The 53,604-nt window shown below is 65.9% G+C and carries 65 protein-coding genes (1 of these 65 only partly in view); 25 read left to right on the plus strand and 40 right to left on the minus strand.

Translation table 11 applies throughout. The annotated features are described in order from the left end of the window. The 3 genes from GQR91_RS17680 to GQR91_RS17690 all read left to right on the plus strand — a co-directional run. On the plus strand, positions 1-877 hold an 877-nt coding region (locus GQR91_RS17680; RefSeq protein WP_428842983.1), incomplete at its 5' end, for a YncE family protein. Between the two features lies 1 nt (position 878). After that, complete coding sequence (locus tag GQR91_RS17685) at positions 879-1,388, plus strand: RNA polymerase sigma factor (RefSeq protein WP_058733714.1); 510 nt, start codon at positions 879-881, stop codon at positions 1,386-1,388. Beyond that, positions 1,385-2,155: an anti-sigma factor family protein gene (locus tag GQR91_RS17690; protein WP_058733713.1), complete on the plus strand. Its 771-nt coding sequence runs from the start codon at positions 1,385-1,387 to the stop codon at positions 2,153-2,155. Before GQR91_RS17685 ends, GQR91_RS17690 begins: the two co-directional genes overlap by 4 nt. A gap of 51 nt (positions 2,156-2,206) precedes the next feature. Here the strand turns inward: GQR91_RS17690 and GQR91_RS17695 are convergent, their stop codons facing one another. Both GQR91_RS17695 and GQR91_RS17700 read right to left on the minus strand, forming a co-directional pair. Further along, positions 2,207-2,719, minus strand: a complete 513-nt coding sequence (locus GQR91_RS17695; protein ID WP_058733712.1) for an MgtC/SapB family protein — start codon at positions 2,717-2,719, stop codon at positions 2,207-2,209. After that, a complete protein-coding gene (locus GQR91_RS17700; RefSeq protein ID WP_149683485.1) occupies positions 2,716-3,783 on the minus strand; it encodes a molybdopterin-dependent oxidoreductase in 1,068 nt (355 codons plus the stop codon). Before GQR91_RS17700 ends, GQR91_RS17695 begins: the two co-directional genes overlap by 4 nt. A gap of 146 nt (positions 3,784-3,929) precedes the next feature. Between GQR91_RS17700 and GQR91_RS17705 the strand changes: the two genes are divergently transcribed. The 4 genes from GQR91_RS17705 (at position 3,930) to GQR91_RS17720 (ending at position 7,772) form a co-directional block, all read left to right on the plus strand. Beyond that, positions 3,930-4,802, plus strand: coding sequence for a LysR family transcriptional regulator (locus GQR91_RS17705; RefSeq protein WP_058733710.1), 873 nt, complete (start codon positions 3,930-3,932; stop codon positions 4,800-4,802). Continuing rightward, positions 4,799-5,950, plus strand: a complete 1,152-nt coding sequence (locus GQR91_RS17710; RefSeq protein ID WP_058733709.1) for a TDT family transporter — start codon at positions 4,799-4,801, stop codon at positions 5,948-5,950. Before GQR91_RS17705 ends, GQR91_RS17710 begins: the two co-directional genes overlap by 4 nt. Before the next feature lie 89 nt (positions 5,951-6,039). Next, positions 6,040-7,275: a molybdopterin-dependent oxidoreductase gene (locus tag GQR91_RS17715; protein ID WP_149683486.1), complete on the plus strand. Its 1,236-nt coding sequence runs from the start codon at positions 6,040-6,042 to the stop codon at positions 7,273-7,275. Positions 7,276-7,289: 14 nt separating this feature from the next. Further along, a complete protein-coding gene (locus GQR91_RS17720; RefSeq protein ID WP_007406258.1) occupies positions 7,290-7,772 on the plus strand; it encodes a c-type cytochrome in 483 nt (160 codons plus the stop codon). Positions 7,773-7,940: 168 nt separating this feature from the next. On the opposite strand, the gene GQR91_RS17725 is transcribed toward GQR91_RS17720, so the two are convergent. From GQR91_RS17725 to GQR91_RS17750, 6 genes are all read right to left on the minus strand, one after another. Next, a complete protein-coding gene (locus GQR91_RS17725; RefSeq protein WP_149683487.1) occupies positions 7,941-8,471 on the minus strand; it encodes a TetR/AcrR family transcriptional regulator in 531 nt (176 codons plus the stop codon). Between the two features lie 30 nt (positions 8,472-8,501). Beyond that, positions 8,502-8,957: a hypothetical protein gene (locus GQR91_RS17730; RefSeq protein WP_149683488.1), complete on the minus strand. Its 456-nt coding sequence runs from the start codon at positions 8,955-8,957 to the stop codon at positions 8,502-8,504. Further along, positions 8,954-10,435 carry an efflux transporter outer membrane subunit gene (locus GQR91_RS17735; RefSeq protein ID WP_149683489.1) on the minus strand — a complete coding sequence of 494 codons (1,482 nt, stop codon included), beginning with the start codon at positions 10,433-10,435 and terminating at the stop codon, positions 8,954-8,956. The genes GQR91_RS17730 and GQR91_RS17735 overlap by 4 nt, the downstream gene beginning before the upstream one ends. Then, positions 10,432-11,967, minus strand: a complete 1,536-nt coding sequence (locus tag GQR91_RS17740; RefSeq protein WP_149683490.1) for a DHA2 family efflux MFS transporter permease subunit — start codon at positions 11,965-11,967, stop codon at positions 10,432-10,434. Before GQR91_RS17740 ends, GQR91_RS17735 begins: the two co-directional genes overlap by 4 nt. Next, on the minus strand, positions 11,964-13,253 hold the full coding sequence (locus GQR91_RS17745; RefSeq protein ID WP_149683491.1) for an HlyD family secretion protein: 1,290 nt from the start codon (positions 13,251-13,253) through the stop codon (positions 11,964-11,966). The genes GQR91_RS17740 and GQR91_RS17745 overlap by 4 nt, the downstream gene beginning before the upstream one ends. A 251-nt stretch (positions 13,254-13,504) precedes the next feature. Next, entirely contained in the window at positions 13,505-14,323 is an 819-nt protein-coding gene (locus GQR91_RS17750) for a hypothetical protein (RefSeq protein ID WP_164727769.1), read from the minus strand. A gap of 577 nt (positions 14,324-14,900) precedes the next feature. On the opposite strand from GQR91_RS17750, the gene GQR91_RS17755 reads away from it, so the two are divergent. Next, positions 14,901-15,122, plus strand: coding sequence for a hypothetical protein (locus tag GQR91_RS17755; protein ID WP_058733717.1), 222 nt, complete (start codon positions 14,901-14,903; stop codon positions 15,120-15,122). A 32-nt stretch (positions 15,123-15,154) separates the two neighbouring features. On the opposite strand, the gene GQR91_RS17760 is transcribed toward GQR91_RS17755, so the two are convergent. The 9 genes from GQR91_RS17760 to GQR91_RS17800 form a co-directional block, all read right to left on the minus strand. Beyond that, complete coding sequence (locus GQR91_RS17760; protein WP_058733718.1) at positions 15,155-15,595, minus strand: DUF411 domain-containing protein; 441 nt, start codon at positions 15,593-15,595, stop codon at positions 15,155-15,157. A 59-nt stretch (positions 15,596-15,654) separates the two neighbouring features. After that, positions 15,655-16,029: a DUF305 domain-containing protein gene (locus GQR91_RS17765; RefSeq protein ID WP_174236673.1), complete on the minus strand. Its 375-nt coding sequence runs from the start codon at positions 16,027-16,029 to the stop codon at positions 15,655-15,657. A 75-nt stretch (positions 16,030-16,104) separates the two neighbouring features. Continuing rightward, on the minus strand, positions 16,105-16,704 hold the full coding sequence (locus GQR91_RS17770; protein WP_201279660.1) for a DUF305 domain-containing protein: 600 nt from the start codon (positions 16,702-16,704) through the stop codon (positions 16,105-16,107). 47 nt (positions 16,705-16,751) lie between these two features. Next, complete coding sequence (locus GQR91_RS17775) at positions 16,752-17,489, minus strand: PepSY domain-containing protein (protein WP_052490783.1); 738 nt, start codon at positions 17,487-17,489, stop codon at positions 16,752-16,754. Further along, the gene (locus tag GQR91_RS17780) at positions 17,480-18,658 is read right to left on the minus strand and encodes a copper resistance protein B (RefSeq protein ID WP_174236674.1); all 1,179 of its coding nucleotides are present in this window, start codon (positions 18,656-18,658) and stop codon (positions 17,480-17,482) included. The genes GQR91_RS17775 and GQR91_RS17780 overlap by 10 nt, the downstream gene beginning before the upstream one ends. 23 nt (positions 18,659-18,681) lie before the next feature. Then, positions 18,682-20,652, minus strand: a complete 1,971-nt coding sequence (locus GQR91_RS17785) for a copper resistance system multicopper oxidase (RefSeq protein WP_058733720.1) — start codon at positions 20,650-20,652, stop codon at positions 18,682-18,684. A 66-nt stretch (positions 20,653-20,718) separates the two neighbouring features. Further along, entirely contained in the window at positions 20,719-21,288 is a 570-nt protein-coding gene (locus GQR91_RS17790; RefSeq protein WP_041043254.1) for an RNA polymerase sigma factor, read from the minus strand. Next, a complete protein-coding gene (locus tag GQR91_RS17795; protein WP_149683493.1) occupies positions 21,285-21,725 on the minus strand; it encodes a periplasmic heavy metal sensor in 441 nt (146 codons plus the stop codon). The genes GQR91_RS17790 and GQR91_RS17795 overlap by 4 nt, the downstream gene beginning before the upstream one ends. Further along, positions 21,722-21,994, minus strand: a complete 273-nt coding sequence (locus tag GQR91_RS17800; RefSeq protein ID WP_041043252.1) for a hypothetical protein — start codon at positions 21,992-21,994, stop codon at positions 21,722-21,724. The genes GQR91_RS17795 and GQR91_RS17800 overlap by 4 nt, the downstream gene beginning before the upstream one ends. 120 nt (positions 21,995-22,114) lie before the next feature. On the opposite strand from GQR91_RS17800, the gene copC reads away from it, so the two are divergent. Both copC and copD read left to right on the plus strand, forming a co-directional pair. Beyond that, positions 22,115-22,486 (plus strand): copper homeostasis periplasmic binding protein CopC, encoded by a 372-nt coding sequence (copC, locus tag GQR91_RS17805; RefSeq protein WP_041043251.1) that lies wholly within the window; start codon positions 22,115-22,117, stop codon positions 22,484-22,486. Between the two features lies 1 nt (position 22,487). Continuing rightward, positions 22,488-23,417: a copper homeostasis membrane protein CopD gene (gene copD / locus GQR91_RS17810; protein WP_066779366.1), complete on the plus strand. Its 930-nt coding sequence runs from the start codon at positions 22,488-22,490 to the stop codon at positions 23,415-23,417. 36 nt (positions 23,418-23,453) lie between these two features. Here copD and GQR91_RS17815 read toward each other — a convergent pair whose 3' ends face one another. From GQR91_RS17815 to GQR91_RS17850, 8 genes are all read right to left on the minus strand, one after another. After that, a complete protein-coding gene (locus GQR91_RS17815) occupies positions 23,454-23,789 on the minus strand; it encodes a four-helix bundle copper-binding protein (RefSeq protein WP_085809864.1) in 336 nt (111 codons plus the stop codon). Between the two features lie 324 nt (positions 23,790-24,113). Continuing rightward, a complete protein-coding gene (locus tag GQR91_RS17820; RefSeq protein ID WP_066779372.1) occupies positions 24,114-25,031 on the minus strand; it encodes a cation diffusion facilitator family transporter in 918 nt (305 codons plus the stop codon). Next, on the minus strand, positions 25,028-25,636 hold the full coding sequence (locus tag GQR91_RS17825; protein ID WP_085809865.1) for a cation diffusion facilitator family transporter: 609 nt from the start codon (positions 25,634-25,636) through the stop codon (positions 25,028-25,030). Before GQR91_RS17825 ends, GQR91_RS17820 begins: the two co-directional genes overlap by 4 nt. Continuing rightward, positions 25,633-28,860, minus strand: coding sequence for an efflux RND transporter permease subunit (locus GQR91_RS17830; RefSeq protein ID WP_085809866.1), 3,228 nt, complete (start codon positions 28,858-28,860; stop codon positions 25,633-25,635). Before GQR91_RS17830 ends, GQR91_RS17825 begins: the two co-directional genes overlap by 4 nt. A gap of 3 nt (positions 28,861-28,863) precedes the next feature. Further along, positions 28,864-30,036, minus strand: coding sequence for an efflux RND transporter periplasmic adaptor subunit (locus tag GQR91_RS17835; RefSeq protein WP_085809867.1), 1,173 nt, complete (start codon positions 30,034-30,036; stop codon positions 28,864-28,866). After that, the gene (locus tag GQR91_RS17840; RefSeq protein WP_085809868.1) at positions 30,033-31,298 is read right to left on the minus strand and encodes a TolC family protein; all 1,266 of its coding nucleotides are present in this window, start codon (positions 31,296-31,298) and stop codon (positions 30,033-30,035) included. Before GQR91_RS17840 ends, GQR91_RS17835 begins: the two co-directional genes overlap by 4 nt. Positions 31,299-31,361: 63 nt before the next feature. Next, positions 31,362-31,697, minus strand: coding sequence for a hypothetical protein (locus tag GQR91_RS17845; protein ID WP_066779386.1), 336 nt, complete (start codon positions 31,695-31,697; stop codon positions 31,362-31,364). A 19-nt stretch (positions 31,698-31,716) separates the two neighbouring features. Next, a complete protein-coding gene (locus GQR91_RS17850; RefSeq protein WP_085809869.1) occupies positions 31,717-32,379 on the minus strand; it encodes a cation efflux transmembrane domain-containing protein in 663 nt (220 codons plus the stop codon). Between the two features lie 68 nt (positions 32,380-32,447). Here GQR91_RS17850 and GQR91_RS17855 point away from each other — a divergent pair, with 68 nt between their 5' ends. Together GQR91_RS17855 and GQR91_RS17860 are read left to right on the plus strand one after the other, a co-directional pair. Then, positions 32,448-32,879 (plus strand): MerR family transcriptional regulator, encoded by a 432-nt coding sequence (locus tag GQR91_RS17855; protein ID WP_235904173.1) that lies wholly within the window; start codon positions 32,448-32,450, stop codon positions 32,877-32,879. Between the two features lie 32 nt (positions 32,880-32,911). Continuing rightward, positions 32,912-33,544: an SOS response-associated peptidase family protein gene (locus tag GQR91_RS17860; protein ID WP_085809871.1), complete on the plus strand. Its 633-nt coding sequence runs from the start codon at positions 32,912-32,914 to the stop codon at positions 33,542-33,544. A 7-nt stretch (positions 33,545-33,551) separates the two neighbouring features. Here GQR91_RS17860 and GQR91_RS17865 read toward each other — a convergent pair whose 3' ends face one another. From GQR91_RS17865 to GQR91_RS17875, 3 genes are all read right to left on the minus strand, one after another. Continuing rightward, the gene (locus GQR91_RS17865; RefSeq protein WP_085809872.1) at positions 33,552-34,844 is read right to left on the minus strand and encodes a Fic/DOC family protein; all 1,293 of its coding nucleotides are present in this window, start codon (positions 34,842-34,844) and stop codon (positions 33,552-33,554) included. A 2-nt stretch (positions 34,845-34,846) separates the two neighbouring features. Continuing rightward, entirely contained in the window at positions 34,847-35,104 is a 258-nt protein-coding gene (locus GQR91_RS17870) for a hypothetical protein (RefSeq protein ID WP_041043231.1), read from the minus strand. A 127-nt stretch (positions 35,105-35,231) separates the two neighbouring features. After that, entirely contained in the window at positions 35,232-35,618 is a 387-nt protein-coding gene (locus tag GQR91_RS17875) for a DUF3768 domain-containing protein (protein ID WP_041043230.1), read from the minus strand. 291 nt (positions 35,619-35,909) lie between these two features. Here GQR91_RS17875 and GQR91_RS17880 point away from each other — a divergent pair, with 291 nt between their 5' ends. The 7 genes from GQR91_RS17880 to arsH all read left to right on the plus strand — a co-directional run bounded on the left by GQR91_RS17880 (position 35,910) and on the right by arsH (position 40,254). Then, positions 35,910-36,569: a hypothetical protein gene (locus GQR91_RS17880; RefSeq protein ID WP_058733676.1), complete on the plus strand. Its 660-nt coding sequence runs from the start codon at positions 35,910-35,912 to the stop codon at positions 36,567-36,569. 69 nt (positions 36,570-36,638) lie between these two features. After that, positions 36,639-37,121: a hypothetical protein gene (locus GQR91_RS17885; protein WP_149683457.1), complete on the plus strand. Its 483-nt coding sequence runs from the start codon at positions 36,639-36,641 to the stop codon at positions 37,119-37,121. A gap of 72 nt (positions 37,122-37,193) precedes the next feature. After that, entirely contained in the window at positions 37,194-37,526 is a 333-nt protein-coding gene (locus GQR91_RS17890) for an ArsR/SmtB family transcription factor (RefSeq protein WP_041043227.1), read from the plus strand. An 11-nt stretch (positions 37,527-37,537) separates the two neighbouring features. Next, positions 37,538-37,981, plus strand: a complete 444-nt coding sequence (arsC, locus tag GQR91_RS17895) for an arsenate reductase (glutaredoxin) (protein WP_149683458.1) — start codon at positions 37,538-37,540, stop codon at positions 37,979-37,981. 4 nt (positions 37,982-37,985) lie between these two features. Then, entirely contained in the window at positions 37,986-39,065 is a 1,080-nt protein-coding gene (gene arsB, locus GQR91_RS17900; protein ID WP_058733679.1) for an ACR3 family arsenite efflux transporter, read from the plus strand. Beyond that, positions 39,062-39,499: an arsenic resistance N-acetyltransferase ArsN2 gene (arsN2, locus tag GQR91_RS17905; RefSeq protein ID WP_052490788.1), complete on the plus strand. Its 438-nt coding sequence runs from the start codon at positions 39,062-39,064 to the stop codon at positions 39,497-39,499. Before arsB ends, arsN2 begins: the two co-directional genes overlap by 4 nt. Then, a complete protein-coding gene (gene arsH, locus GQR91_RS17910) occupies positions 39,499-40,254 on the plus strand; it encodes an arsenical resistance protein ArsH (RefSeq protein ID WP_149683459.1) in 756 nt (251 codons plus the stop codon). Before arsN2 ends, arsH begins: the two co-directional genes overlap by 1 nt. Positions 40,255-40,445: 191 nt before the next feature. Here the strand turns inward: arsH and GQR91_RS17915 are convergent, their stop codons facing one another. Further along, the gene (locus GQR91_RS17915; protein WP_149683460.1) at positions 40,446-42,284 is read right to left on the minus strand and encodes a ParB/RepB/Spo0J family partition protein; all 1,839 of its coding nucleotides are present in this window, start codon (positions 42,282-42,284) and stop codon (positions 40,446-40,448) included. A 41-nt stretch (positions 42,285-42,325) separates the two neighbouring features. After that, on the minus strand, positions 42,326-42,517 hold the full coding sequence (locus GQR91_RS17920) for a hypothetical protein (protein ID WP_071838556.1): 192 nt from the start codon (positions 42,515-42,517) through the stop codon (positions 42,326-42,328). A 519-nt stretch (positions 42,518-43,036) separates the two neighbouring features. On the opposite strand from GQR91_RS17920, the gene GQR91_RS17925 reads away from it, so the two are divergent. Further along, positions 43,037-43,675, plus strand: a complete 639-nt coding sequence (locus GQR91_RS17925; protein WP_149683461.1) for a hypothetical protein — start codon at positions 43,037-43,039, stop codon at positions 43,673-43,675. Positions 43,676-43,801: 126 nt separating this feature from the next. On the opposite strand, the gene GQR91_RS17930 is transcribed toward GQR91_RS17925, so the two are convergent. Together GQR91_RS17930 and GQR91_RS17935 are read right to left on the minus strand one after the other, a co-directional pair. Continuing rightward, a complete protein-coding gene (locus GQR91_RS17930; protein ID WP_058733683.1) occupies positions 43,802-43,996 on the minus strand; it encodes a hypothetical protein in 195 nt (64 codons plus the stop codon). 199 nt (positions 43,997-44,195) lie between these two features. Next, positions 44,196-45,110: an ArdC family protein gene (locus tag GQR91_RS17935; protein ID WP_085809874.1), complete on the minus strand. Its 915-nt coding sequence runs from the start codon at positions 45,108-45,110 to the stop codon at positions 44,196-44,198. A gap of 331 nt (positions 45,111-45,441) precedes the next feature. Here GQR91_RS17935 and GQR91_RS17940 point away from each other — a divergent pair, with 331 nt between their 5' ends. The 3 genes from GQR91_RS17940 to GQR91_RS17950 all read left to right on the plus strand — a co-directional run bounded on the left by GQR91_RS17940 (position 45,442) and on the right by GQR91_RS17950 (position 46,944). Further along, positions 45,442-45,771, plus strand: a complete 330-nt coding sequence (locus tag GQR91_RS17940) for a hypothetical protein (RefSeq protein WP_211368834.1) — start codon at positions 45,442-45,444, stop codon at positions 45,769-45,771. Positions 45,772-46,027: 256 nt separating this feature from the next. Beyond that, complete coding sequence (locus GQR91_RS17945; protein ID WP_041043290.1) at positions 46,028-46,513, plus strand: helix-turn-helix domain-containing protein; 486 nt, start codon at positions 46,028-46,030, stop codon at positions 46,511-46,513. Beyond that, complete coding sequence (locus GQR91_RS17950) at positions 46,510-46,944, plus strand: type II toxin-antitoxin system PemK/MazF family toxin (protein ID WP_235904175.1); 435 nt, start codon at positions 46,510-46,512, stop codon at positions 46,942-46,944. Before GQR91_RS17945 ends, GQR91_RS17950 begins: the two co-directional genes overlap by 4 nt. A 210-nt stretch (positions 46,945-47,154) precedes the next feature. Here GQR91_RS17950 and GQR91_RS17955 read toward each other — a convergent pair whose 3' ends face one another. The 8 genes from GQR91_RS17955 to GQR91_RS17990 form a co-directional block, all read right to left on the minus strand. After that, positions 47,155-48,222 (minus strand): hypothetical protein, encoded by a 1,068-nt coding sequence (locus GQR91_RS17955; protein ID WP_211368835.1) that lies wholly within the window; start codon positions 48,220-48,222, stop codon positions 47,155-47,157. After that, complete coding sequence (locus GQR91_RS17960; RefSeq protein ID WP_149683462.1) at positions 48,223-48,480, minus strand: hypothetical protein; 258 nt, start codon at positions 48,478-48,480, stop codon at positions 48,223-48,225. It abuts the gene before it with no gap. Positions 48,481-48,570: 90 nt separating this feature from the next. Next, positions 48,571-49,290 carry a hypothetical protein gene (locus GQR91_RS17965; protein WP_149683463.1) on the minus strand — a complete coding sequence of 240 codons (720 nt, stop codon included), beginning with the start codon at positions 49,288-49,290 and terminating at the stop codon, positions 48,571-48,573. A 147-nt stretch (positions 49,291-49,437) separates the two neighbouring features. Further along, the gene (locus GQR91_RS17970; RefSeq protein WP_235904177.1) at positions 49,438-50,037 is read right to left on the minus strand and encodes a thermonuclease family protein; all 600 of its coding nucleotides are present in this window, start codon (positions 50,035-50,037) and stop codon (positions 49,438-49,440) included. Next, positions 50,034-50,912 (minus strand): DUF7146 domain-containing protein, encoded by an 879-nt coding sequence (locus GQR91_RS17975; RefSeq protein ID WP_235904183.1) that lies wholly within the window; start codon positions 50,910-50,912, stop codon positions 50,034-50,036. Before GQR91_RS17975 ends, GQR91_RS17970 begins: the two co-directional genes overlap by 4 nt. Then, positions 50,909-51,346 carry a MarR family transcriptional regulator gene (locus tag GQR91_RS17980; RefSeq protein ID WP_149683464.1) on the minus strand — a complete coding sequence of 146 codons (438 nt, stop codon included), beginning with the start codon at positions 51,344-51,346 and terminating at the stop codon, positions 50,909-50,911. The genes GQR91_RS17975 and GQR91_RS17980 overlap by 4 nt, the downstream gene beginning before the upstream one ends. After that, positions 51,343-51,825 carry a hypothetical protein gene (locus GQR91_RS17985; protein WP_149683465.1) on the minus strand — a complete coding sequence of 161 codons (483 nt, stop codon included), beginning with the start codon at positions 51,823-51,825 and terminating at the stop codon, positions 51,343-51,345. Before GQR91_RS17985 ends, GQR91_RS17980 begins: the two co-directional genes overlap by 4 nt. 398 nt (positions 51,826-52,223) lie before the next feature. Further along, a complete protein-coding gene (locus GQR91_RS17990) occupies positions 52,224-52,661 on the minus strand; it encodes a helix-turn-helix transcriptional regulator (RefSeq protein ID WP_149683466.1) in 438 nt (145 codons plus the stop codon). Between the two features lie 232 nt (positions 52,662-52,893). Between GQR91_RS17990 and GQR91_RS17995 the strand changes: the two genes are divergently transcribed. Next, positions 52,894-53,181 carry a hypothetical protein gene (locus GQR91_RS17995; RefSeq protein WP_149683467.1) on the plus strand — a complete coding sequence of 96 codons (288 nt, stop codon included), beginning with the start codon at positions 52,894-52,896 and terminating at the stop codon, positions 53,179-53,181. Between the two features lie 173 nt (positions 53,182-53,354). Next, positions 53,355-53,604, plus strand: partial view of a lytic transglycosylase domain-containing protein gene (locus GQR91_RS18000; protein WP_249042670.1) — the 5' portion only. 434 nt of this gene lie beyond the right edge of the window; the window shows 250 of its 684 coding nt (coding positions 1-250); it begins with the start codon at positions 53,355-53,357; its stop codon lies off the right edge, out of view.

The raw sequence follows: 53,604 nt of genomic DNA on the forward strand, positions 1-53,604 counted from the left end.
GGTGCTGGCCGTGTTCGATGTCGCGACCCACGCGCAGGTCGGACAGGTGGCACAGCCAAGCCCGTTCTGTCCCAATATTGCCGCGACGCCGGACGGCAAGCAGGTGTGGTTCACGCTGAAGGACATCGGCAAGACGGTCGCATTCGATGCGAGACCACCCTTCGCGATCCTGAAGGTGCTGGATACCGGGCCGATCACCAACCATGTCAACTTCGCCCGCACGGCCAAGGGGCAGTTCGCCTATGTGACGGTCGGCGGAGAGAATGCGGTGAAGGTGTTCCGCACATCCGACTTCGCGCCCGTCGCCACCATCCCGGTCGGCAAGATGCCGCACGGTGTCTGGCCATCGGGCGACGGCCGGCGCATCTACGTCGGGCTGGAGAATGCCGATGAGCTCGCCGCGATCGACACCGCTGGCAACACGGTCGTTGCCACCGTGCCGGTCGGACAGGCACCGCAGGCGATCGCCTATGTGTCGAACGCAGTTCCGACAGGCCCCGGCACCGACAATCTCCAGCCGCTCGGCACGGCCGGCAAGGCGTTGCATCTGACCATGGGGCCGATCGGCGGCAAAGGTACAGCAAGCAGCATCACCCTCTTCGACCAGGGCATCATTCAGGTCGTGCAAAGTGCCGTTACCGGTTTGCAGCCCAAAAAGCCTTACATGCTCGTGCTGACCGCCAATGCGGACGGCAGTGGTGCGGTAGAGCCGCTTGCGAACTTCATGAGCAACCCGGCAGGTGCGGCGATCGTCAACGCATCGGGTCCGATCCGGCAGATCGTTCAGGGCAGCACCGCGACGCCCCGCCGCTTTCTGGCGGTGGCGGAGGTGGTGAACGGCGCGCCTGGACGCATCGTGCAGGTGCAGCGCGACTGAAATGGACCCTCTTGCCGCCGCGATCGAACCCCTGATCCCCGGCCTGCGCCGCTATGCCCGGTCGTGGCTGCGCGATCGGGCGATGGCGGACGACGTGGTGCAGGATTGCCTCGAGCGCGCGGTCGGGCGATGGCGACAGCGGCGCGGGGTGGAGGTTCGCCCATGGGTCTACGCGATCCTGCACAATCTGTTGGTCGACCATCAGCGGCAGCGTAGCCGGCGAGGCACAGCGGTTCCGCTCCACCTCGTGGACGACACCGCGCTCGGCCGTCCGGCCGATCAGGACACAGGCCTGCACCACCGCGACCTGCTGCGCGCGCTTGATGCGTTGCCTGAAGAGCAGCGAACGGTGCTGCTCCTCGTATCGGTCGAGGGTCTGCCCTATGCGGAGGTCGCTGCCGTCGTCGGCGTGCCGCTGGGCACGGTGATGTCGCGCATATCGCGGGGGCGCGACCGTCTGGCGACACTCCTCCGGGAGGGTGAACGGCCGCGATTGAGGAGCGTGCAATGACCAGCCCGATCGGCGAGGACGATCTGGCCGCATGGATCGATGGCAGGTTGTCGCCCGAGCGGCAGCGCCTGGTTGACGCCTACCTTAAAGGCCAGCCGGATCTGCATGCCCGTTTGCGGGAGCAGGCGGAGCAGGCGCGAGCCCTCGCATCCCTGTTCACCACGATCGCGGACGAACCCATTCCGGCGACGATGCGCGTGGCAGCGATCAGGGGACGGCAAAGGCAACCGCGTTGGCAACTCGCCATTGCCGCGTCACTTCTGCTGGCGTTGGGGTTTGGCGGGGGCTGGTCGAGCGCGCGGTGGAGCGGTGAACCCCGCGCGGGCATCGCGGCGCTGGCCAACGAGGCGAGTGACAATTTCCGTGTCTATGCCGCCGACCGGATACGACCGGCGGAAATCGGCCCCGACCAGCGCGCCATGCTGATCCGGTGGACCTCCGCCCGACTGGGTGAGCGCGTCACCATCCCGGACCTCAGCACAGCCGGCTATCGCTATGGCGGGGGGCGATTGGTCGCGACGCCTCACGGCCCTGCGGCACTGCTCCTCTACGACGGACCGCAAGCGTCGAAACTCGCGGTGCTGACGAGGCCTATGCAGATCGACAAGACCGCGAGCATGACCAGCACGTCCAGCGGGACCATGGGCCGGGTCACATGGGCGGTTGATGGGATCGGCTATAGTGTGGTGGGCGAGCGACCCGCGGCCGAGTTGCATCCGATCGCCGACGAGGTCCGGCGCCAGGCCGATGCGGCGCTGGTGTCCTGATTGCACCTTGCCGCTTCCCGACGCCGACAGGCACCGGGCGATCCAGCGGGATCACGGCTTGCGCTCGACGTCCTTCCTGTCGGCCTCGGCCGGCGTCCGGCGAGCCCGCTCGCGGATGCGGCGTTCCAGCGGCGCACCGACGAACAGGACGAGCATTGCAAGGCTCACCCCGCCGATGATGAGCGGCCACACTGCCAACCCCGCTGCCGCGCCGATCGTGGCCGTCACCCAGATGCACGCGGCGGTCGCCAATCCATGCACTTCCTGACCCTGGCCGACCCGCAGCACCGCGCCGGCACCGATGAAACCGACGCCTGTCAGAATGCCCTGCATCGCCCGCCCTGCGGCGTCGGCGTTTACATTTGGCAGGCCACTATGCACGACCGCCTGCACGGCGATGCAGCTCGCCAGACCGACCAGACCCAGCGTTCGCAAGCCCATGATCTGCCGGTTCTCGCGCGAGCGTTCCCAGCCGAGCACCATCCCGGCCGCGGTCGCCACCACCAGCCGCCCGATCGCATCGATCCAGAAGCCGATGTCCGATGCCGCTGACGCTTCGATCATTCGACCAGCACGTGGACGTGATGCCAGGCGGTGCACAGATATCCGGCGAAGTTCCACATCGTGTCCGGCCGTTCGGGCTGTCCCTGTCCAGCCCCGTCGAAGGCGCGCACGACAAGGTGCTGGCGACCTTTGGCAAGCGTGGCGTCGAGGGTCCAGCGCCGCCAACCCCAGTGCGTCTCCGGATCATCGGCGAACGTCGCCTGTTGCCACTCGCGACCACCGTTTACCGACACTTCGACCCGAGAGACGCGGCGATCATAGGCGATGGCATAGCCCTCGATCCGCACCTCCCCGGCCGGCAGGCTTTCGCCAGAGCCGGGCACGCAGATCGCGGCGTTGAGCGGCATGGCATTGATGGTCAGACCCCGGCTCCAGTCGACGGTGTCGCCCGTCACATCGGCGGGAAACAGCTTGTAGTCGTGCGCCTGGATCGGTGCGTCGGAAGGCATGTCTCGCACCTCGATCCGTGTCAGCCATTTGGCGCTGCGCACGCCGGCATAGCCCGGCACCACCATGCGGAGCGGTGCGCCGTGTTCGGGCGTCAGCGGCTCGCCGTTCATCGCCCAGACGAGGAGGACGTCGGGCTGCCGCGCCTTGCTCATGGCGATCGATACCCCGAACAAGGCTTCCTCGCCCTCCACGTCCACCTCGTCCGCGCCGGTGAACGCCACGAACAGGTCGGACGCATCAGGTGCGCCGACCGCATCGAGCACATCGGCCAGGCGTACGCCGGTCCACTCTGCATTGCCGATCGCGCCGACATCCCAAGGATCACCCGACGTTTTTCCGACCTGCTGGAGGTCAGTGCGCCGGTTGCCGGCGCACTGGAGAACTGCCGTCACCGTCCGCGTGGGGAACGTAGCTTTCAGTTCCTCTACCGAGAAAGAGCGGCTCGCCATGCCCGTCCCGCTCACCTCGATCCGATGATTGGCGGGCAGATCCGGCACTGGCCCGTGGCTGCGCACGTAGAACAGCGCCTGCGGCGTCAGGAACCGCTCGATCAACGCACTGGGCGTCGGCTCGGCGTTGTAGGGATCGGATTTGCGCTCGATCATATCGGTCATGGACGAACAAACGCCGCAAGCGCGCGGATCGCTTCAAGTCTTCAAGACCATCACAGACGAAAGGCTGCCGATCGTTCCGATATCCAGATTGGAATGAGCAGATCAAACGGTTGGTCGTATCGATCAGATTGCGCGATATAAGCTGCATGACCCTGGAGCAGCTCAGAATCTTCGTCGGTGTCGCCGAGCGCGAACACGTTACAAAGGCAGCGGAGGTGCTGAACGTCACGCAGTCTGCTGCCTCCGGCGCGATTGCTGCCCTCGAAGCGCGCTACGGGGTTCCTCTGTTTCACCGCGTCGGGCGTGGCATCCAGCTGACCGAAGCAGGCCGCGGCTTTCTGGAGGAAGCGCGCGCGGTGCTGGGGCGGGCAGCGCATGCCGAGACGATGCTGGCGGACTATGCCGGGCTTGCCCGTGGTTCATTGCGGATCGTCGCCAGCCAGACGATCGCGAGCTACTGGTTGCCGGCAAAGCTCGCCGCCTTCCACGAACGCCACCCGCAGATCGCGGTTGAGCTCGCGATCGACAACACCGAAGGTGCGGCAGCGCAGGTCCTGAGCGGCGCGGCGGAACTCGGCTTTGTCGAGGGCGAGGTGGACGAACCGGCACTCGCCCACTGGACTGTCGGGCGTGATCCGATGGTGCTGGTCGGCCGCGAGGACGCCGAACGTGTCGACGAGGCCTGGCTGCGCACTGAACGCTGGATCGTCCGTGAGCTGGGATCCGGTACGCGCTCGACCTTCGAGGACGTGCTGCGAACGCGCGGGTTTGATCCGGCCCAGCTGACGATAGCGATGACGCTGCCGTCCAACGAGGCGGTGCGTACCGCGGTCGAGGCCGGTGCCGGCGTTGCCGTCTTGTCGCGATTGGTCGTAGCTCGTGCGCTCAAGGCCGGTGACCTTGTCGAGCTGCCGCTCGGGCTGCCCGACCGCGCCTTTCACGCGCTGCGCCACAAGGAACGCTATCGCACCCGCGCGGCCGACGCGCTGACGGACCTCATCAAGGAGCAGGTCGCATGACTGCCGACACGCACTCCGTTCTGAGCGGCCTCAAGCCGCTCAGCCGGCTCGATCATCCCCGCGAGATGATCCGTCAGTTCACGCCCAACTGGTTCGCCGCGACGATGGGCACGGGCATCCTTGCCCTCGCGCTGCCGCAGGTGCCCGGCATCGGGCCTTCGCTTAAACCCGTCGGCGAGGTGTTGTGGTTCTTCAATATCGCACTCTTCGCGCTGTTCGCCGGCCTTTATGGTGCGCGCTGGGCGATGTTCGGGCACGAGGCGCGGCGCATCTTCGGGCATAACACCGTGTCGATGTTCATCGGCACCATCCCGATGGGCCTCGCGACGATCATCAACGGCTGCCTCGCCTTCGGCATCGCACGGTTCGGGAATGGCATCGTACCGGTCGCACACGTCCTGTGGTGGATCGACGTCGCCATGTCGCTCGCCTGTGGCGTCCTGATCCCGTACATGATGTTCACCCGTCACGAGCACAGCCTGGACGGCATGACCGCGGTATGGCTGCTGCCGGTCGTCGCTGCCGAAGTGGCGGGCGCCAACGGCGGGCTGCTCGCGCCGCATCTGACCGATCCTCACGCGCAGCTAGTCACGCTTGCAACCTCCTATGTGCTGTGGGCCTATTCGGTGCCGGTCGCGTTCGGCATCCTCGCCATCCTCATCCTGCGCATGGCGCTCCACAAGCTGCCGCATGAGAGCATGGCGGCATCTTCCTGGCTGGCGCTGGGACCGATCGGCACGGGTGCTCTGGGCATGCTGGTGCTCGGGGCGGACGCGCCGGCGATCCTCGCGGCGCACGGGCTGGCCGGTGTCGGTACCGTCGCGGAAGGGATCGGCGTTGTGGCCGGACTCTGCCTGTGGGGCTTCGGCCTGTGGTGGCTGGCGCTCGCGACGCTCATCACCATCCGCTACTGGCGCGCCGGCGTCCCGTTCAACCTGGGCTGGTGGGGCTATACCTTTCCGCTCGGCGTCTACACCGTCGCCACCTTCCGCCTAGGCACGACGCTGAACCTCGGTTTCTTCGGTTTCGTCGGCACGGTGCTGACAGTCGCGCTTGCGGCGATGTGGCTGCTCGTCGGCGCCAAGACGCTGGCCGGCGCATGGCGCGGCAACCTGTTCGTCTCACCCTGCATCGCCACCCCGAACTGATCCGCCATGATGATCGGATCAGTCGGTCCGATCACTTGCGAAACGCCCCTTCGATCCGCCAGCGTGGCTGGCCACAGGAGAGCCTTGTCATGGACAATTTCGACGCCGGACTGGCGAGTGAGACCAGCCGTCGCCGCTTTCTCAGGCATGCCGCGCTCGGTACCGCCGGCCTTGCCGCCGCGCCGGCACTGGCGCAGCAGCTCGTCGACCTGAAGCTGCCTGGCGGCAATGCCGAACGGCCGATGACCAGCGCCTTTCCCGGCAAGGGCAGCATGATCCTCCAGCGTGTCCATCCGCCCTTGCTAGAAACGCCGATGGACGTGTTCGACAAGTCGGTGTTCACGCCCAACGACCAGTTCTTCGTCCGCTGGCACTGGGCCGACATCCCGACCTCGATCGATGTCGAGACTTTCCGCCTCAACGTCTTCGGCCACGTCAATCGGCCGCTGTCGATCAGCCTCGCTCAGCTGCTGCGCCTTCCACGGGTCGAGATGGCGGCGGTGAACCAGTGCTCGGGCAACAGCCGCGGGCTGTTCCAGCCGCGCGTCGCCGGCGCGCAATGGGGCAATGGCGCGATGGGCAACGCCAAGTGGCTCGGCGTTCGCCTGCGCGACGTGCTCGACCTCGCCGGGGTCAAGGCAGGCGCGGTGCAGGTGCGCTTCGGCGCTCTCGATCAGCCGGTCGTGGCGGGCGCTCCTGACTTCGAGAAGGCACTCGACATCGACCATGCCCGCGACGGCGAGGTCATGATCGCCTTCGGCATGAACGGCGAGCAACTGCCGCTCCTCAACGGCTTTCCCTGCCGGCTGATCGTGCCGGGCTGGTACTCGACCTATTGGGTCAAGATGCTGAACGCGATCGAGGTACTGCCCGGCCCTGACGACCAGTATTGGATGGCCAAGGCCTACAAGATCCCCGCGACACCCGGCGCGAATGTCGCGCCCGGTGCCAAGGACTTCCCGACCGTACCGATCAATCGCATGATCCCGCGTAGCTGGATGACCAGCCTGCCCGATGGTCAGGCGATCGCCTATGAAGCGTCGATCCCGGTCGGCGGCATCGCAATGGGCGGCGATTGCGGCGTCGCCAAGGTCGATGTGTCGTCGGACGGTGGCCGCACCTGGTACAGGACGACGCTCGGAGCGGACGAGGGCAGGTACAGCTTCCGGCGCTGGGACGGGCGGGTGCCGCTGAGACGCGGGCCTAACCCCATCATGGTGCGCTGCTGGAACACCAACGGTGTCGCTCAGCCGATGAAGCCGATCTGGAATCCCGGCGGGTTCATGCGCGGCAACATTGAAACCACCACCATCATCGCGGCCTGAGGAGCGAGCAAATCATGAAGACTCCGTCTCCCGGCATGATGGCTGCTGGCCTGATCGGCCTGACCGGCATCATCCTCGTCTCGATCGGCGCGCCGAGCAGCCGCAAGGCGCCCGTTCCGATCTCCGAGATGTCTGAGCCGGCACCGGCCGCCAGCGTGTCAGCGCGCGGCTTCTCGCTTGCCTCGACCAGCGTCGACCTGCCGGCCGACGACGCGACCTACCCCGACGGTCCGCACGCCGACGTCATCAATGCCAATTGCACCTCGTGCCACTCAGCCAGCATGGCGCTGACCCAGCCTGCGCTATCGGCGGATCAGTGGAAGGCGACCGTCACCAAGATGCGTGAGGTGTATAAGGCGCCAGTGGCCGAGAAGGACGTCGATGCGATCGTTGCTTATCTCACCGCTATGCCGAGCCAGAAGGTGGCACCCGCGACCGGCAAGGCGCAGGACCCGGACCCCAAAGTGGCTCCTGATGTCTCAGGTGGAACCGGCTAACCGATCTACTTCCATAATCCCGAAATACCATCCTAATGGGATAGGACCGCAGAGCCTTGGGGTGTCATTCCGCCCCTGCCCGTACCGTCCACTGGCGCGCCATTCTCCAACATCCCCATCTCCGACCGGGACGACGAGGAGCCTGCTGTACGTTGCATTAGCCTCTCATCAGGTTCCAGCCAGCCCCTTCAGAATTAGTGACAGTCGGTGTTCAAGCGCGTCCTTCTGCGACGCCTGTCGATCCAGCCGCCAGTCCGATCCCGCCATCCGGCAAGCCACCATCACATCGTAGCCAGTGACGTCTTGACGGATCAGGCCAAGCGCTTGAGCGCGCTCGAGTGACGGGGCGATGACCGCGATGATCTTGTCGCCATTGCTTTCCGCTTCGGCGTATTCAGGCAGTTCCGGCATGGCGAGCAGATAGCGATCGTAGATGGTCGTCATGTCGGTCAGCATACGCAGAAAGGCGAGTGGGGCGATGTCCGGCACCGCCAGCGCTTTCGCCATCTCCTCGAGCTCGAGGTCGAGCACCGCGATGTGCAGCTTCGCGCGATCGGGAAAATGCCGGTAGAAGGTCGCGCGCGTCACGCCGGCCGTGGCACAGATTGCCTCGATCGATGCCGTGCCCCCCGCTTCCTGCATGGCCAAGCGACCAGCGTGCAGCAGGCGCAGATAGTTCGTCTCGGCATCACGTCTCATGGCGTTCTGGTCCCCGGTGCGGTTCGCGGATCAACCGCCGCCCGATCCGCCGCCCGTGCCGGCACCCGCACCGGAGGTGCCGCCCTGTCCGCTCATGCCGCCTTGCCCGCCCATCGCACCGCCCGAGGGGGCGGACTGCAATCCTGCTGGCGGGACGCTGCCCGACGTCGCGGCCCCACCGCCGCCTTGCGCCCCCGATACGAGGCCACCCCCGGACGTTCCGCCCTGCTGTGGCGCTGCCTCACTGCCAGCGCCCGCAGCACCAGCCGCCCCGCCGACCGCGCCGTTCGCGGAGGAAGACATCGCCGACCCGCCGCCGGAGCCCGTGCCGCCCGGCCCGCTGCCCGCTGCGTAGGTCGTTGCCAGTTCGGCATGGGTCGGGATGGTCTGCCCCTTGGGTTCATCGTCCAGGGGATCCGAGCACCCGCTGGCGAGCAACAGCGCCAGCACCGACCCGCCCGAAAGCATCCACGTTCGTCCGGTCATGCGCCTTTCTCCCGTTCAACGGCCGGCACGACGCGCCAGCCTCCGCCGAGCGCCTTTTGCAACCCGATCCAGTCCACCGTCACCTGTGCCCGCGCATTGGCGGTGAGCGTCTCGGCTTCGGCGAGATCGCGCTCGGCCGTCAGCAGGTCGAGCAGGCCGACCAGTCCGGCGCGATATTGTTCCTCCAGCACCGTTCGCGCACGTCGACGTCGCTCCACGGTGCGTTCCGCCAGTACCAGCCGTTCGCGGTTACGCGTCGATGCGACGAGTCCGTCCTCGACTTCGCGGAACGCGCCCAGCACCGCCGAGCGGTAGCGCGCCAGCGCCTCGTCGACATTGGCGCGCTGGCGCTCGACCTCGGCGCGACGCCGCCCGCCGTCGAAGATCGGCGCGGTGAGGTTCGCGCCCAGCGAGAACAGCGTGCTCGCCCATTCCAGCAGCCCGCCGGTGCGTATGCCGCCATAGGAAGCATTGAGCGACAGGCTGGGATAAAGGTCGCGCACCGCGCCCGCTTCCGAATGGGTGGCGGCGGCCAGCTCGCGCTCGGCCCGGCGGATGTCGGGGCGGCGCAGCAGCAGCTCGGACGGCATGCCCGTCGCTACAGTGGCGCTGGCGGGAATGGGCCTGACCGGGGAGAGGGTGTCGCGCAGCGCCGCCGGCTCGCGCGCGGCCAACACTGCCAGCCGCTGCGCCGCCTGTGTTTCCTGCATCCGGAGCTGTGGAATCTGCGCCTCGATGCCGAGCACTTGCGCGTCGGTCCGCGCGGTGTCCGCCTCCGTCACAAGCCCGGCGCGCTCCTGCTCGCGGGCCAGCGCCTGCGTGCGGCGGGCGATCGCCAGGTTGCGGTCCAGCACCGCGAGCCGCGCCTGGACCTCGCGAACGACCAGATAGTCGCGCGCGACCTCGGCGGCGAGGCTGGTGCGGACGTCCTCGATGTCGAAGCCTGCCGCGGCGACCCGTGCATCTTCCGCCCGGGTGCGGGCGCGATTTGCGCCGAACAGATCTACCTCCCAACTCGCGTCGAAGCTCGCCTGGTAGAGTTCGAAGGCGGAGCCCGGGATATCGTCGATGCCCAGGGTGTCCGTCGATCCGCCCGCACCGCCGCCCCCGGCCTCGCCGAGATTCAGTTTGGCGCTGCCGCTGCCGGTCTGCTGCCGCTGCGCCGCGCCGGTGCCGTCGAGCGTAGGCAAGCCCGCTGCGCGGGTCACGCCGCGCTGCGCGCGCGCGCGGCGCAACCGGGCCCGGGCGGCGTCGAGGTCGAGGTTGCGCGCCAGCGTGTCAGCGACAAGCGCGTCGAGCGTCGGATCGCCGAGCTGGATCCACCAACGCTCCAGCGCCCCTTCCGCGATCGCGGCGGGCAGCGGCGCGTTGGCGTAGGGGCGCGCCAGCGCCGTGATAGGGGTGGGCTCGGCATAGCGCGGGCCGGTGGCGCAGGCCGCCAGCGTTAGCAGCGGCAGCAGCATGATCGTACGGTTCATGCTTCCTGATCCTCCGGGCTCGGCTTGCCCTTCAGGAAGAAGAGCAGGGGCAGGCAGGCGGCGATGGCGCACGCGATGATGAAGAACACGCCCTGGAAGGACAGCACCGCGGCCTGCGTGTCGATCGCCTGGCTGAACGATTCCGCGGAACCGTACTGCCGCAGTGCCTGCTGGTATTCGTCGCGCCAAGGCGAGGCGTAGGGGACCAGCTGCTCGCGATAGCTCTGCTGCCCCCGCTCCAGCATCGTGACGGCGAGCGCGGTCCCAACCGATCCCCCCATGTTCACGGCGATGGCCATGAACGTCCCGGCCTGTTCGCGCAGCTTGCCCGGCACGCCGATATAGCTCTGGCTCTGGAGCGGTGTGTAGATCAGCCCCACACCCAGCTGCTGCGCGATGCTGAAGCAGACGATCTGCGAGAAGCTGAGGTCGGGATAGATGTGGCTCGACAGATACATGCCGATGCCGACCGAAACGAAGCCGACGCCGACGAGATGACGGGTGGCGACCTTGCCGGTCAGGAAGCCGGTGACCGGCAGCAGGAACAGCACGGGCAACGCGCCCAGGCCGAGCACCAGCCCGGCGGTGGTGGAGTTGTAGCCGAGCTGCTGTTGCAAGAGCAGCGGCACGATCGCCGGCGTACCGAACAGGGTGGCACCGGTCACGAAGATCAGGACCACGGCGATCGCGGGATTGCGGTTCTTGAACAATCGGAACTTCACCACCGGATCGCGCGCCAGCATCTCCCAGATCGGCCAGAGCAGCAGGCAGGTTATGCCGATCACCGTCGCCCAGAGGATGGAGGACGTGGCGAACCAGTCGTTCGTCTGACCCCGGTCGAGCACGTAGGAGATCGAGGCGAGCCCCACCGCGCCGAGAAGGAAGCCGAACCAGTCGAGACGCAGGCCCTTGGCGCGACGCTTCCTGGTCGCGTTGCGAACGGCGGGAGGATCGTTGAGCAGCAGGATGCAGCCGGTCACGGCAGCGATCCCGGTGGGTACGTTGAGCCAGAAGATCCAGTGCCACGACGCGTTCTCGGCCACCCAGCCGCCATAGACGGGGCCGATCGCCGGCCCGAGTACCACCGCCATGCCGTAGAGCGCGAACCCCAGTCCGCGCTGTTCGGCCGGCAGCGTGTCGGCGATGATCGAACTCTCGCTCGCCGCGTTTCCGGCCGCCGCCATGCCTTGGAGGATGCGGAAGAAGATCAGGCTCTCGATGCTCCACGCCATGGCGCACAGCGCCGAGGCGATCGTGAACGCCGCGACGCAGCAGATGTAGAACGGCTTGCGCCCGAAATAGAGCGACGCCCAGCCTGACAGCGGCAGGATCGCGGCCTGCGCCACCAGATAGCCGGTCAGGATGGTGTCGCTGGACTCGGGCGAGGAGGCGAGGTTGCCCGCGATGGTGTTCAGCGCGACCGCGAGCCCGGTCGAGTTCATCGTCTCGAAGAGGGTGCCGAAACTGACGATCCCGGCGATCAGCAGCGGCGGGACGCCGGGCTTGGCCGCCGAACGGGGCGTGGCGCTCACGGCATCACCTTGACGCTCGCCGTCACCGACAGGCCGGGAACGATGTCGGCGTTGGCGGGGAAGTCGCGGAACGCATCGTCGCGGAAGCGGATCTTGACCGGCACCCGCTGCACCGTCTTCACCCAGTTGCCGGTCGCGTTCTGCGGCGGCAGCGCGGAGAACTGAGCGCCGGAACCGGCCTGGAAGCTGTCGACGTAGCCCGCCAGTTTGAAACCCGAGAAGGCCGATATCGTCAGCTCCACCGCCTGACCGCGACGCATCAGGCGCAGCTGATCCTCCTTGAAGTTCGCCTCCACCCAGCGCGCCGGGCCGACGATCGCGGCGAGCGGCTGGCCGGGCGACAGGTAATCGCCCGGCTCGATGTCGAACTGTGTCACCCGGCCGGCGATCGGAGCGACCACCGTCGCGTCGCCGCGACGCAGCCGCGCGTTGGCCAGGTTGGCCTCCGCCTGCCGGACACGCGCCCGGGCGGCGACGATATTCGCCTCCGCCTGACCGATGCCTGCCGCTTGCGCGCGGACCGTCTCGTCGGCGGCGCGCGCGGTCTCGAGCGCTGATCGGGATGATGCGAGCGCGCGGTCGCGTTGCTGCTCGGCGACGGCACCCTGAGACAGCGAAGCGTAGCGACGGTATTCGCGGTCGGCCGCAACCGCTTCCGCGTCGCGCGCGCGGGCGGTGGCACCTGCCTGGCGGACCTGCGCACGGGCGGACACAAGCGCCGCCTGCGCCTGAAGCACCGCGGCACGCGCGCTTTCGACCTCCGCCTCCGCCTGCCGCAGCGCGACCTCATAGCTGCCGACGCTGATCGCGGCGAGCGGCTGTCCCGCCCTGACAAGCTGGTTGTCGACGACGAACACGCGGGTCACGTTGCCGGACACACCGGGGGACAGTCGTGCGATGGGGCCGCGAATATAGGCGTTGTCAGTCGACTGCCACTTGCGCGCTTCCAGCCACCACAACACAGCGCCGATGATGGCCAACACCAGCAGGACAAGTACGGCAATCGCGATCAGCTTGTGCTTCGGCTCATCCAGCCAGGCGCTGGCCTTTTCCTTGGCCGATCGATCGTCTTCGTCGTCGTCCTGATCGCCGTCGCCATCCTCGGCGTCGTCGTTCTCGCCATCCTTTTTCTTGTCGGCGTCGTCGTCGCGATCCGCTTCGGAGTCACCCGAGGTGTCATCATCCGACGCGTTGCGCTTTCCATCGGCATCCTCCTGGACTTCCGAACCGGACTCACTCGGCTGTTTCTGTTCGCGATCGCTGGTCGCGCTGTGATCTTCACTCAACCATGCCCCCTCTGCCAGCCCGGCTCCCCATGGCCCCTCTAAAACGAGACAATGGTGTGCGTTTGCGACGTAACTCTCCGCAGGCAATTCTGCTCCAGGCTAATTCAATTTTTTGAAGCGCGTGACACACGGGCGTGAGCAGCATCGCGCATCTTAGGTGCCGTTGAAGGCCTGCTTGGGCGCCAGCAGTCAAAGCGAAGTTAGCGATCAACGGCTTTTTCAACAGCCACGATCGTTTGATGGACAGGCCATCAATCGTCGTGTTCGACGAAGGATGGGGGGTAGCCTCGCGCCATCATGGCAAAGCTCGGATCGCCTTCGCTATGGACCGCAAGCACGTTCTGCGCGGGCAACGGCTGAGTGGTGTAAAGGTCGAAGCCTCCACTGTCCGGGACGCAGCCAAGCATCCTGCCATATGCTGCGACAACCGCTTGGGCGGCATCGTAGGCGTGGCGGGAATACGAAAGAGGTATGGCAACCTCCAACACGCGTGCGCGTCCGATACGCTTCAATATCGTCTGCAAGCTCTCGTCTTGCTGCCAGAAATAGGCGGCTTCTCCGCCCCAACTTTCTACCAGTAGCTCCACGCCGCCATCGTCGACACTATGAGGGTACGATACCGCCCAAAACTTGCCCGAGCGGGAAGCCCGCTGATCGCTTTGATAGGGACTGTCGGCAAACAGCTTATCAGCGATCTCCGCGCTGAAGCTACCGGCCTCGACCTCTGCGTCTAGCCGCGCGCGAAAGTTGGCAAGGCTGGACGGATAGATGCCGTCGCTGCGTATAATCTCGACTTCCCGATCAGTCATGCGGGTGTAGTGCCAAGCGCGGATCGTGCGCAGCTCCATGAGCGGCATGACGATATACTCTTTTACCCGAATGAACATGCTCGCGAAGGCGTTCTCGGGGTAAGCTCCGGTGTGGTCGGAAGCCTCACGCTCAAGCCATTGTCGCCTGTCGGTCGACATATAATCCCGGATCAGGTCGGCATAGGCGTCGAGTTTACCGCGTAGCTCGGCGTCGAATGTTTCGACGTTCCAGACATCAATGATCGCATCGGGCAGGGTCATGCTCATGCAGTCGTGTAATCGGGTTTCGACCCGCTCCGCGATACCGGGGTCCGGTGAGAGGCTGGTCAAAAACGTACGCTAAGCTCGGCGACCGTCCCGATTGGGATCCCAATTGGGACGCTCGACGGCGTGCCAACGGATTGGGGTCCGTTAGCGTATATCTGGGTCCGTTCTATGTACCGCCCCCTAGAAGGGCCGCATGAGCTTCGGCCGCCTCGCCCGCACACTCGCTCTGCTCCTGCTGGGCGCGATGCTGTTCGTGCGGATGGGCCCAATGTGCGAGGCCATCGCGCAGGCTGCTCCGCCTGCGGAGGCGCATGCCGGAATGGCCGATTGCGATCGAGCGCCGCCCACGCCCGTGAAAAAGGCCCCTTCGGTGGACTGCGTAGGAGCCTGCATCGCAACGGCCCTCGACGTTCACACGTCTCCCGCGCCGCAGCTCGCCGTGCGGACGGATCCGCCCGCACCCGAGCCTCATGCCCTTGTTGGTCGCTCGGGCGGTCCTGCACCGCCACCTCCTCGAACCGCCTGATCGACGTGGATTCCGATCAATCAGTGCGTTTGAGGAAAATTACACATGAAGACCATCAAGTTCATCGGCGCGGCTATCGCGCTCGCGCTCGTTCCCGCCACGGCCTTTGCCGCCGCTGACTGCTGCGCGGGGAAGGAGTGCTGCAAGGATGGCGCCGACTGCTGCAAGGACAAGGACGGCGCGAAGAAGGATTGCTGCGCCGACATGAAGGACATGAAGCACGGCGAGCACGCCGGTCACGACATGTCGGGCATGCAGAAGAAGTAAGCTGGGAGGGGAGGCGTTCGCGCCTCCCCTTTTCAATGGCGGGCGAACACCCTGCGGCCGCTCGGCCCGAACGCGATCACGTCATAGGCCTGGGCCTTCATGCCCGGCATTTCCATGCCCGGTGAGCCCATCGGCATCCCGGCGACCGCGAGGCCGGTGACGCCCTTCGGATGCGTGGCCAAGGCGCGCTTCATGTCGGCAATCGGAACGTGCCCTTCGAAGGTCATGCCGTCGATAATGGCAGTGTGACAGGAGGCGAGGTCTTGAGGCACGCCGCGTGCCTTCATGAACGCCGGCCGGTTCGCATCGTCGACGACGCGGACGGCGCGGCCGAACTGCTCCTTCACCTGCTGCGCCCATTTCTCGCAACAGGGGCAACCCGGGTCGCGATGCATCAGGACGGGACCCGCGGCGAGAGCCCCCGCAGGGGTAGCGCACGCCAGCGCGGCGGCGAGAAGGCGAAAGCGATCCATATCTGAGTTCCCGGGTGGCCATCCCCCCGCACGGTGACGGGGGGAGGGACGGTAGTCGATTACTGGGCGCTCTTGCCATGCGCCCGCAGCCAGGCGTTCAACTCGCCGATCTCGCGGGTCTGCTCTGCGATCGTCTTGGTGGCCATCTGGCGAACCTTGGGGTCCTTGGTCTCGCGAAGCACGATACGCGACATGGCGATGCCGCCACGGTGGTGCTCGACCATCTTGCGGACCCACGTCTCGGTGGCATCGGCACCCATCGCCGACATCATCTTCTGATGCATGTCCATCTCGGCCTGCGGGTACGGGTTCGCCGGCGTCGGCCGCATCATCTGCCCGTGGTTCATGCCGGAATGGTCCATGCCCTGCATCTGGGCGACCGCGGGAGCCGCGCCGAGGGCGGTCGCGACGGCCATAATCATCATCTTCTTCATCGTGTCGCTCCTGCGTCAAAACTCCCGCTCAACAGGGATACGGGCTCAAACCGATTAGCCCTCAAGCGATGTTGCTCAGCGGATCGGCTGAAGCGTGTTGACGCCGACGCTCTCGTCGGTTTCGGGGGGCGGAGGAGGCACCTGCTTGTCGCGATAGGAGGGGAGGTCGGGCGCATTGTCGGGCGTGGGGTGCGCCTCAAGCCGGGCGATGTAGCGCTTCATCTGCGCGATCTCGCGGACCTGAGCGTCGATGATCCCGTCCGCGAGTTTCCGCACCTCGGGGTCTTTGATGTGAGCGCGCTCGCTGGTCATGATCGCGATCGAGTGATGCGGGATCATCGCCTTCATATAAGCAACGTCTCCGACCGTCTCCTGGCTGCGGACAAGCCACAAGGCACCGGCGAACACCGCGATCGAGGCCGCCACGATGCCGAGATTGGCCCGTCGGTCGGGATACATGCCCCACATGAAGCCGATCATGATGAGCGCCATCACGGCGCCCATGACGATCGCCATCCACGTCCGGGTCTGACTGTATTCGACATGGGCGAGCGCGTAAGTGTTGAGGTACATGAGCCCGAACATCACGACCGTCGACGTCGCGATCATCGCGGCGAAGCGCCCGTAGCTCATCCCCATACCGCCCTGTTTGGAGCCGGGGTCGTCGTGGTTCATGATGCGCTCTCCTGTGCGGCCCCACCCACTGAAGGATACGCAGCTCTCTAGCGGACCCCTTGAGCTTTTCTGCGACGTCGACGGGGCCAGCGCATGAAGAGCAGGATCGCCCCGGCGACAGCGAACACGAGTCCGCCCGCTGCGAAAGCGTTGAGCCACGGCGTGTTGAACCGCTCGTGCTCGGTCCAATCCATGATGTGAAGCCCCCAGAAGAAGTCGTAGAGCCGCCACGTGCCGGTCCGGACCGATGTCAGCCGCCCCGTCTCGGCGCCCACGTAGATGCGGGTCCCGTCGTCATCGGCGAAGGAAGCACGCCAGGCGGGGAGGGCACCGCGGTACTCGGTGCTGAGGCGCTCGATCCGCTCGACGACGGGCGCCGAACCAGTTTCGCCGCGATACGCCTGCCTTGCGATCAGCGCTGCGGCCGGGCCGTCGACCGGGGGCAGCGGCTTTGCGGTGCGGGCGTCCAGCAAACGCACCTTGCCGTCGCCGAGCTGGGCTTCGACGATCGGCCGCCCCAGCAGCATCCGGTGCTGGAGCTGACGCACCGGCGCTCCGGCCGATGCGAGAAGGGCAGGGACGGGCGCGAAATCCTGAGTGGCGATCAGGGCCGGTTCGACGTTCCGGTCGATCCGGTGATCGCCATGCACGGTGTCGATCGGCAGCAGGCTCATGACGAGCCCGCTGGTGAACCAGACGATCGCCTGCGCCCCGATCAGGAGCGCAAGCCAGCGGTGAACCTTGCTTGCCCCGACATGGAGGCGGAGCCGCGGGCTCAGAACCAGGTCCTCACGCCCGCGACGAAGCTGAAGCCGCCCGTATTGTCACCGCGTGCGCGGGTGAAGCGCGCGGTGTCGCCGAACTGCCGCTCCCACGACACGCCGATGTAGGGCGCGAACTCGCGCCGGCCCTCGTAGCGAAGCCGAAGCCCGGCCTCGAGGTCCGTGAGCCCGGAGCCGGTGCCGGTTTCGGGCACGTCCTGCGCGGAGAAATTGGCCTCCACCCTAGGCTGGAGCACGAACCAGTTGGTGATGCGCTGGTCGTAATAGCCCTCCGCACGGCCAAGCACGTCGCCCTTGTCGGAGAGGAACAATGCGCCCTCCACCTCGAACCAACCGGGGGCCAGCCCCTCGATCCCTACCGTCGCGTAGGTGCGCGAGGGGTTGGGCTTGAAGTCGTAGCGAACGCCCGCCTGAAGGTTCCAGTATGGATCGAGCGCGCGGCTGTAGAGCGCCTGCACCTCGGCCTGTTCGAGCGGCTTGCCGAACGTGCCTTCGCCCTCGCTCTTTAGCGTAAAGCGATTGATGTCGCCCCCGATCCAGGCCTCGCCATCCCAGCGATAGCCGTCGCCACCCTTGCGAGCCTGATATTCGGCGAGATTGAAGAGGATCTGATAGACGGTCATTCCGCCATGCTCGCGGCGTAGATCGTTCTCGCGCGAGCTGGCCATGGCGTCCGCGCCCCAGAAACGATCGGCGAGGTGGTCCCCGGCTGGAGCGGGAGCGGGCTTGTTGCCGGGGGGAAGGTCGGTTCCGACCTTGGCAGCGGGCTGATCGCCGGGCATCGCCATGCCCGGCATCGTGCTCATGTCGTGGCCGGCATGCGGGTCCTGCCCCGCACCTGTCGATGCTGCCATGCCCGGCATAGCAGACATATCGTGCCCGGCGTGCGGGTTCTGGGTGGGCGCAGCCTGCTGCTGACCGCTCATATCCATTCCCTGCATCCCGCTCATGTCATGCCCGGCATGAGGGTCGGCAGCCTGCGTCTTCGCCGGTTGCGCGCGACGCGGCGCGGTGCGTCGGACGGGAGCCTTACGCTTAGTCGCGGACTTGGCCGCGGCTTTCGCCTTCGGCTTGGCGGCCGGCTTTGCCGGCATCGTCATGCCCGGCATGTTGTGCATGGAATGGTCCATGGTCTGCCCGAATGCGGGTGTCGCAAGGCCGAGCGGCGCCATACCGGCGAGGAGGAGCGACCGGATCACGCCGCGGCCTCCCCGGCCTTGCGGACCTGGACAACGCGCATCATGCCCGCGTGCATGTGGTAGAGCATGTGGCAGTGGAAGGCCCAGTCGCCTTCCTCGCCGGTCACGTCCCAGCTCACCGTGCCTCCCGGCTGCACCAGCACCGTATGCTTTCGGGGGGCATAGGCGCCCTTGCCGGTCACCAGGTCGAAGAAGTGGCCGTGGATGTGGATCGGATGTCCCATCATCGTGTCGTTGATGAGCGTCACCCGTACCCGCTCGCCGTGAAGCAGCGTGATCGGGTCGGGGTTCTCCGACAGCTTCTCGCCGTCGAAGCCCCACATATAGCGCTCCATGTTGCCGGTGAGGTGGAGCTTGATCTCCCGCTCCGGTGCGCGTGTGTCCGGGTTGCGGTCGAGCGCCATCAGGTCGCGATAGGTGAGAACGCGATGCCCGACATTCTCCAGCCCCTGCCCGGGATCGCCGGTCCGATCGACCGGCATCGGCGAGATGGTCTGCACGCCCGGTCCCTTTTTAACCTCGGGGGCATTGCTGAAATCGCGCATGGAATGGCTCATGCCGCCCATGTCCATCCCGCCCATCTGATCGCCGTTCATCGCCGGCATCGTGCCGGAGCCATGGTCCATACCGGCCATGGCGCCGCCCTGAGCCTGGCCGTGGTCCATGCCTGCCATGCCGCCTGCCGCGGTGCCGGCCGCGCCGTGGTTCATTTGGGAATGATCCATACCCGCCATCGCGCCGGTGCCCGCGCCATGCCCCATCGCAGCATGGTCCATGCCGGACATCGAACCCGCAGCGCCGCCCATGGCGCCATGATTCATGCCGCCGTGGTCCATCGTGCCATGATCCATGCCGCCCATGCCCATGTCCTTCATGGTCGCGAGCGGGCGCTTGCGGAGCGGGGGCACCTCGGCCGCCATGCCCTCGCGCGGAGCGAGCGTCGCGCGGGCCATGCCGGAGCGATCGATGCTCTCACCGACCAGCGTATAGGCGCGCAGGTCGGGCGGGGTGACGATCGCGTCATAGGTCTCGGCCGGGCCGAACTGGAACTCGTCGATCTCGACCGGGCGCACGTTCAAGCCGTCGGCCGCGACGATCGTCATCGGCAGGCCCGGAATGCGGACGTTGAAGGTGGTCATCGACGAGGCGTTGATGAAGCGCAGCCGCACCCGCTCGCCGGGGCGGAATAGCGCGGTCCAATTGTCCTTGGGGCCGTAGCCGTTGACCAGGTAGGTGTAGACCGAGCCCGTGACGTCGGCGACGTCGGCGGGGTCCATCCGCATCTTGCCCCACTCCAACCGCTCTTTCAGCGACTGATCCTTGCCGGCGAGAAGCCCGGCCAGGGTCTGGCGCTGGCGGTTGAAGTAGCCCGACTCCTTCTTCAACCGATCGAAGAGGTAGTGCGGGTGGTGGAAGCTGTGGTCGGACAGCACGATCACGTGCTCCCGGTCGAACTTCACCGGATCGGGGTTCTTCGGGTCGATCAGGATCGGGCCGTAATGCCCCTCCTGCTCCTGAAGCCCCGAATGGCTATGGTACCAGTAGGTGCCGCTCTGGATGATCGGGAACTCGTAGGTGAACGTCGATCGCGCCGGAATGCCGGGGAAGGCGATCCCGGGAACCCCGTCCATCTGGAAGGGGAGAAGCAGCCCGTGCCAGTGGATCGAGGTTTCCTCGTCGAGCTCATTGACGACGTGGAGGCGGACGTTCTGCCCCTCGCGCAAGCGGATGAGCGGAGCGGGCACGGTGCCGTTGATGCCGATGGCGTGGCTCTGCCGCCCGTCGATCATCATCATCTGATGCGCGACCTTGAGCGTGATGTCCTCGCCCGACACCGTGGGCAACGGCTTGGCGATGCCGGCCGAGACGGGCTGTGCCCATGCCGGCATATAGGCCGACAAGGCGAGGCCGCCGCCTGCCAGACTGGCACCGCGCAGCACCTGGCGGCGGTCGAGAACGCGCGACATGCAAGCTCCTAAGAATGGGGCCGTGAAGGGCCGTCGACCCTTCTACGCGGCCGATCTGTCCAACCCTCAGCGGTTCCCTAGTTTTTCGAGCAGCCGCGCCCGCGCGCGATAAAGGCGAGTTTCCACCGCCTTCTGGCTGATCCCCAGCACCTCGGCCGTTTCGGCCTGGCTCAGCCCTTCGATCGTCCGAAGTACCAGAGGCTCCTTCAGGTTAGCCGGCAGGGTCGAGATGGCGCGCGTCACGCGGTCGAGTTCCTGCCGATCGCCGGCTGCGTCGTCGATCGGCACCTGTTCGTCGACGATGCTCTGGACCTGTTCGTCGTTCGGCAGCGCGAACGACAGAAACCGGCGCACGGCACGCTTACGCGCCCAATCGCGGCATTTGTTGACGGCGATGGTCGTTAGCCACGCCTGCATCGATCGGTTGGGGTCGTAGCGCGACAAGGCCTGATGCGCGGCCACAAACGCTTCCTGCGTCACGTCCAGCGCTTCGTCGGCATCGCCGAGGAAGGCGCGCGAAAGCCGGAACATCGGCTGCCGATAGCGTCGCACGATCTCGGCGAAAGCGGCTTGTCGGCCGGCGATGCTGAGCGTCGCCAGTTCGCCATCCGACAGCGCGGTCCAATCGAGGCTCACCCCTGGCCGTCGGTGAGCGCCTTCACCACCGCGTCATCGAATTGAGAGGTCTGATCGGGCCGGAGAAGCTGACGCATGGCGAAGATGTGCGCCAGCGTCGCCTTCTGCAGCTCGCCCATCGCGGCATGGCTCTGGTCGACCGCGGCGGCCACTCGCGGACCATTGCCGTGCTCGGCCTCGATCGCCTCGGCAAGGCGGGCATTGGCGGCACGCATCTCCAGCTCGAGGGCGCGGCGTTGCACCGCGAACCGGTCTTCGAGCACCTTCAATCGGACCTGCTGGTCGCCATCGAGCGCGAGCTTGTGGTGCAGCACCTCGTGGAGCGCCGCACCGGGTTGCTTGGGCTGCGGCAGCAGCGCGCGCCCGATAAAGACACCACCAATCGCTGCCAGGAAGGCGAGCAAGGCGCACAGGACAACCCGCTTGGTCGAGGTCATGGCTCGCCGATCAGCAACGCGGAAGGAGCGAGGGGGGAGGCTCCGCCGAGCGGCGCGAGCGAGACGGCAGGGCTTGCCGTCGCGGGCAGCTCGGCACCGACGATCCCGACACCGAGCGCCGCGGCGGTTATCACACCGATCCCGAGCCCGGCTCCGCGCACGGCGGGGCGGCTGCCGATCCGTCTGAGGACTTGGTCCTCGATACCCTCCAAAGCGGCCGGGGCGGGTGCGCCCGCTAGTCGCGCCAATGCTCTGTCTAGATCGTCCATGCTTTCCACTCCACCCCTCTATCATCGGATACGCATCGCTGCCCATCATCCCTCAACCGCCGGTGAGGGGTCGGGCAGCGCGCCGCGTAGAAGGGTGCACGAACCTCGTCGGAGTACCCCATGCGTAGTCTCGCCCTTCCTGCCGCCCTCACTCTCCTGAGCCTCGCCAGTGCGGCGCAGGCTCACCCGAAGCTCGTTGTGGCCTCACCCGCGCCCAACGCGACCGTTGCCAAGCCCGCGCGTGTCGCTTTGCAGTTCAGCGAGAGGCTGATGCCGAAATTCTCCGGTGCGGACTTGATGATGACGGGCCATGGCGGCACCACGCACCCACCGATGAAGGTTGCAACCACCACCCAGGTTGCACCCGATGGCCGAACGCTGGTCGTGGTGCCCAAGTCGCCGCTCGGCGCGGGCCGCTACAGCGTCGCATGGCACGTCGTCTCGGCCGACACGCATCGGGTGTCGGGCAACTTCGCCTTCGCGGTGAAGTAAGGTGGATGCCGACTGGCCGTTGATCGGGGTCCGCTTCGCGCTTTATGCGACGTTGAGCGGGCTGTTCGGCCTGTCGGCGTTCAGCCTCTACGGGCTCAAGGCCGGGGAGCGCGCAGACGCACTCGCCTTGCGCCCTTGGCTGGTGGGGACCGGGCTGCTCGGCCTTCTGTTTTCAGGCATTGCGCTCGTCCTGCTCGCCGCGGCAATGGCTGGAGCGCCGCCGTGGCCGATCGATCGGGAAGCGATCGGAATGCTGATCACCGGCTCCGCGACGGGCACGGCGTGGGAAGCGCGCATGGTCGCGCTGATTGTGGCCGTGATCGCCGCGCTGATCGCGGCAGGACGTACCGCGCCGCTCGGCATGGTGGCGCTCGCGGCGGGCATTGCGCTCGCGACGCTCGCCTGGACAGGCCATGGCGCGATGGATGAGGGCGCGACGGGCTGGGTCCATCTGCTGGCCGATATTCTGCATCTGTTGGCGGCCGGAGCCTGGGTCGGCGCACTGCTCGGGTTGACGCTGCTCGTGGTGCGACCGGCAGTTCGCGTCGACGTCGCGCATCTCAGACTGACCCACCGGGCGTTGCACGGCTTCGGTCTGGTCGGCACGCTCGTGGTCGGCACGATCGTTGTGACGGGCCTGGTCAATGGCTGGCTGCTGGTCGGTGCCGGCAATTTACCGAGACTTCTGACCACCCTTTACGGCCAGCTCCTCCTCGCCAAGCTGGTACTGTTCGGCGCGATGCTGGGGCTGGCCTCCCTCAATCGTTTCCGGCTGACGCCGGTTTTCGAGCGCTCGGTTGCCGCGGGCGATCATCGGGCCGCGCTTGGTGCTCTGTGGCGCAGCCTCGCGATCGAGGCGAGCTGTGCCGTCACGATCCTGGCGCTGGTCGCCTGGCTGGGGATGCTCGAGCCCCCCGCAACGGCGATGTGAGGAGCGGGCGGCAGATCGCCACCCGCCCGTCACCGATCAGGCGGCCATCTTCTCGCATGCGTCGGCACAACGCTCGCACGCGGCGACGCACTCTTCCATGCCGTCGAGCCCCCGGCAGCTCTCCGCGCAAGCCCGGCAGATCTGAGCGCAGATGCCGCATACGACCTTATGCTGGTCGGACCCGCGGGCCATGAAGTCGAGTGAGGTGGCGCAAATCTGCGCGCAGTCGAGCATGATCTTGATGTGGTCGGGCGCGGCATGTGCGCCGCCCACCTGAAGGCAATGCTGCGTGGTCATCGAAAGGCAGGTGACGTGACAGTGGTGACAGGCGTCCATGCAAGCCTGCATCTCCGCGCTCATCTGATGGTGCATCGGTCATTCTCCGCGTGAGCCCCCGCCCACTGAGGAGTACGCACGGCGCCGGCTCGTCCCTCAGCCGGGTGCCTTCATTCGTCACCTTTAGCCTGATCCTTCATCGGCTTCGGCGCAGGCCCCCGCTTCACTGTTTCACGCCAGGGCCGCGTAGGAGACGGAAGGGCGACCCGCAGCGCAGCCGCCCTCCCTCGAACGCCATCCATCGTTCTACCCATCTCCCTCGCGATCGTCGCCAAGGGCTGCCGCGCGGCAATTCGCTGGCGAAGCTCCGCGTCGGCTTCTTCCGTCCAGCGCCGCGGCTTCCTTATCGTCACCGCACGCTCACGGGTGCAGGTGCCCGGTATCCTCGCACTGCTCAGCCGCGGCCTCGGTCTGGATCGTACAATGCTCGATCCCGAACCGACTATGGAGCATGTCCGCAACCGACTTCCTGATCGCATCGGCGTCAGCACCCTCGGCAAGCGTGACGTGTGCGGTGCAGTTGATGTCGTCCGAGGCCATCGACCAGACATGGAGGTCGTGGACGCCAGCCACGCCGGACAGGCCGGCGATGCCGGCACGCAACTCGGGCAGCTTGATCCCTCCAGGAACGCCCTCGAGCAACACGTTGGTCGTGTCCCGGAGCAGCACCCATGTTCGGGGCAGCACCCATAAGCCGATCCCCACCGCGACGATCGGATCGACCCACGTCCAACCGGTGAACCGGATCGCGAGCGCACCCGCGATCACGCCTACCGACCCGATCATGTCGGCCCAGACCTCAAGGTAGGCGCCCTTGACGTTCATACTCGCATCCTTGCCCGACGTGAGCAGCTTCATGGATATGAGGTTCACCACCAGGCCGATCGCGGCGACGATCATCATCCCGGTCGACTGGACCGCCTCGGGCTGGCGGAAGCGCTGCACCGCCTCCACCAGCACGTAGATCGCCACACCGAAGAGCAGCAGGGCGTTGAAAGCAGCGGCCAGGATCTCGAACCGCTTATAGCCGAACGTCCGCTTGTCGTCGGCCGGCTTCTGTCCGAACCGGATCGCGAGCAGCGCAATCACCAGTGCTGCCACGTCTGTCAGCATATGAGCTGCGTCAGATAGAAGCGCGAGGCTGTTGAAGACGAACGCACCAACAACCTCGGCAACCAGATAGGCGGTCGTGAGCGCCAGCGCCCAGCTCAGCATCTGGGCATTCGCGCCAGCGGTGTGGTCGTGGGCATGCCCCCCATGGTCATGGCCTGCGCTCATTGATTGGCTCCTTTCGTGCCCGCGTCCGAGCGAGCGTCTCGCAGGATTTCGAGGCCGCCTTTCACCGCGATAGCGGCAACAGCGATGCCGACGATAAGGTCAGGCCAGTTCTGGCCCGTCCAAACGACGATCACGCCGGCTAGAATGATGCCCCCATTGGACACGAAGTCGTTGAGGCTGAAGGTTGTCGCAGCGCGCATATTCACATCGGGCTCGCGCAATCGCTTCAACAGCCACAAGCAAAGCCCGTTAACGACCGCCGCGATGATCGCCATCCCGATCATAGTGGGGCCGATCGGCTCGCTTCCCGAGAAATAGCGCCGCCCGGCATCGAGCAGCACACCCGCGGCAAAGAGCAGCAGCAGGATGCCCGATGTCACCGCGGCCCCCCGCTTCCACGCCTGTGAGCGCGAGAGGGCAAGCAAGCTGATGATGTAGACGATGCCATCGGAGGCGTTGTCCAAGCCGTTTGCGATCAGGGCGCTGGAATCCGCCATGACGCCGGACACCCCGAAGCCTGCCGCCAGGCCCAGATTGAGCAACAGGACTATCCAAAGCGTCCGGCGCTTCTCGGCCGTGTCGAGGTCGAAGCTCTCTTCGCTCATGCCGGCACCTTCTCGTCAGGAGCGGCAGTTTGCCGATCGCTTTCCGGGACCGGCAGCTCTCGGCTGCCGAAACGGGCATAGAGCGTCGGCAGCACGAACAATGTGAGCAGCGTCGCGGATATGAGGCCGCCAATAACCACGGTTGCGAGCGGTTTTTGCACCTCGGCGCCCGCTCCATGTCCCAGCGCCATCGGTACGAAACCGAGTGAAGCCACAAGCGCAGTCATCGCGACAGGCCTGAGCCGGGCCAGCGCGCCTCGATGCGCCGCAGCCGCGCGATCCATGCCATCGCGCATCAGGTCATGGATGGACGTCACCATGACCAACCCGTTGAGAACTGCGATGCCGGATAGCGCAATGAAGCCGACGGCCGCGGAAATGGAGAAGGGCATCCCGCGCAGCACAAGCGCGAGCACCCCTCCCACCAGCGCCAGAGGGACGCCGGTGAACACAATCAGCGCATCCCGAACGGAGCCGAGCGCCCCGTAGAGCAGCAGCATGATGACCACGAAACAGATCGGCACCACGATAGCGAGCCGGTCCCGAGCGGACGCAAGGTTCTCGAACTGGCCTCCCCATTCGAGGTACGTCCCTGCCGGCAGCTTTACCTGAGCGTCGATTGCCGCCCGGGCATCGGCAACGACGCCCGCCACGTCGCGGTCACGGACGTTCGCCTGCACCACCACGCGCCGCTTTCCGTTCTCCCGGCTGATCTGGTTGGGACCATCGACGACAGCGATATCGGCGACGGTCGACAGCGGTACGAAGCCACCACCGGCAGTCGGTACCGGCACCTGAGCGACCGCCGTGAGGTCCGAGCGCGAGCTTTCGGCCATTCGGATCATGACGGGAAAGCGGCGATCCCCCTCAAAGATCATGCCAGCCTGCCGACCACCGATCGCTGCGGCAACCGTGTCCTGCACGTCGCCGGCGGTTACGCCGACGCGCGACATGGCGGTGCGGTTCGGCCGGATATCGAGCATCGGCAGGCCCTCGGTCTGTTCGACCCGCACGTCTGCGGCACCCCGGGTCCGGCGAAGGATACCGGCGATCCGGTCCGCGGTCGCATTCATCTCGCCAAAATCGTCGCCGAACACCTTGATGGCGATGTCGCCGCGCACGCCCGCGATCAGCTCGTTGAACCGCATCTGGATCGGCTGGGTGATCTCGTAGGCGTTGCCGGGGAGGGTGGAGAGACGCTTCTCCAGACGCTCCACAAGCTCTTCCTTGGAGAGACCTGGATCGGGCCACTGCGCCTTCGGCTTCAGGATAACGAAGGTGTCCGTGGCGTTCGCTGGCATCGGGTCCGATGCGATCTCGGAGGTGCCCGTGCGCGAGAAGGCGAAGCGGACCTCCGGCACCTTGGCCAACGCCTTCTCGACCTGGAACTGCATCGCCTGGCTTTGGTCGACCGACGTGCCCGGGATCCGCACGGCCTGGACGAGGATATTGCCCTCGTCGAGCTGCGGCAGGAACTCCTGCCCCAAGGTGGTGAAGGCGACACCGGCGAGCGCCAAAGCGCCGACCGCAATGCCGATGGTGAGCGTCGGGCGACGCATCGCCCCATCGAGCCCCGGCTCGTAGCGCTGTCGAAGGAACGTCACGGCCCGGCTTTCCTTCTCCTCCACCCGCTTGCTGAGCCAAATGGCGATCGCCGCGGGCACAAAGGTCAGCGACAGGATGAAGGCGAACACGAGTGCGATGATGACGGTGAGCGCCATTGGCTCGAACATCTTGCCCTCGACACCGGTGAAGGTCAGCAAGGGCGCATAGACCAGGATGATGATCGCCTGCCCGTAAACGGACGGACGGATCATCTCGCGGGCGGACGCGGCGACCAGCCCGAGCCGCTGTTCCATCGTCAGTTCGCCGTCCCGGCCATGCTGGGCTTCGGCAAGGCGCCGCAATGCGTTCTCGACGATGATGACGGCACCGTCCACGATCAGGCCGAAGTCGAGCGCGCCGAGGCTCATCAGATTGGCCGAAACGCCCGCCTCCAACATGCCGATGCTGGTGAGCAGCATCGTGATCGGGATGACGAGAGCCGCGATCAGCGCCGCCCGGAAGTTGCCGAGCAAGGCGAACAGGACGACGATGACCAACAGCGCGCCTTCGGCGAGATTGCGGGCGACCGTCGATATGGTGGAGTTCACCAGCTCGGTGCGGTTCATCACCGGTTTCACGACAACGTCGACCGGCAGCGAGCGGCCGATCTGGGTCAGCCGTTCGGCGACCCCGGTCGAGACGGTACGGCTGTTCTCGCCGATCCGCATGACGGCGGTCCCGACGACCACCTCATGGCCGTTTTCGGACGCGGAGCCCATGCGCAGAGCCTGGCCGGTCCGAACTGTTGCGATCTGGTTGAGCAGGATCGGCACACCCTCGCGGGTGGCGACGACGGTTCGGGCAAGCTCGTCGGCGTTGCGCACGCGCCCGTCGGAGCGGACAGAGAGCCCTTCGCCGTTACGGTTGACGACACCGGCGCCGGCGCTGGTGTTGTTGCGCTCCAGCGCCGTGGTGAGATCCTGCAGCGTCAGCCGCATTGCGGCCATGCGCTGCACGTCGGGGACGACGAGATATTCCTTGGTGTACCCGCCAAGGGAGTCGACCCCCGCCAGTCCCTCCGTGCTCTTGAGCTGCGGCGTGACGATCCAGTCCTGGACAGTGCGCAGGTAGGTGGCCTTGTCGGCCTCGCTGACGAGGTGATCGCCTTCCGGCGTGATGTAGCTGCCGTCGCGTTGCAGACCGGGCTCACCGTTGCGGTGATGGACCTGATCCAGTTCACGGTACTCGACCGTCCACATGAAGATGTCGCCGAGCCCGGTCGCGATCGGCCCCATTTCAGGGTTTACGCCCTCGGGAAGGTCTTCCTCCGCAGTCCGCAGCCGCTCCGCCACCTGCTGACGGGCGAAGTAGATATCGGTCTTCTCGGTGAAGACGGCCGTGACCTGGGCGAAGCCGTTGCGGCTGAGTGAACGGGTATATTCGAGGCCAGGGATGCCGGCGAGCGCGGTTTCGACCGTGAACGCGACCTGTTTCTCGATCTGGTCGGGGGAAAGGGCAGGGGCGACGACGTTGATCTGCACCTGGTTATTGGTGATGTCGGGAACGGCGTCGATCGGGAGTTGGCGCAGCGCGCCTATCCCGAGCAGCGCAGCGGCGACGGTGAGAAGCAGGACTAGCCAACGCTTCTCGACGGAGAGGGTGACGATGCGACCGATCATGGTTCAGTCCTCGTCCCCGCCTTCGCCCTTGCCGAGTTCGGCTTTGAGCGTGAAGCTGTTGGTGGAGGCGATCCGCTCCGAACCGGTCAGCCCGGACGTCACGACGACCTGGCCGCCGTTGGTGCGCCCCAATGTCACCGGCGTTGCCCGAAAGCCGGTCGGGGTCCGCACGAAGACGAACGACTTGTCCTCGATCATCTGGACCGCAGCCGACGGCACGGCGACGGTACGGTCGCCGGTTGCCGGAACCAGGATGGAAACATTGACCGTCTCGCCAACGCGCCAAGTGCTGCCGCCATTGTCGAGGGTGACGATCACCGGCACCAAGCGCGTCGTCTCGTCCAGAATGGGCGAGACGAACGTGACGCGCCCTTCCTGACGGCGCCCCGCCGCTGTTACCTCGACGCGGGCACCGGGCTTCACCCGGCCCGCATCGCTGGGCACCAGCGAGGTCGCAACCGTGATCTTGGAAAGGTTGGCGACCCGGAAAAGCTCGGCGTCGGCTGCAACGGTCTGCCCGAGCGTAGCCGAGCGCGCGATGACCTGACCGGCGATTGGTGAGCGCACTGCGATGCGGTTGAGCGCACCGCCCCCGCTGCCGGTCGCGGACAATTGCTGCTGCGCTAGGCGAAGCGCGATGCTGGCTTCGGTCGCGGCGGTCCGCGCCGCGACAAGATCCTGTTCCGGCGAGACGCGCTCGGCGAACAGGCGCTGCTCACGACGAAGGTTCGTTTGCGCGAGGGCGGCACGCGCGCGAGCGGCCTCCACCTCTGCCTTGAGGGAGGCTGCTTCGCGGCTCTCGATAACGGCGAGCGGATCGCCGCGACCGACAGGCTGGCCGAGATTGCGGGTCAGCGAGACGAGCCGCCCGCCCACCGATGCCGATACCACCTGCACGCCTTGCGGATCGCCTTCGATCGTTGCCGAAAGCTCGATCGCACCAGCCTCCCCGCCGACCGTTGGCCGCGTGACCTCGATCCCGGCGTCCGCGATCTGCTGCGCGGAGAGGATGACGGCATCCTTTGGACCTTCTTTGGCCTCGCTGGCCTCGGCACCTTCGGCCTTCTCGGCTCCGACCTTCTCGCCGGCTTCACCGCCGCTGCCGGTCCCGCCGCATCCCGCAAGGATGAGGGCCAGCGTCACGGGCGCCAGCGCCCGCTTGATGTTCTTCGTCATTGATTGTTTTCCTCAGGAGAGGGCGCGGCGGCAACGAGCCGTTCCAGGCGTGCCTTTGCGTCATGATAGGTGGCGAGCGCGTCGATCGCGGCGGTGCGCGTCTCGGACAGGGTCCGCTCGGCATCGAGCAAGTCGAGCTGGCCGAACTTGCCCTCGCGGTAGCCGATCCGGGCGATGCGCGCAGCCTCGGCAGCCGACGCCAGCACCGGACCGCTCGCATTGCGTGCGGACGTGGCGGCGTTCGCCACCTCCGCCTGGGCGTTCGCGATGTCCTGCGCCGCGTCCAGCTCGGCGGCACGCCGCAGGGCCTGCGCCTGGTCGCTCTGGGCGCGCGCCTGGGCGATGGCGGCTTTGCCGTTGTTGAAGACGGGAAATGGGATGGAGACCCCGAACACCGCGGCGACGTCGTTGGTAGCCTCGAGCCGTCGTGCGCTGGCGCTCAACGTCACATCGGGAATGCGCTGCGATCGGGCGAGCCGGACCTGTGCCTCGGCCGTCGTCGCGTCGGCACGGGCGGCCGCCAGTGCCAGCGTACCACCGGGTTCGATCGGCCGTGCCGGTCCAAAGCCCTCAACACGATCATACCATGCGAGGTCGAGCGGCCCGGTCACGGGCTGGCCGATCCGACGCGCGAGATTGTCCCGCGCCACCTCGGCAAGCCGCTGGGCACGTTCCACCGCCGTCTCTGCGTTGATACGCAGCACATCGGCACGCTGCTGTTCGAGCGGTGACGCACGCCCCGCCTGCACGCGGACACCGGCTGCGCGGAGCGCCTCCCGGGCGATACCGGCCTGTTCGCGAGCTGTGACGAGGCGGCGTTCGGCCGATGCTGCCTGAATGTAGAGCTGGGTGACGGCGAGCCGGAGGTCGGCCTCGGCCAGCGCCGTTCCGATCCGCGCCCGATTGCCGATCGCCTCTGCGACCGCGATCCGGGCCGACCTCTTGCCGCCCAACTCGATCGGGAGCGCCAAGCCTGCAGTCGTCTCCGCACTGCGGAGGCCACGATATTGGCCGCTGCCGGCGATGTTCTCGGTTTCGGCAACGATCGACGGGTTGGGGCGATAGCCGGCGACGGTCCGGCCCGCCTCGGCCGCCCTGACCCCTGCTGTGGCGGCTTCGAGACTGGGCGCGGTTGCGCCGGCGAGCGCCAGCGCCCGCTCCAGCGTGAGCGGGGGACTGGTCGATGCCGGCTCAGATGATTGCGCGTGCGCGATCGACGCGCACGACGCCACGGCCAATAAGGCCGCAATGAAACGGGACATGGTGACGAACTCCTGACGAACCTGGATTGCCGCGCGGGAAGCTCCCGGCGGATTAGGCGCTTGTCAGGCTTGGGGAGGTCGCAGAGCTGGGTCCGATGACATCCGTGCCATCGGGTCGTCGCTCCACGCGGCAGGCGCCATGGGCAGCCCGCTCACGGAGGCGACACGACCAGCCTCGAACGGAACACCGATATGATGGCCGTGGCAGCTGCCATGATGGTGCGGGTAGGACTTGTCGGCATCGGCCGGCACCTGGTCCCCGTCGCCATCGCTATGTTCAAGCGAGCTGGCAGCGGCCGTATCGACGCATCTCACGCCTTCGGTCGCATGCGCGACCGATCCCAGCCCAAGCGACAGCACGAGCATGAGACAGAGGAACAAGGCGGAAAGCCGATGCATCGGCCTTCGCCTTAGCAGCTTAGCGAACGCCATGTAACGGCTGCCTGTAAGTGGAAGGGGCAGGCGTGGAAGCGTATCGCAGTTCGGCCCGCGCCTGTCGCATGATCTGGAATCCACCCGACAGACCGAGCACGGCCATCAACGCGGCCACCACTAGATCGGGCCACGCGCTGTTCAGCCCGAAGACGCCGCCTGCGGCCAGCACCACGGCGACATTGCCGATCGCATCGTTGCGCGAGCAGATCCACACCGAACGCATGTTCGCGTCCCCGCTGCGGAAGCGATACAGCATCACCGCGACCACGGCATTCGCGATCAGCGCCGCAATCCCCACGACGCCTATGACCTCGGCATGGGGCACAGCGCCGTGGAGCGCACCCCACCCCGCCGCGAGCAGAACATAGAGCCCGAGCAGGGCAAGCGTCGCTCCCTTCAGCATCGCTGCGCGCGCGCGCCAGGCTATCGCCATTCCGGCGACACCAAGGCTGATGGCGTAATTGGCGGCGTCACCGAAGAAGTCGAGCGCGTCGGCCTGGAGCGCTTTCGACCCGCCCGTGATCCCTGCGACGATCTCGATTGCGAACATACCGCCATTGATCGCGAGCGCGATCCACAGCGCGCGCCGCCACTTCGGGTCGTTGAGGGTGCCCGCCTTATCAGACGCGCAGCTCGTGCAGGCCATTTCGCCACCTCGATAGAATCGATCTGGCAGCCTATATGCACCCTCTAGTCGCTAGAGGGTCAAGCACTGTGTCTGAGAAACTGACGATCGGGAAGCTGGCCTCGGCGACGGGCACAAAGGTCGAGACGATCCGCTATTACGAGCAGATCGGCTTGCTGCCGGCACCAGCGCGGTCGGCCGGAAATTACCGGACCTACGAGGGCGAGCATCTGCGGCGCCTGTCCTTCATCCGTCGGGCGCGCGATCTCGGCTTCTCGATCGACCAGGTCCGGGAGTTGATGGCGCTCGCCGATCGTCGCGAACAATCCTGCATGGCCGTGGACGTGATCGCCAACCAACATCGGGATGCGATCACGCGGAAGATCGCCGACCTGACGGCGCTCGCGGGCGAGCTGGACGTGCTGATCGACTCCTGTAGCCGCAACACCGTGGCCGACTGCAGGATCATCGAAGCCTTGGGTCCCAGCGCGGAGGTCGAGGAGTTCCCGGTGGCTCGCTAGGCGAAGTCGATCGGATCGGTATATCTGAGGTCATGTGCAACCGCGCTCGCATGTCGAATGAGCCCGAAACCCTATGGGGATCGGCCGCGAAGCTGTTTAGCGAGCGGCCCCGCGACAACCGGTTTGACCCGCGCGAGCTGCGCCCCAAGAGCCGCAACTATGTCATCCGCGAACAGGGCGGGGAGCGAGCCTGGGACGTGATGACCTGGGACGTGCTCGGCGGGAAGGCGGCGTGGCCGATGACCAACGTGCGCCAGCTCGGCCTCCCGCAATGGCGCAGGCTGGCAGAGAAGCCGGAGAACCGCTGTCTGGTGCCGTTGACCGAGTTCTGCGAGTTCACGCCTGACAAGCACGATCTGGGCGACGGCAAACCGCCGCTGAAAGGGGAGATGTGGTTCGGCGTGACCGACCAGCCTGTATTCGCCGTCGCGGGCTTCTGGCAGCGTGTCGAGGGCGGGAACGGCTTTACGATGGTGACGTGTGACCCCAACACGCTCGTCGCGCCGATCCACCCGAAGGCGATGATTACGATCCTCGAACCTGAGGACATCGATACCTGGTTGCGCGGTAGCTATGACGAGATCGTCGCGCTGCAGAAGCCCTATGACCCCGCCAAGATGACGGTGAGGGGACCAGTCTTCCCGACCCGACGCCCCGAACGCTAGGCGAAGCCTAGCGGCTCCGATCCTTCCCGCGATCCGGGGGCGGTGTACCCGGTGAGGAAGGCGGGGCGGACGCCCCTTCGAGCGCGGCCCCGATCTTGATCCGGTCGGCGACAAGCTGGCGAGTGGATTCCCCGACCGTGTTGACCATGCGCGCGCTTTCGCCGCGCTCGCGCGCCTTCTGCATGGCGTCGTCGACGATCGTCTGGGCGGGCGCGAGACGTGGGTCGGCGTGGTTCTTCTCGGCCGTGTTCTTCAGGAACAGCTCGGCGAGCCGCTCCTGGCCTGGCGAAGCCCCAGGCGGCAGGATCGGCCGCTCCAGCGAGCGAACGGCGCGCTGGAGCTGCGCTGGCTGCTGCGAATTGATCTGGACGCCGAGAGCCGCGCCGATCTCGCGGACGCGCTCAAGCGGAGTCTGCTGCGGGGTGATGACCGCATCGACCTGACGCACGCCAAGATAGGTGAGAAGGTGTGACTGGTAGATCGGGCCTTTGGCGTGGCGGACATAGGCCAGCTCGGTGCGGGCGTTGGCGATGACCGGGGAGGGGGCGCCTTCTCGAATGAGGCTGCGTAGCCGGTCGGCCGCCTGCTGGCGGGCGGCCGGGAGATAGCGATCCAGTTCCTCGCGGGCCTTGGTCAGCGTCACCCGGTAGCGCTGCCCTTCGGGCGGCGCACGTTGAGGCAGCAAGGCTATCCCGGCGGGACCGATCCGCGCTTCGGGCGCAAGGTCGCGACGGATCGCCGCCTCGGCGAGCACCGCGGCCATAGGCCGATGATCGCCGGTGAGGAAGCCATGCCGGGACGCGTCCATCCACGCGGTCTTGTCGATCGAGGCGATCCTGATGGGATGGCCGGCATCGCGGGCGAGCTGCGCCGCGTGGTGGCGCATCGTCCGCCCGTTTCCCTCGCGGAAAGGGTGGATGGCATTGATCTCGTTGATGTGGTTGCCGAGCCGGTCGAAAAACTCGTCGCGGGCGAGGCCCTTCAGCGCATCGCCCGCCCGCGTATCGGCAAACCGCTTATCGAGCTCGCGCGCGATGTAAGGCACGTGCGCGAAACTGGAGCCGCCCTTGGCGATATTGACGGTGCGATCCTGACCCGCCCAGTCGTAAAGGTCCTGGAAGAGGTGCCGATGTAGGGCGCGATAGCCGTCCGTCGTCGCTGGAAAGGTGAGGCGCGCGGCTTCTGCGCCGCGCGCCAAGGTCAACCTCCGCTCGGCCTCCATGAGGGTCTTGTCGTCCGTGATCCCAAGCCGGTTCCGGAGCGTGTCGGTCCCCGGATAGGTGTAGGGATCGTCTGCCAAGGTCAGGCCGCGATCTGGTGGGTTCCTGGCTTGTAGAGGCCGAGGATGATGGACGGCATGAGCGAAGGGGGAACACCCTCATCGAGCATCATGGCGAACATGGCATCCTCGTCGCCGGTCGGCGTCATGTCCTCGATGACGAGGTTGGCGCGCGCCTCTGCTACGTCCTCGCGCCAGAGCGCGATCTGCTCGGGGGTGCCACGCTCAAAGTCCATGGAGCGGATGCGCTCGCGCAGCGTGTCGAGATTGATCTGGGCCATCGCGTCATCCTTTCGCCGTTAACCCTACGCGCTCCCCCGCGATTTCTCAACAAATCACGTTGGCGCAGGTCCGTTTCGGCACGGTTGATCCGCGCTCAATCGAGCGCGGATCGCTACGCCACAGGCGTTAGTATTCGCTGGCCAGCATGATCGTCAGCACCCGTTTAGTCTGCTCGGGATTCCACGGAGCGTCACTGCCGTAGGTGAGGCTCGTGTCGTAGCAGTCGATCTTCCAGAACACCGTCTGCACAACCGCCTTTGCATCGTCCGGACGGTCCTGCGTCCACGCGCCGGTTGCGAGCTTATAGATCGCGCCGAAATCGTGCTCGCCATGAGGGTCGTTGTTGCCATCGAACTTCGTGAACCGGGTGATCGCGACCAACGCGGCGAAACGGTCCAGCTCGGGGAGGGCCTGGAATCCCATCGTAACGTTGGCGAGGCTCGCGAGGCCAGGGTGGGTACGCGCCGCATCGTTGAGACGCCGGATGGTGTCGATCTGCTCGGGAGTCGGCATGGGTGATCCTCCTTGTTGGCATGGGCCGCAAGGCCGTTCGGCCTCACGGCCCTGCCTGTCCGGCGAGGACGGGATGGGGAGGGGAACGAGAATCTTGGTAAGCTGGCGCGGGCGAGCCGCCCTAGCGCGGCCGGCACCGACGGGGCCGGGCGCCGCGCTTGGCGGCTTACACGGGCGGCAAGATTGTCGTTCGGGAACGAAAGGGCGGCGCCCTTGGCGTTCCCCGGCGCGGGTCGCCCCGCGCCAGACAAACGGATAAGGTTCGGGAGGGGACTTCGGGGGGAAGCGCGAATGTCGAACTGGGCGGAGCGGGCGTCGGCGTCGTTGCTACCGCTCAGCCGCGCGAGCACCCTTGGCGCCGCGCTCAAGGAGTGGACCTATACGGGGCGCTTCTTCGACCTCGAAGCGGCGGACGGCACCTGCGAGCTGTGCGGGCAGCAGGAGCTTCGCTACCATTTCGAGATCGAGAACGACGGCACGTCCGCGTCGTTGCTGGTCGGCTCCGAGTGCATCAAGCGCTTCGAGATCGCCGGCATTGACGAGCAAGGGCGACGGCTCGATGCACGCGATACGGGAAAGCTGGTGGACCGTCACCGCCGCGGCCTGGTGGAGGACGCGCGCAAGCAACGCGTCATGACCGCGCTGCTCAAGCTCGGTCGCAAGGCACCCGACTTCGACGCGCAGAACTTCATCGCCTTCGTCGACGACAAAGGTGCGTTCACCCCCAACCAGGTGGCGATGATCTTCTGGCGGCTCGGCTCGGCCGGGGTGGAGTATCGCCCGGCCGACTGGAAGGTGCGGCTGCGCCGCGACAGCGATATCGGCCAGCTCCGAACGATGAAGCCGGCCGCTTTCAAGCGAGTCATGGCGGCGCTCACCGCGGCGCAGCGGCGCCGGATCGACGAAATCGAGGCTCGCTTAGCTCAGTATGGGCAGCGCTGGCGCGAGTGATGTGCCGCCCGCGGTGCGGACCGTGATTTTCTGCTTTCGTTCCGCTCGGCCCTGACTCATAGAATCGTCATGCCGATCATGCCGGAACATCGCTGGCTGTACCCGATCGACTGGCCCGAGCTGTCCAGGCTGATCCGGTTCGGCCGCGCTAAAGGCCGCTGCGAGCATTGCCGACGGCCGCACGGTGCGCGCGTCTTCCATCTTGGCGATGGTCGCTGGTGGGATGCCGATCGCCGACAGTGGCGCGACGGGCGGGGACGGCGCATCCGTGTCGTCGGGGCAGACGTCGCCGCGATCGTCCGGCTCACGCGGGTGTATATCGCCTGCGCGCACCTCAATCACGACCCGACCGACAATGCGCCGCGCAATCTCGCCGCGCTCTGCCAGCGCTGCCACATGATCCACGACGCGGCCGAGCATCGCCGGCGCCGGTGGTACAACGCCTATCGCAGGCGTGCGCTGGGCGATCTTTTGGCTCTGCTCGATGGGCTGCCGACGATCGGGGCGAGGCAGGGTGTGCCACGTGGCACACCTGCGCGTCACACCGCCTAAGCCCCCCATTCACTCGAACCGCGGTAAGGGAGAAGGCCTATCGCTCTTTGATATATCTGCTATGCTGGATATATGGAAAACGAGTTAGCGATCGCGGCACTGGGGGCGTTGGCGCAGGGCACGCGCCTCGACGTGTTTCGTCTGCTGGTGCGGCACGAGCCTGACGGGTTGGCTGCAGGCGAGATCGCCCGCCGGCTGGATGTGCCGCAGAACACGATGTCGGCGCACCTTGGTATTCTGGCCCGTGCCGGCCTCGTTCGCTCCGAACGGCACAGCCGGTCGATCATCTACCGCGCCGACCTCGACGGGCTGCGCGCGCTAACGCTGTTCCTCGTCAAGGATTGCTGTGCCGGCAACGCCGAATTGTGCGGGCCGCTCATCGCCGAACTCGCTCCCTGCTGCTGAAAGGACGCCCCATGAGCCGGACTGACTCGGTCGTCGACATCGTCATCTACCACAATCCCGAGTGCGGCACGTCGCGCAACGCGCTCACCATGATCCGCAATGCCGGCATCGAGCCGCACGTGGTCGAATATCTGAAGACCCCGCCGTCGCGCGCGCTGCTGGTCGAGCTGATTGAGCGGGCGGGCATCTCGCCGCGCGAGCTGCTGCGCGAGAAAGGCACGCCCTATGCGGAGCTGGGGCTCGGCGACACCACACTGTCCGACGAGGCGCTGGTGGACGCGATGATGGCGCACCCGATCCTCATCAACCGCCCGCTGGTCGTCTCACCCTTGGCCGTGAAGCTCTGCCGCCCGTCCGAAGCCGTCCTCGATCTGTTGCCGAGCGGGCAGCTCGGCGCGTTCGCCAAGGAGGACGGCGAACAGGTGGTGGACGCGTCCGGCGAGCGGGTCGGCTGAGCCCATGTCGACGATCGCCCCTGTCGCCGGACCTGCGCCGGCGCGCGCCGGCATCGGCACCTTCGAGCGCTACCTGACGCTCTGGGTGGCGCTCTGCATCGTTGCCGGCATCGGCTTGGGGCACCTTTTGCCCGGCCTGTTCGCGCGCGTTGCCTCGGCCGAGGTAGCGCGCGTCAACCTCATCGTCGCGGTGCTGATCTGGCTGATGATCGTACCGATGCTGCTCAAGATCGACTTCGGCGCGCTCGGGTCGGTCCGCCAGCATTGGAAGGGGGTGGGCGTCACACTGTTCATCAACTGGGCGGTGAAGCCCTTCTCGATGGCAGCGCTTGGCACATTGTTCATCGGTTGGCTGTTCGCGCCGCTTCTGCCCGCAGGGGAGGGGCCGTCCTACATCGCTGGCCTGATCCTGCTCGCTGCGGCACCGTGCACGGCCATGGTGTTCGTGTGGTCGAACCTGTGCGAGGGCGAGCCGACCTACACGCTGTCCCAGGTCGCGCTGAACGACGTCATCATGGTGTTCCTGTTCGCGCCGCTCGTCGGGCTGCTGCTCGGCGTCGCTTCGGTGACGGTGCCGTGGGACACGCTGCTGATCTCGGTGATGCTCTACATCGTCGTGCCAGTCATCGCCGCCCAGCTCGTGCGCCGTGTCGTGCTGACGAACGGCGGACAAGCCGCGCTCGACCGGCTGCTCGGTCGCTTGGGGCCGGTGTCGCTCGTCTCGCTGCTGGCGACGCTCGTCCTGCTGTTCGGCTTCCAGGGTGAGGCGATCGTGGCGCAGCCGTTGGTGATCGCACTGCTTGCGGTGCCGATCCTCATCCAAGTCTATTTCAATGCAGGTCTAGCCTACTGGCTCTCGCGCCGCTTCGGCGTTGCCTGGTGCGTGGCGGCGCCTGCGGCGCTGATCGGCGCATCCAACTTCTTCGAATTGGCCGTGGCGGCCGCGATCTCGCTGTTCGGGCTCAAGTCGGGCGCGGCGCTGGCCACGGTCGTCGGCGTGCTGGTCGAGGTGCCCGTGATGCTGTCGGTCGTCTCGATCGTGAAAGCATCCCGGGGCTGGTACGAGCGCGGGGCGCACGCATGACCGGCCTCCGCGTCACGTGTCTCGCGCCGGGCGAGCTGGATGATCTGGCCGGCGCGCTGGCAGCCGCCAAGCTGCCGACCGCCGATCTCGCCGAACCCGGCCGCGCCTTCGTCCGCTTCGACGACGACGCTGGGTTGGTCGGGTTCGGCGGGATCGAGGGCGAAGGGTCGGACCGCCTGCTCCGCTCGCTGGTGGTCTTGGCCGATCGCCGGGGCGCCGGCATCGGCGGTGCGATGCTGGCGCTGCTTGAGGGCGAGGCGCGCCGGCTCGGCGCCGAGCGGCTCCACCTTCTGACCGACACCGCGGCGCCATTTTTCCGGGTGAACGGCTATGCAGAGGCCGATCGCGCTGCGGCGCCGCCTGCGGTTGCCGCCTCGCGCGAGTTCACCGCGCTCTGCCCGGCGTCGGCCACCTTTCTCGTGAAAGCTCTTTGATGCCGCTTCGTACGCTCACCGATCCCGACCTCCTGCCGGCACTCGATCCAGCCTATATCCGCGCGCGGCCCGCCACAGGGCTCGGGCCGCTTGATCCGGCACCTCGGATACTCCTGCTCTACGGCAGCTTGCGTGAGCGCTCCTTCTCGCGGCTCGCCACGGAGGAAGCGGCACGCCTGCTGCAGTTATTCGGCGCGGAAACGCGGATCTTCGATCCCTCGACACTGCCGCTCCCCGACCAAGTGGCCGGAGACGATCACCCGGCCGTCCATGAGCTGCGCGAACTGGCGCTGTGGTCCGAGGGCCAAGTCTGGTGCAGCCCGGAACGTCACGGCCAGATCACCGGCATCATGAAAGCGCAGATCGATCACCTGCCGCTCGAGATGAAGGGCATGCGCCCGACCCAGGGCCGTACGCTCGCGGTGATGCAGGTGTCTGGCGGATCGCAGTCGTTCAACGCCGTCAACACGCTGCGGCTGCTCGGCCGCTGGATGCGGATGTTCACGATCCCGAACCAGTCGTCGGTCGCGATGGCCTACAAGGAGTTCGACGAGACCGGACGCATGAAGCCGTCGAGCTATTATGACCGCATCGTCGACGTGATGGAGGAGCTGGTCCGCTTCACGGTCCTGCTACGGCCACACGCGACGCAGCTCGTAGAACGCTACTCGGAGCGCAAACAGGCCGGCGTGCCGGTCGACACGACGACGGACCTGTCGAGCATCGCGACCGCGCCACAAGGCCGCTGGCGGTGAGCCGCACCACCCGATCGGCAAGGAAGTCGCCACGGCGCCGCCCGACCTCGTGTCGGGCGGCGCGACGCGGACCTGAAAGGGCAGCCGGCGCGCCAGCCCGCCAGGGCTGGCGCGCCGGGGCGACGGGCCGCCTTGCGCTCGTCAGGAGAGGAAAGGGGGTCCGATTATCACCGGACCCCCAGCTTTGCTGTTCAGGCCGTTTCCTCGTCGATCATGCCCTCCTGCTCGCTGCCGTTCTCGTCCATGTCGGCGTCGCATTCCTCCGGCTCGCGCTCCGCTCGGTCAAAGGCACCGATCCGCAGCGGGGCGGGAAGCCAATGGGCGGGCAACCGCTCGGACACGTTCACGGCAAGGTCCGCCTTCTTCTTGATGGTGGCGCAATTCTCGGCACTCGACGCGCCCACTTCCTCGCGCAACAGGTCGATCATCGCAGCACGGCGCATCTTGTCGAACAGGCCGATGGGGGCGGTCCAGCGCGACGCGATGTTCACGCCGCTCGCGCGCACGATCTGCTCGAATTGGTGGTGGCGCTGGCCGGGGGAGCCGCCCGCGAACACCGTGCCGTCCACCGTCATCGCGACAAGCCCGGCCAGCAACGCCATCTTGTCGTCGCTGCCCATGGCACGGATCGCCTCGAACCGGCCTTCGGCGGGAATGGCGGCGAAACGGGTCGCCATCATGTCCTCCACGGCAAGAACGTCGCTCGTCGCCATCAACTCTTGCGCCACGTCGGTCGCGACGGCCTTGGCCTGAACCTCGATCGCCATCTGGTGGCTGTGCGCGCCGTGGAGCAACTGGCCCGCGAGGCTGTCGAGCACGATGTCGAGTGCCAGCGCCGGGTCGGCCGCGACCGCCTCCTGCACGACCCGTGTCTTAATGCGCGTGAGGTCGGCGAACAGGCTGTTGCTGTAAAGCGGGACGGGACCGTCGTGGTTCGCCTTCGGTTTCGGCTCGGCCTTGGCGCGGTAGAAGCTCTTGCCCAGTGATCCGTCATGCGACACCCAAAGGGCCACGCCGCCCACCGCAACCTGCTCGCGATTAAAGGCGCGCAAGCCTTCGGTGATCGCGTCGCGCTCGTCCGATAGCGGGTCGATCCGCTCGCTGTCCTCGCCCTCGGCCTCTGCGATGGCCTCGATCTCGGCGTCGATCGCGGTAAGCCTCGTCGCCTCGTCGTGGGTCGGCTCGCGCGTCGCCGGGTACATGCTGCCCTTCATATAGAGGTCGTAAGGGCGTTCGAGCGCCGCACGGACTTCGTGCCACCCGATAGCGCGATACTCGTCCGCGAGTGCGTCCAGCTTCTCTTCTGCCAGTTCTCGCACAAGCTCGGGATCGTCCGCAAAGCCTTCGGCCCCTTGGCTGAACAGGTCGACCGTGATCGTACCGCCTTTGGCCTCGTAAGCCTCCCGCCCGACGAACAGGAACGGGCCGCTGGTGGTGTCCACCTTCTCGGTGGTGAGCATCCGGCGGATAGTGTGCGCGTGGCCGTTCGCGGCCTTCCAGACCTTCATCTGCTGGCTGTGATCGTCGGTGAGGGTGAGCGCACGTGCGGCCTCAAGGCTCAACTGATCCTTGGCGATCAGGTCGATCAGCGCCGGGGCAAGCGCAGACAGGCGGAGCATCTTGTAGACGAAGCTGACCGCCTGACCGAACCGGGCCGCAATCTCCTCGGCGTCCATGCCCGTGTCGCGGAGCGCGGCGAAGGCGCGGATGCTGTCGGCAGGGTGCATGTCCTCGCGCTGGAAATTCTCGGCGAGCGACAGTTCGATGGCTTCTTCCTTGGTCCGCAACTCAACCGGGAAGGTGTCGCTGCTTTTGATCCGCTTGCGCTTCACCAAGATTTTGAGCGCGCGGTAACGCCGCCCTCCGGCAAAAACCCACAACAGCCCCTCGTCCTCATAGGCGACAAGGTTCTGCAACAGCCCGTGCGCTTCGATGTCGTCGGCCATCGCCTCGACGGCGGACGGCTTCACGCGGCGCTGGTTGAGCGGGGAAAGGCGAAGCTGGGCGAGCTTGGGATGGATGATAGCCATGATGATGCTCCGTGATCTGGATGGATTTGACTGGGAGGGGGTCAGCCTTCGAGGCTCGCGAGTTCGTCGAACTCGGCCGAGGCGCGCTTCGCGCTGCCGCCTGCGTAGGTGACGCCGGTGCGCGGATAGAAGAACACGCGCTCGCCCTTGCGGTACGGGGTGCCGTCGGCGCTGGTGCCGGGGGACTTCGCGCGCTTCCAATAGGGATCGCCGGTGTATCGGGTGTAAGCCATTGTCCTTTCTCCTTCTTTCGAGGCGCAGCCGGTTGCCGCTGCAACCGGGTCTGCCTCTCCGGCGAGGAGCGGGATGGGGAGGGAGGAGCGAAATCGATGGCCTGGCGCGGGCAGGCCGCCCTAGCGCGGCCGGCGCCCCACAAGGGCGCCGGGTGCCGCGCTCGGCGGACCACACGGGGCTGTCGATTTTGCTTCGGGAACGAAAGGGCAGCAGCCCTTGGTGTTCCCCGCGCCAGCGGGCCTCCGGGGGAGGGCCGCGGTGCCCTGCCAGCGACGTCCGCGCCGCTGGGCGCGGCCATAGGTGTGCCACGTGGTACACCTTACGCGAGGATCGTCACCCGCTCAGGGCCGAGACGCCGGCACGGTGGCTCGGTCGGCGCAACGCGCCGATAGAGCCGTGCCCGGCAGGGTCGCGCCCGACCGGGATCGTTGCCCCGAAAAGCGCTTTGCACTGGGCAGGTTGCTCAGCAAAACAGCGCGCTGCCCTTGGACGGGTGGGAACTGACCAGGCGAGAACGAATGACCCCGATCGAGAGGATCTATTTTACATCGCGGATCATCCACGGCGATTTGAGTTCGGCAGATGGTGAACTGTCAGGTCAGCTCGGTCCTGCGGGCACGTGGGTTCCGTTCATCAAAACGGCCCTGATGGCGCTCGGGAACCTTGCCGATTTGGAAGGACTGATGCGCTTCATATACCGGGACGCACCAGAACTCGCCGACCAGATGAAAGCGATCGACGCCGACCTTCAGTTTGCGAAATACCTCCGCAATGTCTTCGGGGGTCATCTCAACGAGGCGCTGATCGCCAAAGCCTATGAGTGGCGGCCCGAGCTGCGGATGCTCCCCGATATTCGCGAGCTGAACGGCACCGTGATGCTCAACGTGTTTGTGCTCGAGACAGCGATCAACACCTATGTCGCGCAGGATGGCCACCACGGCATGTTCTCATCCGAAACGGATCTCGTGTACCCGCCCGATATGGAGCGGTTCTGCACATGGCTTTCCACCACAGTTCGGGCCGCCATTCGGATTTGCGACATGCTCGGCGAAATTACCCATGCCTCAGTGACGCCGCTGGGCGAGCAAGCCGATATGTTCGAGGCGTACAAGGCTGCCGGGCTGACCGCCTTCGCTCGGATCAGGAAGGGCCGGTAAGGCTCGCTCACCCTGTGCTGCGCGTCGCGAGACGACAAGAAAGGGCGCGCGCCGGTGCCGCGAAGCGAAGCCGGCGCGCGCGCATAGGAGCCTGGAGCGACCCTCGGGGTCGCTCCAGACCGTTCCCTAGTCGGCGTCACCATCGTTGATGGCATCGCACGCGGCTTGGCAGGCTTCGCGGCTGCCATAGGGGCCGATATGCGGGGTGTTGTTGTCGTCGACGCCCCACCAGCCCTTGTCGACATGCCGCCCGCTGTCCCGCATCAACGAGCGGGTCCCGCCACCAATGTGGATCGGATCGAGTGTACCTTTGATCGACATATGCTTCGTCCTTCTATGCCCGTGATTGGGCGCACAGAACCGCGCGAGACCCGCGAATTGGGCGTCGCTCTACCGACCGAAAGCATCCGGTCGGCGCGGTTCGATGATTGATTTACAAGTGTCGATTTCGCGCACGCCCGGGACGGTCGGGAGAACAGGAACGCGGCCCGTTTCACGAAAGATCGGGGCCGCGTATCCATCACGCTGCGACCGACATCGCCGCGTTGCTCATCCGGCTGAGCAGCCAGTCCGCGGCGGCCTGCGCTTGCGTCGCGGCGGTGAAGATGCACCGTTTGTCGTTGCGGAGCGCCTGCAGCCAGCTCGCCAGATAGGCCGCGTGATCTTCCCGGTCGTGGAGCTTGATGCCGATCGCGCCGCTGACGAATGCCGCACCCAGCTCGGCCACCAGTTCCTCGCGGGCGTAATCCTCCCGCTTCGTGGAAATGAGGGTGGGGCGGGCGAGCCGGTCCACGTGGCCGGTTGCGTGGCAAAGCTCATGGGCAAGCGTCGAATAATAGTCGTCCCCGGTGTGGAAGTCGGCGAACTCGGGCATGACGACGTGATCGCCGCTCGGCTGATAATAAGGCTGCGATCCGTGGTGCCGGACGGTGACGGGAACGCGGGCAAAGAGGGTGTCCAACTCCGCGTCGCGTTCGTGGGGATTGGTCGCGGTGAGGATCGGCGCGGGGGCCGGATACTTCGCCTCGATGCCGTCGATCTGCTCGGCATTGAAGACGGTGTAGCGCTTGAGGAATGCTACCTGCCGCTTGCCATCGTCGCTGGCTTCTCCGCCCCTGTCGGCGTCCACCTCGATCGTGTTGGCATAAACGACGGTTGAGCCCTTCTCGCCCTTGCGGACGCACCCGCCGAGCGCGAGCGCCTGCTTGAAGGTCAGCCAATGCGGCGAGGCATAGCCCTTTGTCATGGCCGCTACCCAAAGGGTCAGGACGTTGATGCCGCGATAGGGAACGCCGGTCGAGCGCAGCGGGATGTTGGGGGCGGTGCTGCCGTTCCACGATTTCGACCAAGGCCGGGTGCCCGCCTCGATCATGGCGATCATCTGGTCGGTGATCTCTTGGTAGATGTCAGCTCGGTTGTCGGTGATCCGTGCCATGGTCTCTTCCTTTCCCTCGAGGCTGAAAGCCGGTCGCAACAGCAACCGGCTCTGCCTTTCCGGCGAGGAACGGGATGGGGAGGGAGGGCGAGAATCTGGTCCCTGGCGCGGGCGAGCCGCCCTAGCGCGGCCGACGCCCCGAAGGGCTTCGGGTGCCGCGCTTGGCGGATTACACGGGGGGCCTGATTGTCGTTCGGGAACGAAAGGGCAGCCGCCCTTGGTGTTCCCCGCGCCGGCGGGCCTCCGGGGGAGGGCTGCGGCGCCGGCGAGCCTGTGCCGGGCCAACGGCCCGTCCTTTGCCGCATGGCATAGTCTTGGCAGCGGGCGTGCTTTGCGCGATCTGTTGATGGATGATCGGCACAACGCCGTGACGGAGCGACAGCGCGTGACCAGCATTCGGATCCTGCACCGCGACCCAACCGGCAAGGTCTTTGACGGGGGCGTCGAGTATGGGGTGGAGCAGTTTGCCGGCCAGGTGCCCGCGATCGGCGACACGATCCTCGATCCCGGCGTGATCGCGGGTCAGGATCGGAACGATCCGCAAAATCGGTCGATCTGGACGGTCGTCGGCCGTGTGTTCAACCCGAGGGACCGGGAAGACACGGTGGCACTGATCGTGGAGAGTCGGGACGGCAACCTCGCCGACGAAGCCTTCGCGTGAAATTCACGGCCGAGGGGGAGGTCGTTGCGGCTCCCCCCTGCGGTTACTCGGTTGATACGCCATGGGTATGCCCTGAGTGACGTCTACATGGGCACTGGCTATACTTTGCAGGGCCGCTGCGGCTCCCGGCCGGAGCCCTGAGAGGCGCCCCCCCGGGCGCCCTTGGCGCCTCACGGGGGCGGCGCTGGGGGCTCCCCCTCAAACTTGAACCCCCTACGCGCGAGGGGCATATCCGCCGGGAGAAAGGAATAGCCCCATGGCGGCCAAGAAGCAAACTGACAGCAGCTCCGATCTGCGAACGAACGAGAAGAAGTGGACCAAGCCGCTGATGGATGCGGGTTGGACGGCGCTGCCGAGCGTCATCATCGAGAACCAGCGTCAGCTTGGTCTCGAACCGCTCGATCTCAACATCGTGCTGTATCTGGCGAGCAAATGGTGGACGGCGGAAGGGAAACCTTACCCGTCCAAAAGCACCATGGCGCAAGCCATGAACGTCCACCCGCGTACGATCCAGAAGCACATCGCGAGTCTGGAGGCTGCCGGATACATCCGGCGCGAAGAGCGCCGGACCGACCAGGGGAGCCGGACGAACATCTACCATCTCGACGGACTGATCGAGGCGGCCAAACCCTTTGCGGATGAGAAGCTCGCGGAAATCAAGGAGAAGTCCGAGATCAAGAAGATCCGCCAGAACCGAAAAGGGGCTCCCAAGCTGCGCCTGGTCAAGGATGATGACGCGTGAACGCGCATGTCCAGCAGCCGCCGCCCTATGTGCCCCCGCGGGTGACGTCGGCACCGAGCATCCGGCAGCTCTATTGGTGCGACTTCCCGCAGGACGCGCAGCTTCCGGAGTTCTGGAAGCGGCGGCCTGTGGTGATCGTTTCGTTCAAGAACACGCTGCACGGCGCCGTCACGGTCGTCCCCTGCTCGACGCAGGCGCAGCCGGGCAACAAGTGGGCTTTCCCGTTGCAGACAACGATCGACGGTCGGGCAGCGTTCGCGATCTGCGACAAGCTCACGACGGTTGCGGTTAGCCGACTCCTCCCGGACAAGGGCGGCATCGCGCGGATGCCCGTGCCCGAGTTCGATGACATGCTGCGCCTGGTGCTGAAATGGCTACCGGTGCCCTCGGCACCGGTAACGCAGGGAGAGGCTCCGCCCCCCGCGGCTTAAGGGCCGCCCGCCCCCTGTCAGATTTTAGTTGAATCCTAACTGATCGGTTTCTACATGGGGAGCACTCGCGGCCTCCCCCTGTGGGAGTGTCCGTTTCCCGAGAGGGAACTAAACGGCCAGGGCCGCCTCAAAAGGGCGGCCCTTGGTTTATCTGTCGCGGGTCGAGATGTGCCACGTAGCGCACCCTTCCGAAGCTCCGAATAGCGATGCCTAGAACGGCACATCATCGTCCGTGTCCCACGTGGGTTGCGGGGCGGGGAGGGCGCCTTTGGGAAGCGGGAGATTGTTAACGACGAACAGGTTGAGGATGTCATCCCGGTCCATGAACATGACCTGGGACCGCTTGCTGGCGTCGAGCTTGTTGCCGATCCAGTTGCGGGCCTGCTTCGTGATCTCGCCTCCGGCAACGATGAAGGTGTGATCCACCAGCACGCGGCGGCTCAGCTCGGGGTCGAAAATCTCGTGGCCGAGCATCATCGACACCTGGTTGTGGATCTCGGCGACGTTGCTGGTGCTGACACCCGCGGCGTCGAGCTTCCCCTTCTTGGCCTGGATGCCGAAGTAGAGGACGTGCAGGGTCGGCAGGGTGTATTTCATCCAGACGTCTTTGCCGTATTCCAGCGCCTTGTCCTTGTGTCCGGCTGCAGTGATCCGGTGAAAGCCAAGCTGGCGGAATAGGGGAAGCAACACCTCATCGATCAGCTCGTCTTCCGAACAGCGGCCGAGAAAGGCGAGGAGCTGGTCGCGCCGCTCCAGCTCTGACGGCGTGAAAGGACGGTGCGGGTTCGCCATCTGCGCAACGGTATTGGTCGCGATGTGCTTGATCTGGGCGTTGCCGTGATCGTCGTAGAACGCTTCCCAGCCTTCACGGGCAAGGGTGGTATTGAGGGCAGCAAGCGCCAGATTACGCTGCGCGTCGTCGTTGTCGACGCTTTCGGCGCGATCCAGCAACCGTCGGACCAACCGGACAAAGGCATCGGGCATGGCGGTCGAGGACGCGTGCGGCATGGCGAGGATCTCTTCGACCCGCTCTGCCGCCCAGGCCGCGCGCGTTTCGCCGCGATGGACGAACTCGAGGTCGCAATCCTCGAAGAATTCAGTGATGTATTTACTCGACCGCCGGTGGAAGTGCGGCACATCGCCCACCACCATCTGACCCAGCTCACGTAGGTTGCGCGGTTTCCACTTCATCCCATCAACATAGCCGATGGCGAGCAGATCACGAGCGGAAGAAGGGCGACGCGCGCTTCTCCGATCACTGCGGGCACTGCGGCCCACTCACCAGAGCTTGCGGCTCACGATTGAGCCAGCGGGAACCTGAGTGTAGCCATATTCCCGCTTGTATTCGCGCGCGGCGATCTCGGCGTTGTTCCTGGCCGGCTCACCCGGCACGAAACAGTTGATGTGTCGTTTGCCGCCCTCCTGCGCGTCGACGACGGGCTTCGACCAAGGGTCGTCGTCCATCATCGGGCCTTCAACCGAGAAGGTGTGATTGTCGTGGTCAGCGACGATCAGGACGAAGGGTTCGATCAGCATGACAGGCTCCAGCACGAATAGTATGTGCGATGTAGGGGGCGGTGGAAGGTGTGCCACGTGGCACACCTCCCGGGATCGGCATCTCGGGCGTCAGGGTCGGCGAAACCATGATCGTCGCTTAGCGGGCGCATCCCAGTCGAAATCAATGGCAATCTGGCCTTCTGGGCGGAAGATGGTGACTCCGGACACTGCCCGGGTCGAGTTCTGGATGACGTGGTTCCAGAGGTCGCCGGTCGCGACGTCAGGCGCGGGAATGTGGAAGTAGCCGGTCAGGATCACCGTGTCGTCGGGGGCGGGCTGGCAACCTGTCAGCGCCAGGAACATGGGCAAGTCGAAGCTGAGCGCAGTTGCGGTATCGTCAACCTGAATGATGCCGCTTCGCGGCTGACGATCAGCGAACACGACGGCGGGGAGGGGATGACGGAGGCAAAGTCTTCCGGTTCGCTCGATCGGCTCGTTGCTCGTGAACGAGGGCGCCTTGGCGAGCGGCTGCGTGTCGATGGCCACGGCGCTCGGGGAGCGGCCGGTCTGCCGATCTTCGAGAAACACCGGACCGATCATGTTCTGCTCGTCGCGGGCAAACTCAAATGCTTCGAGCGACACCGCTCTAAGGACACGACGAGCTTCGTCATCGGGCAGCAAGGTTAGCGGGTATTCCCGCCACAAATCGTTGTCGACGGGATGCTCGAGAAGGCAACGTCCTTCGGTTGCCAAGACACGTTCGTTGGCCTTGGCGACGCCAATATCCTCCGCCATGCGCCAGAACATCTCGGCCGCGAGATTATGGATGGTGGCCTTGTCGAATTGCATCAATCCTCTCCCTTCGACCATCATACTGCGCCTGTGAAAGCGGTCCGCATCAGCCTAGCGATCGTTACCCGAGGGCGGAAACCTCTAGGAGTTCTGGGACGCGTCGGCACGGTGTGGCGTAGAGCGCGGGCCAAAGGCAGGCCCGGCCTATTTGTTGATCGTCCCGACCTCGCACCCTGACGGAACCGTCGCGCGCTGTATCGCAAGCTGACGCATCCCTTCGTAGTCGATCCCCCACAGGCCCACGCGCTGCGCTGCGGCCTTCTGCATCAAGTCGACATACGCACCGCCCGAGAACAACCGATAGTCCACGGCATAGCCTTGTGCGACCATCGTTGCGCCGACACTCGCCTTATTTGCGGGAAACCGACAGGCGAGATTCAAGCGACCATAGCTCCACGGATCGGTCCGACACTGTTTCTCTCGCCTCAACCCATAGTCGAACATCGAGATTGAACAAATCAGCCCACCGTCGCGCGCAGACAAGCGCTGCAAGGCATCCGTAGCGATAGCCTTTAGCTCTGGCCGGTCGTCGTCCGGCGCATCGATACCCACGATACGTACTCGGCCGTTGGGAAAGTCCACCGTGTCGCCATCGATAACTCTCGGATTCGGAGAATCGAGCCGCGTTTTCACTGCCTCGGCGAACTGCTCTTTGTTGTGCGAGATTGAATAGATCGCGACGATGACGAATGTCACGCCCATCATCCATTTCTGACCGCGCGGACCTTTCGCGATCAACCTCATATCGCACGTATCTCGCGCAAGAGGTCGTTCCAGTCTCCCGCATGGGGCGGCGGCTTGACGACGAGCTGGCGGCCATTGGCCGTCAGGTGCGAGGCGGCGCGGTCGATAGCCCGAGCCGCCTCGCTTCCATGCTGGCTGTAGATGACGACGGTATGGACGCTCTCAGGAACCGTGACGGCCTGATACCGCTCGATGCCGAGGACGGGCCATACCGAATGCCCGGCACCGAGCATGTTCATGACGCTCGCCGCGTCCTCCACGCCTTCGGCGAGACGCAAGATGCCATCGACGGGGATGCCGCCCCATCGCACCGCTCCGGTGCCGGGATTGCCGAGCATCCGTTTGGGCTCTGGCATGTCAGCCTTGCCCCGGCCGTCGGGGCTCAACCAAGTGCGATGGATGGCGATCACACCGGTGTCATCCTCGATCGGCACGATCAGCGCCGGGGCATACGCCTTCGCCGCTCCGGAGCCGCATTGGCAGCGAGGATCGTAGCGCGCGACCACGCTCTCCGGCACGATCGCGCGCGAGCGCAAGTAGCGATCGGCGAGCGTGCCCGGAAAAGGTTCGGCGTGCCGCCACACCGCCAGTGCGACCTTGTTGAGGTCGCCCCCACCGTCCTGCCGCTGGCCCGGGTCATGGCCGACCGGCGCGAGGATCTTGCCGGAACGAAGCGCGGCCATGATCGCCTCGGCCGTGCAGCCGGCAAAGCAATGGAAGAGGACCGCGCGTTCCCCCACTCGGATCGACAGGCTGGCGGTGCCATCGGCATGGGCCGGGCATTGGCACATGGCCGACTTGCCCTGCCATCTGCCGCCGAGCTGCCGGACAATACGCTCGGCCTGCTCTTCGATCGTCCCGAGTCCTCGGCTCACCGGCTCAATCCTCCCATCAGCTCTACCAGATGGTCGAGCCATGCTTCGACGGCCGTGCGGAGCGATGGCTGCATGACCACGAGCGTCGAACGCGCGTCGGTCTGATCGGCTTTGCGGATGAAATAGCCGCGAGCCTCCAGATCCTCGAGATGCCGCAAGGCGGTGGTAACGGATTTGCCGCTTGCTGCGCACAATCCCGTGACATTGATGGTCTGCCCTCCTTCGGTCGCCACGTAGAGTTCGAGGATCATGTCCCAGCGCGGCTCCCCGAACCTGATGCCGCCGAAGTGTTCCCGGCGCTGGTGCCGACTGGTAAGGATCGCGCGGGCGAGCGCTAGATAGGAGGGGGCAAGCGATACCACTTCGGCCTCCGGGCTCGCACGGAGGGACTCCGCGATCGTCGCACGAGGCAGGCGGACCATGACGTCGATCAATTCCGATTGTTCTGCGTCTCCTGCCATTGCACCCTGGCCCCATGTTTGACCACCGGGTCGGCATCGTGTGGCAGCCTGTACGTTCCCAGCGCGAGCGCGCCGAGGGCGAGATAGGCGTAGGCACCGAGCCCGGTGTGATAGGCGAAAAGTTCGATACGCGGCAGCAGGGCGCCGGCGACGCTCATCAGCAGATTGGAAAGAGCGAAGCCGCACGCCCAGATCGGCCAGAACCGGGTGGTCGTGACCGCCAACCAGAAGAAGCCGACTGCTACCGCGATATCGATCATGAGAATGGACAGGGCTGCGGGAAGCCACGCGGATGCAAACGCCACTCGCATCATCATCGTGACGAGCCACGCCGCTAAGCTGATCGCCGCACCTAAGCGTTCGGGTCTTCCACCGCACGCGAAAGCGTAGCCACAGATCCCAAGCATCGCAGCCCAGAACGAAAAGATTGTGATCGCCGTTGTGATCTGCATCCGCTTATCTTCCGCAGCTCATCCGCTTAAGCAGCCACAAACCCGGTCGGCTGCTCGGTATGGCTGCTCGGCTTGGGTAGCCCTTCGCCCCAGCATTTCTCGTCCAAGCCCAGGTCGCGGCCAACCTTCTCGGCAGAGAGGTGCGCGCATTGCCATCTGGCCCTGGCTCTCAGTAAGTGCGGCCAGCGCCCCAACGGTAGCCTTGACCGTGCCGTGCGTCATCGCAGCCGACAGGCCATGCGCTACCCCAGCATCCAGCGTCGAAACGAGGAATTGGGCCGTATCGCGCGTGGCGATGCTAATCGAGTATTCGGCGCGACGCAGCTCGTCGGCAATAACACGGCTTGTCTCGGCGAGGTTGGGCATTTGGCAATCTCCAGTCGACGCATTCGCGTCGATCACGTTGGCTTCATGCCGAGCATGAGGGTCAGCGCGACGATCACCATCGCCCCAACAGTCAAGCCAATCGGGGTGACGATCGCGATGATCGCGCCCCATGCTAGTACCTGTTGCCAGCTCAGTGTGTTCGCCGGTGCCTCATCGGTCGGCACTGGCATGGGAAGCGGCCAAATCGCGGGTCGGGGAGGGGGAATGTTTGCAGGGGAGGAAGATTCTACCCCTGCCTCGTGCTGCGCGAACAGACGCGCCGCCTCGAACCGGCTGGCAGCACCGATGATGTTTTTCGCCAACATCAACTGCTTGTCGACGACGCGGGAGCTGGTGCCGAGCAGGTGAGCGATCTCGTGGGATTTGCGATGCTCGAAGACGTGTCGGAGGCATTCACATTGTCGGTCGGTCAATTTGCTGAACCGATCGACCGATCCTTCCTGCCCCATCGTGTACGTCTCCTTCTGACCGCCAACATGGATTACTATAGGTTCGGAAAGAAACGGTTCCATTCCTACAGACAATAGGAGCCGACATGGCTCAATCTCATGTCGAAGGCTCGCGACCCGGTCACTGGCTGATGGTGCGCGAGCCGCGCTGGACACACCGCGCCAAGACTGACACTCCTTCATCGAAGCACCGCCAGCGAAATCAGCCAAAATCACTTTGTCGAGGAACCGAATGGAGCTGGGTCTGATCCTAGAGCGGGAGCTGACAACCTTGCGCCCGATGAATGGAACGCTAACAGACGTGCATATCTGCCAGCGCCATGATGGATGCTGGCACATCAATGTTCGCTTGAGCTGGCGAGGGGCCACGCTATTTCACGTCGGTCTGTACGATAAGAAGAAGGTCCGTGTGTATAAGCGGCTCCGGTCCGCAGTCCGACATGTCATCACCGCCTATGGCTATGATGCGATGATCGCAGTCCATCCTTACAAAGGAATGGTCAGCGCCGACCACTTCTGACCATCGCAACGCCTCGGTATTGGAGCGATATAGCTCCATCTTGCTGCCTATGATCACAGGTTGAGCCCCTTTATTAATCATCTCGCAAGAGGTGATAATATGCGAAATCGCTGCCTTGCCTCGTATGGGGCATCGGCGTCGGTAGCGTCGCCCCCCCGCGATCGATGCTGGGGATGGCGATGACCATCCCGCCCGCCGTCATCGTGGGCCTCGCCGCACAATGCTCTCCAGGCGTTGCGCCGGCGACGATCGCGGCCATCGTCCAGACCGAGAGTCAGGGCAATGAACTAGCGATCAACGTCAACGGCCTCGGCCGAAAGGTCGCGTTGCCGACGAGCGTCGCGCAAGCGGTCGCGGTCGCGCGCGCCTATGTGGCGCAAGGCTATTCGGTCGATCTCGGCTTAGGCCAAATCAACTCGCGCA

It is taken from the genome of Sphingomonas carotinifaciens (assembly GCF_009789535.1).
In the GTDB taxonomy this organism is placed as follows: domain Bacteria; phylum Pseudomonadota; class Alphaproteobacteria; order Sphingomonadales; family Sphingomonadaceae; genus Sphingomonas; species Sphingomonas carotinifaciens.

Excerpts from the sequence above, each read along its gene's own strand:
- GQR91_RS17685 (WP_058733714.1), top strand. The coding sequence starts at position 879 with ATGGACCCTCTTGCCGCCGCGATCGAACCCCTGATCCCCGGCCTGCGC.
- GQR91_RS17690 (WP_058733713.1), top strand. The coding sequence starts at position 1,385 with ATGACCAGCCCGATCGGCGAGGACGATCTGGCCGCATGGATCGATGGC.
- GQR91_RS17695 (WP_058733712.1), bottom strand. The coding sequence starts at position 2,719 with ATGATCGAAGCGTCAGCGGCATCGGACATCGGCTTCTGGATCGATGCG.
- GQR91_RS17700 (WP_149683485.1), bottom strand. The coding sequence starts at position 3,783 with ATGACCGATATGATCGAGCGCAAATCCGATCCCTACAACGCCGAGCCG.
- GQR91_RS17705 (WP_058733710.1), top strand. The coding sequence starts at position 3,930 with ATGACCCTGGAGCAGCTCAGAATCTTCGTCGGTGTCGCCGAGCGCGAA.
- GQR91_RS17710 (WP_058733709.1), top strand. The coding sequence starts at position 4,799 with ATGACTGCCGACACGCACTCCGTTCTGAGCGGCCTCAAGCCGCTCAGC.
- GQR91_RS17715 (WP_149683486.1), top strand. The coding sequence starts at position 6,040 with ATGGACAATTTCGACGCCGGACTGGCGAGTGAGACCAGCCGTCGCCGC.
- GQR91_RS17720 (WP_007406258.1), top strand. The coding sequence starts at position 7,290 with ATGAAGACTCCGTCTCCCGGCATGATGGCTGCTGGCCTGATCGGCCTG.
- GQR91_RS17725 (WP_149683487.1), bottom strand. The coding sequence starts at position 8,471 with ATGAGACGTGATGCCGAGACGAACTATCTGCGCCTGCTGCACGCTGGT.
- GQR91_RS17730 (WP_149683488.1), bottom strand. The coding sequence starts at position 8,957 with ATGACCGGACGAACGTGGATGCTTTCGGGCGGGTCGGTGCTGGCGCTG.
- GQR91_RS17735 (WP_149683489.1), bottom strand. The coding sequence starts at position 10,435 with ATGAACCGTACGATCATGCTGCTGCCGCTGCTAACGCTGGCGGCCTGC.
- GQR91_RS17750 (WP_164727769.1), bottom strand. The coding sequence starts at position 14,323 with ATGACCCTGCCCGATGCGATCATTGATGTCTGGAACGTCGAAACATTC.
- GQR91_RS17755 (WP_058733717.1), top strand. The coding sequence starts at position 14,901 with ATGAAGACCATCAAGTTCATCGGCGCGGCTATCGCGCTCGCGCTCGTT.
- GQR91_RS17760 (WP_058733718.1), bottom strand. The coding sequence starts at position 15,595 with ATGGATCGCTTTCGCCTTCTCGCCGCCGCGCTGGCGTGCGCTACCCCT.
- GQR91_RS17765 (WP_174236673.1), bottom strand. The coding sequence starts at position 16,029 with ATGAAGAAGATGATGATTATGGCCGTCGCGACCGCCCTCGGCGCGGCT.
- GQR91_RS17770 (WP_201279660.1), bottom strand. The coding sequence starts at position 16,704 with ATGAACCACGACGACCCCGGCTCCAAACAGGGCGGTATGGGGATGAGC.
- GQR91_RS17780 (WP_174236674.1), bottom strand. The coding sequence starts at position 18,658 with ATGGCGCCGCTCGGCCTTGCGACACCCGCATTCGGGCAGACCATGGAC.
- GQR91_RS17785 (WP_058733720.1), bottom strand. The coding sequence starts at position 20,652 with ATGTCGCGCGTTCTCGACCGCCGCCAGGTGCTGCGCGGTGCCAGTCTG.
- GQR91_RS17795 (WP_149683493.1), bottom strand. The coding sequence starts at position 21,725 with ATGACCTCGACCAAGCGGGTTGTCCTGTGCGCCTTGCTCGCCTTCCTG.
- GQR91_RS17800 (WP_041043252.1), bottom strand. The coding sequence starts at position 21,994 with ATGGACGATCTAGACAGAGCATTGGCGCGACTAGCGGGCGCACCCGCC.
- copC (WP_041043251.1), top strand. The coding sequence starts at position 22,115 with ATGCGTAGTCTCGCCCTTCCTGCCGCCCTCACTCTCCTGAGCCTCGCC.
- GQR91_RS17815 (WP_085809864.1), bottom strand. The coding sequence starts at position 23,789 with ATGCACCATCAGATGAGCGCGGAGATGCAGGCTTGCATGGACGCCTGT.
- GQR91_RS17820 (WP_066779372.1), bottom strand. The coding sequence starts at position 25,031 with ATGAGCGCAGGCCATGACCATGGGGGGCATGCCCACGACCACACCGCT.
- GQR91_RS17825 (WP_085809865.1), bottom strand. The coding sequence starts at position 25,636 with ATGAGCGAAGAGAGCTTCGACCTCGACACGGCCGAGAAGCGCCGGACG.
- GQR91_RS17830 (WP_085809866.1), bottom strand. The coding sequence starts at position 28,860 with ATGATCGGTCGCATCGTCACCCTCTCCGTCGAGAAGCGTTGGCTAGTC.
- GQR91_RS17835 (WP_085809867.1), bottom strand. The coding sequence starts at position 30,036 with ATGACGAAGAACATCAAGCGGGCGCTGGCGCCCGTGACGCTGGCCCTC.
- GQR91_RS17840 (WP_085809868.1), bottom strand. The coding sequence starts at position 31,298 with ATGTCCCGTTTCATTGCGGCCTTATTGGCCGTGGCGTCGTGCGCGTCG.
- GQR91_RS17845 (WP_066779386.1), bottom strand. The coding sequence starts at position 31,697 with ATGCATCGGCTTTCCGCCTTGTTCCTCTGTCTCATGCTCGTGCTGTCG.
- GQR91_RS17850 (WP_085809869.1), bottom strand. The coding sequence starts at position 32,379 with ATGGCCTGCACGAGCTGCGCGTCTGATAAGGCGGGCACCCTCAACGAC.
- GQR91_RS17860 (WP_085809871.1), top strand. The coding sequence starts at position 32,912 with ATGTGCAACCGCGCTCGCATGTCGAATGAGCCCGAAACCCTATGGGGA.
- GQR91_RS17870 (WP_041043231.1), bottom strand. The coding sequence starts at position 35,104 with ATGGCCCAGATCAATCTCGACACGCTGCGCGAGCGCATCCGCTCCATG.
- GQR91_RS17875 (WP_041043230.1), bottom strand. The coding sequence starts at position 35,618 with ATGCCGACTCCCGAGCAGATCGACACCATCCGGCGTCTCAACGATGCG.
- GQR91_RS17880 (WP_058733676.1), top strand. The coding sequence starts at position 35,910 with ATGTCGAACTGGGCGGAGCGGGCGTCGGCGTCGTTGCTACCGCTCAGC.
- GQR91_RS17885 (WP_149683457.1), top strand. The coding sequence starts at position 36,639 with ATGCCGATCATGCCGGAACATCGCTGGCTGTACCCGATCGACTGGCCC.
- GQR91_RS17890 (WP_041043227.1), top strand. The coding sequence starts at position 37,194 with ATGGAAAACGAGTTAGCGATCGCGGCACTGGGGGCGTTGGCGCAGGGC.
- arsC (WP_149683458.1), top strand. The coding sequence starts at position 37,538 with ATGAGCCGGACTGACTCGGTCGTCGACATCGTCATCTACCACAATCCC.
- arsB (WP_058733679.1), top strand. The coding sequence starts at position 37,986 with ATGTCGACGATCGCCCCTGTCGCCGGACCTGCGCCGGCGCGCGCCGGC.
- arsN2 (WP_052490788.1), top strand. The coding sequence starts at position 39,062 with ATGACCGGCCTCCGCGTCACGTGTCTCGCGCCGGGCGAGCTGGATGAT.
- arsH (WP_149683459.1), top strand. The coding sequence starts at position 39,499 with ATGCCGCTTCGTACGCTCACCGATCCCGACCTCCTGCCGGCACTCGAT.
- GQR91_RS17915 (WP_149683460.1), bottom strand. The coding sequence starts at position 42,284 with ATGGCTATCATCCATCCCAAGCTCGCCCAGCTTCGCCTTTCCCCGCTC.
- GQR91_RS17920 (WP_071838556.1), bottom strand. The coding sequence starts at position 42,517 with ATGGCTTACACCCGATACACCGGCGATCCCTATTGGAAGCGCGCGAAG.
- GQR91_RS17925 (WP_149683461.1), top strand. The coding sequence starts at position 43,037 with ATGACCCCGATCGAGAGGATCTATTTTACATCGCGGATCATCCACGGC.
- GQR91_RS17930 (WP_058733683.1), bottom strand. The coding sequence starts at position 43,996 with ATGTCGATCAAAGGTACACTCGATCCGATCCACATTGGTGGCGGGACC.
- GQR91_RS17935 (WP_085809874.1), bottom strand. The coding sequence starts at position 45,110 with ATGGCACGGATCACCGACAACCGAGCTGACATCTACCAAGAGATCACC.
- GQR91_RS17945 (WP_041043290.1), top strand. The coding sequence starts at position 46,028 with ATGGCGGCCAAGAAGCAAACTGACAGCAGCTCCGATCTGCGAACGAAC.
- GQR91_RS17960 (WP_149683462.1), bottom strand. The coding sequence starts at position 48,480 with ATGCTGATCGAACCCTTCGTCCTGATCGTCGCTGACCACGACAATCAC.
- GQR91_RS17965 (WP_149683463.1), bottom strand. The coding sequence starts at position 49,290 with ATGCAATTCGACAAGGCCACCATCCATAATCTCGCGGCCGAGATGTTC.
- GQR91_RS17970 (WP_235904177.1), bottom strand. The coding sequence starts at position 50,037 with ATGAGGTTGATCGCGAAAGGTCCGCGCGGTCAGAAATGGATGATGGGC.
- GQR91_RS17985 (WP_149683465.1), bottom strand. The coding sequence starts at position 51,825 with ATGCAGATCACAACGGCGATCACAATCTTTTCGTTCTGGGCTGCGATG.
- GQR91_RS17990 (WP_149683466.1), bottom strand. The coding sequence starts at position 52,661 with ATGGGGCAGGAAGGATCGGTCGATCGGTTCAGCAAATTGACCGACCGA.
- GQR91_RS17995 (WP_149683467.1), top strand. The coding sequence starts at position 52,894 with ATGGAGCTGGGTCTGATCCTAGAGCGGGAGCTGACAACCTTGCGCCCG.